At 41.1% G+C, this 57671-nt stretch carries 47 protein-coding genes (1 of these 47 only partly in view); 4 read left to right on the forward strand and 43 right to left on the reverse strand.

Annotated features, from left to right (window positions below; translation table 11 throughout):
• Positions 1-313 precede the first annotated feature (313 nt).
• Positions 314-1060 carry a hypothetical protein gene (locus KA713_09855; protein UXE68850.1) on the reverse strand — a complete coding sequence of 249 codons (747 nt, stop codon included), beginning with the start codon at positions 1058-1060 and terminating at the stop codon, positions 314-316.
• A gap of 254 nt (positions 1061-1314) precedes the next feature.
• Between KA713_09855 and KA713_09860 the strand changes: the two genes are divergently transcribed.
• On the forward strand, positions 1315-2583 hold the full coding sequence (locus KA713_09860; GenBank protein UXE68851.1) for an HlyD family efflux transporter periplasmic adaptor subunit: 1269 nt from the start codon (positions 1315-1317) through the stop codon (positions 2581-2583).
• A 3-nt stretch (positions 2584-2586) separates the two neighbouring features.
• Here KA713_09860 and KA713_09865 read toward each other — a convergent pair whose 3' ends face one another.
• From KA713_09865 to KA713_09900, 8 genes are all read right to left on the reverse strand, one after another.
• Positions 2587-4950 (reverse strand): ABC transporter permease, encoded by a 2364-nt coding sequence (locus KA713_09865; GenBank protein UXE68852.1) that lies wholly within the window; start codon positions 4948-4950, stop codon positions 2587-2589.
• Positions 4947-8108: a lantibiotic dehydratase gene (locus KA713_09870; protein ID UXE68853.1), complete on the reverse strand. Its 3162-nt coding sequence runs from the start codon at positions 8106-8108 to the stop codon at positions 4947-4949. The genes KA713_09865 and KA713_09870 overlap by 4 nt, the downstream gene beginning before the upstream one ends.
• Positions 8109-8117: 9 nt before the next feature.
• Complete coding sequence (locus KA713_09875; GenBank protein UXE68854.1) at positions 8118-9356, reverse strand: lanthionine synthetase C family protein; 1239 nt, start codon at positions 9354-9356, stop codon at positions 8118-8120.
• 42 nt (positions 9357-9398) lie between these two features.
• Positions 9399-9593: a hypothetical protein gene (locus KA713_09880; GenBank protein UXE68855.1), complete on the reverse strand. Its 195-nt coding sequence runs from the start codon at positions 9591-9593 to the stop codon at positions 9399-9401.
• A 77-nt stretch (positions 9594-9670) separates the two neighbouring features.
• Positions 9671-9985 carry a hypothetical protein gene (locus KA713_09885; protein ID UXE68856.1) on the reverse strand — a complete coding sequence of 105 codons (315 nt, stop codon included), beginning with the start codon at positions 9983-9985 and terminating at the stop codon, positions 9671-9673.
• A gap of 11 nt (positions 9986-9996) precedes the next feature.
• Positions 9997-12201, reverse strand: coding sequence for a peptidase domain-containing ABC transporter (locus KA713_09890; protein UXE68857.1), 2205 nt, complete (start codon positions 12199-12201; stop codon positions 9997-9999).
• 108 nt (positions 12202-12309) lie between these two features.
• Positions 12310-12939 carry a response regulator transcription factor gene (locus KA713_09895; GenBank protein ID UXE68858.1) on the reverse strand — a complete coding sequence of 210 codons (630 nt, stop codon included), beginning with the start codon at positions 12937-12939 and terminating at the stop codon, positions 12310-12312.
• Between the two features lie 17 nt (positions 12940-12956).
• Positions 12957-13103, reverse strand: a complete 147-nt coding sequence (locus KA713_09900) for a hypothetical protein (protein UXE68859.1) — start codon at positions 13101-13103, stop codon at positions 12957-12959.
• A 1043-nt stretch (positions 13104-14146) separates the two neighbouring features.
• Here KA713_09900 and KA713_09905 point away from each other — a divergent pair.
• A complete protein-coding gene (locus tag KA713_09905; GenBank protein UXE68860.1) occupies positions 14147-15346 on the forward strand; it encodes an IS4 family transposase in 1200 nt (399 codons plus the stop codon).
• A gap of 493 nt (positions 15347-15839) precedes the next feature.
• Here KA713_09905 and KA713_09910 read toward each other — a convergent pair whose 3' ends face one another.
• The 8 genes from KA713_09910 to KA713_09945 all read right to left on the reverse strand — a co-directional run bounded on the left by KA713_09910 (position 15840) and on the right by KA713_09945 (position 21215).
• Positions 15840-16259, reverse strand: coding sequence for an energy transducer TonB (locus KA713_09910; protein UXE68861.1), 420 nt, complete (start codon positions 16257-16259; stop codon positions 15840-15842).
• 304 nt (positions 16260-16563) lie between these two features.
• Positions 16564-16851 (reverse strand): hypothetical protein, encoded by a 288-nt coding sequence (locus KA713_09915; GenBank protein UXE68862.1) that lies wholly within the window; start codon positions 16849-16851, stop codon positions 16564-16566.
• A 182-nt stretch (positions 16852-17033) separates the two neighbouring features.
• Positions 17034-17375, reverse strand: coding sequence for a hypothetical protein (locus KA713_09920; protein ID UXE68863.1), 342 nt, complete (start codon positions 17373-17375; stop codon positions 17034-17036).
• 367 nt (positions 17376-17742) lie between these two features.
• Positions 17743-18084 (reverse strand): hypothetical protein, encoded by a 342-nt coding sequence (locus KA713_09925; protein ID UXE68864.1) that lies wholly within the window; start codon positions 18082-18084, stop codon positions 17743-17745.
• 171 nt (positions 18085-18255) lie between these two features.
• Entirely contained in the window at positions 18256-19206 is a 951-nt protein-coding gene (locus KA713_09930; protein UXE68865.1) for an alpha/beta hydrolase, read from the reverse strand.
• Positions 19207-19385: 179 nt separating this feature from the next.
• A complete protein-coding gene (locus KA713_09935) occupies positions 19386-19670 on the reverse strand; it encodes a type II toxin-antitoxin system RelE/ParE family toxin (GenBank protein UXE68866.1) in 285 nt (94 codons plus the stop codon).
• Entirely contained in the window at positions 19670-19900 is a 231-nt protein-coding gene (locus KA713_09940) for a hypothetical protein (GenBank protein UXE68867.1), read from the reverse strand. The genes KA713_09935 and KA713_09940 overlap by 1 nt, the downstream gene beginning before the upstream one ends.
• A gap of 205 nt (positions 19901-20105) precedes the next feature.
• Complete coding sequence (locus KA713_09945) at positions 20106-21215, reverse strand: DUF4932 domain-containing protein (GenBank protein UXE68868.1); 1110 nt, start codon at positions 21213-21215, stop codon at positions 20106-20108.
• A 1677-nt stretch (positions 21216-22892) separates the two neighbouring features.
• On the opposite strand from KA713_09945, the gene KA713_09950 reads away from it, so the two are divergent.
• Positions 22893-23147 (forward strand): hypothetical protein, encoded by a 255-nt coding sequence (locus KA713_09950; protein ID UXE68869.1) that lies wholly within the window; start codon positions 22893-22895, stop codon positions 23145-23147.
• Positions 23148-23741: 594 nt separating this feature from the next.
• On the opposite strand, the gene KA713_09955 is transcribed toward KA713_09950, so the two are convergent.
• The 16 genes from KA713_09955 to KA713_10030 all read right to left on the reverse strand — a co-directional run bounded on the left by KA713_09955 (position 23742) and on the right by KA713_10030 (position 45394).
• Positions 23742-24068: a hypothetical protein gene (locus KA713_09955; GenBank protein UXE68870.1), complete on the reverse strand. Its 327-nt coding sequence runs from the start codon at positions 24066-24068 to the stop codon at positions 23742-23744.
• A gap of 20 nt (positions 24069-24088) precedes the next feature.
• Complete coding sequence (locus tag KA713_09960; GenBank protein UXE68871.1) at positions 24089-24844, reverse strand: DUF4262 domain-containing protein; 756 nt, start codon at positions 24842-24844, stop codon at positions 24089-24091.
• A 460-nt stretch (positions 24845-25304) separates the two neighbouring features.
• A complete protein-coding gene (locus KA713_09965; GenBank protein ID UXE68872.1) occupies positions 25305-25694 on the reverse strand; it encodes a hypothetical protein in 390 nt (129 codons plus the stop codon).
• Between the two features lie 271 nt (positions 25695-25965).
• Entirely contained in the window at positions 25966-26517 is a 552-nt protein-coding gene (locus tag KA713_09970) for a hypothetical protein (GenBank protein UXE68873.1), read from the reverse strand.
• 978 nt (positions 26518-27495) lie between these two features.
• A complete protein-coding gene (locus tag KA713_09975; protein UXE68874.1) occupies positions 27496-27945 on the reverse strand; it encodes a DUF4375 domain-containing protein in 450 nt (149 codons plus the stop codon).
• A 193-nt stretch (positions 27946-28138) separates the two neighbouring features.
• Positions 28139-28822 carry an HAD family phosphatase gene (locus KA713_09980; GenBank protein UXE68875.1) on the reverse strand — a complete coding sequence of 228 codons (684 nt, stop codon included), beginning with the start codon at positions 28820-28822 and terminating at the stop codon, positions 28139-28141.
• A gap of 873 nt (positions 28823-29695) precedes the next feature.
• Entirely contained in the window at positions 29696-31222 is a 1527-nt protein-coding gene (locus tag KA713_09985) for an RNA-directed DNA polymerase (protein UXE68876.1), read from the reverse strand.
• Between the two features lie 179 nt (positions 31223-31401).
• Positions 31402-32394, reverse strand: a complete 993-nt coding sequence (locus KA713_09990) for an acetamidase/formamidase family protein (GenBank protein ID UXE68877.1) — start codon at positions 32392-32394, stop codon at positions 31402-31404.
• Between the two features lie 520 nt (positions 32395-32914).
• Complete coding sequence (locus KA713_09995; protein UXE68878.1) at positions 32915-33502, reverse strand: hypothetical protein; 588 nt, start codon at positions 33500-33502, stop codon at positions 32915-32917.
• A gap of 1423 nt (positions 33503-34925) precedes the next feature.
• Complete coding sequence (locus tag KA713_10000; protein ID UXE68879.1) at positions 34926-35342, reverse strand: hypothetical protein; 417 nt, start codon at positions 35340-35342, stop codon at positions 34926-34928.
• Between the two features lie 539 nt (positions 35343-35881).
• Complete coding sequence (locus KA713_10005; GenBank protein ID UXE68880.1) at positions 35882-36817, reverse strand: hypothetical protein; 936 nt, start codon at positions 36815-36817, stop codon at positions 35882-35884.
• Between the two features lie 2296 nt (positions 36818-39113).
• Complete coding sequence (locus KA713_10010; GenBank protein UXE68881.1) at positions 39114-39578, reverse strand: hypothetical protein; 465 nt, start codon at positions 39576-39578, stop codon at positions 39114-39116.
• Between the two features lie 260 nt (positions 39579-39838).
• The gene (locus KA713_10015; protein ID UXE68882.1) at positions 39839-42310 is read right to left on the reverse strand and encodes a hypothetical protein; all 2472 of its coding nucleotides are present in this window, start codon (positions 42308-42310) and stop codon (positions 39839-39841) included.
• A 1065-nt stretch (positions 42311-43375) separates the two neighbouring features.
• Complete coding sequence (locus KA713_10020) at positions 43376-44074, reverse strand: hypothetical protein (protein UXE68883.1); 699 nt, start codon at positions 44072-44074, stop codon at positions 43376-43378.
• A 70-nt stretch (positions 44075-44144) separates the two neighbouring features.
• Complete coding sequence (locus tag KA713_10025; protein UXE68884.1) at positions 44145-44672, reverse strand: hypothetical protein; 528 nt, start codon at positions 44670-44672, stop codon at positions 44145-44147.
• A 224-nt stretch (positions 44673-44896) separates the two neighbouring features.
• Entirely contained in the window at positions 44897-45394 is a 498-nt protein-coding gene (locus KA713_10030; GenBank protein ID UXE68885.1) for a hypothetical protein, read from the reverse strand.
• Positions 45395-45698: 304 nt separating this feature from the next.
• Here KA713_10030 and KA713_10035 point away from each other — a divergent pair, with 304 nt between their 5' ends.
• Positions 45699-46856 carry an alcohol dehydrogenase catalytic domain-containing protein gene (locus tag KA713_10035; protein UXE68886.1) on the forward strand — a complete coding sequence of 386 codons (1158 nt, stop codon included), beginning with the start codon at positions 45699-45701 and terminating at the stop codon, positions 46854-46856.
• A 700-nt stretch (positions 46857-47556) separates the two neighbouring features.
• On the opposite strand, the gene KA713_10040 is transcribed toward KA713_10035, so the two are convergent.
• The 10 genes from KA713_10040 to KA713_10085 form a co-directional block, all read right to left on the reverse strand.
• Positions 47557-47877 (reverse strand): hypothetical protein, encoded by a 321-nt coding sequence (locus KA713_10040; protein UXE68887.1) that lies wholly within the window; start codon positions 47875-47877, stop codon positions 47557-47559.
• 36 nt (positions 47878-47913) lie between these two features.
• Positions 47914-48714 (reverse strand): alpha/beta fold hydrolase, encoded by an 801-nt coding sequence (locus tag KA713_10045; protein UXE68888.1) that lies wholly within the window; start codon positions 48712-48714, stop codon positions 47914-47916.
• A gap of 161 nt (positions 48715-48875) precedes the next feature.
• Positions 48876-49409 carry a hypothetical protein gene (locus KA713_10050; GenBank protein ID UXE68889.1) on the reverse strand — a complete coding sequence of 178 codons (534 nt, stop codon included), beginning with the start codon at positions 49407-49409 and terminating at the stop codon, positions 48876-48878.
• A gap of 522 nt (positions 49410-49931) precedes the next feature.
• Positions 49932-50465, reverse strand: a complete 534-nt coding sequence (locus KA713_10055) for a hypothetical protein (GenBank protein ID UXE68890.1) — start codon at positions 50463-50465, stop codon at positions 49932-49934.
• 912 nt (positions 50466-51377) lie between these two features.
• The gene (locus tag KA713_10060; protein ID UXE68891.1) at positions 51378-51911 is read right to left on the reverse strand and encodes a hypothetical protein; all 534 of its coding nucleotides are present in this window, start codon (positions 51909-51911) and stop codon (positions 51378-51380) included.
• A gap of 168 nt (positions 51912-52079) precedes the next feature.
• Positions 52080-52487 carry a hypothetical protein gene (locus tag KA713_10065; GenBank protein ID UXE68892.1) on the reverse strand — a complete coding sequence of 136 codons (408 nt, stop codon included), beginning with the start codon at positions 52485-52487 and terminating at the stop codon, positions 52080-52082.
• Positions 52488-53292: 805 nt separating this feature from the next.
• A complete protein-coding gene (locus KA713_10070) occupies positions 53293-53718 on the reverse strand; it encodes a hypothetical protein (GenBank protein UXE68893.1) in 426 nt (141 codons plus the stop codon).
• Positions 53719-53944: 226 nt separating this feature from the next.
• Positions 53945-55399 (reverse strand): alpha/beta hydrolase, encoded by a 1455-nt coding sequence (locus tag KA713_10075; protein ID UXE68894.1) that lies wholly within the window; start codon positions 55397-55399, stop codon positions 53945-53947.
• Between the two features lie 183 nt (positions 55400-55582).
• Entirely contained in the window at positions 55583-56944 is a 1362-nt protein-coding gene (locus tag KA713_10080; protein ID UXE68895.1) for a Fic family protein, read from the reverse strand.
• Positions 56945-57173: 229 nt separating this feature from the next.
• Positions 57174-57671 carry the 3' portion of a DUF4304 domain-containing protein gene (locus KA713_10085; GenBank protein UXE68896.1) on the reverse strand. 177 nt of this gene lie beyond the right edge of the window, so 498 of the gene's 675 nt are visible here — the last part of the coding sequence; the start codon falls outside the window, past its right edge — the gene reads right to left on this strand; its stop codon occupies positions 57174-57176.

Below are 57671 nucleotides of genomic sequence, written 5' to 3' on the forward strand. Positions count from 1 at the left end.
TTATCATTTTCGCGTTTTTCATATTGACCCACGTGAAAACCTTTGTCGGGTTACAAGAATTCTAGTAACGGGTGCAAGAATACTTGTCGCAGATGCTCCATTTCTTTTCACAGAAGCAAGAATACTAGTCACGGCAGCAAGAATACTGGTCGCTGTAGCCAGAATTCATTTTGTGGGTGTCTAATTTCTTTTTACGGATGACAGCTTTCTTTTTCTGGTTGCTCCATTTCTTTTCGCGGTAACTCTATTTCTAAAAAAGGGCGGGACAATTCTAAACTGTCCCGCCTGTTTATTGAATTTGGTCGTTTGTTTTCTATTCACCGTTTCCTCTCGTGAACTTGAGTCCGCTCACTTGTTTGTACTGGGGACTGGTTGCGCCAAAGAGTGATTTTACATATTGCTTTGCATCTTGCGCCACGTCCACAAGTCCTGTGTCTGCGCCATACAAAGCATTGTCCCTGTCGATGCGTGCGTTGCTCAACACTGTAGTGGTGTTGATGACGTCCGTATTCTTTGTTTTCAGGTCGGCTAGTATAGTGTTCAACTTTGTCACTTGCAGTTCGATTTCGTTCGGTGAATAGTTCGCCTCTGCCGTCAAGGTTGCGATAAGTTGTGCAAAGTGGTCTATCATTTTATCAAAACTTTGTTGGGATGTGGAAGCGGTCTTTACGGGAGTTGCTCCCGCTGCCAACGCTTTTGCATCGGGTTGGGCTACTGCCTTTGCGCGCTTCCCCTGTATTTTCATGTTTGTCGATTTTGCATCGTCCAGCGTTTGTGTCTCCGCATCGGTCGCAGCCAAGGCGTTCATGATTTTTGTGGCCAATGGTTTGAGTGGCTTGAAGGCAAGCTCGCGTGCGTTGGTGGCATTGTCGTTTGCGGTCTTTGCTACTTTTACTGTTTGGAGAGTTGCGCTTGCTGCGGTGAGTTGTGTTGCTAACGCTGGCAGTTTGAGTGCAGCTTTGGTTGGGTTGTAGGTTGCTCCATAGCCTGTGAGAAAACTGATGAGGTCTTCAAAGGTTGCAACGTTCTTTGCATGACCTATTTCAATAGTTGAAGCCATAATGTAGAAGGGTTAAGTTTTGTTTACCTTCTGAGTATATTAACGTTGGCTGCATTATGGTGATATAGTTTCGCATGACTTTTTATTATCATTTTGAGGGTATATTTAAAAACTTGGTGATGGGATAGTCCGTTTCAGTCAGTTGATAATATTTGCTCAAAACGGCATTGCCAAAGCACTTGTTCTTATGCCTTTTTTTTCATGCGATTTTTCCATTAAATATCTTATCTTTCCTTTAGCTAATATTTGATAGGATGGAGACTAAGATTGAACTGCGCAGCGAAGAAGTACAAGACATCATCACCCAAATGCCGAGTTGGCTGTTGCGGTGGGGCATTACGCTTATATTTGTTTTGTTTATGGGGCTGCTGGCCGTGAGTTGGTTCATCAAATACCCTGATGCGATCAAAGCCACCGTTGTAGTGACCACCAACCCTGCGCCCATCAATTTGTTGAGCCGCACTTCAGGCAAGATTCTGTTATTAAAAAATCAAAATGAACCCGTGGCAAAAGATGAAGTGGTGGCGGTATTGCAGAGCAATGCCAATTATAAAGATGTGTTGTGGCTAGAGAAAATAATTGCAGAACAAAATTCCTCCACTGATTTTTACTGTGGCCTTTCCAAGAGTTTAGTGGTAGGTGAGCTACAACCTTTTTTGAACAATGCCATCCGCGCATTACAAGAGCTCACGGGTTTTCAGCAGAATGAACTGCACCAAAAACAAATAGCACACTTGCAAAAGCTGATTGTTTCATACAAGCGACTCAACCAAAATCTGCAAGGCCAACTAGGCTTGATGCAGCAAGAAACTTCCCTTAGTTACCAACAATTTAAAACGGACTCATTATTACTAACACAAAAAGTAATTGCTCCACTCGATTTCAATAAAACAAAAGGCAGTTATTTGGTGCAATTGCGTTCGCTCAAAAACACCGAGGCATCTATCATCTCTAACCAATTGCAGATTGGTGCACTTGAGAAACAGATAACTGAACTGGAAGTGGACAAAAATACTAAAGAAGCACAATTACAAACTGCTGCAAACAATAGCCTAAACGAACTCACCTCTCAGATTAGAAAGTGGAAGGAAAATTATTTGTTTGTAGCCCCTACTGCTGGCTCATTGGCCTACTTGGACTTTATTGAAAACGAACAGTTTATAGAAAGCTCAAAAACTTTATTTGCCATACTGCCCAACTCAAAGCAATTGGTTGCCAGAGCTGAACTGCCCATTGCTGGTGCGGGCAAAGTAAAAGTGGGACAGAATGTAAACATTAGGCTTAGTAACTATCCTTACGAACGGTTTGGTATGCTGCGCGGAAAAATTGAAAGCATCTCGAATGTGCCAGAAAAAGAAAAATACACAGTTTTGATAAGCCTGCCCGAAGGCATGACCAGTACGCACAACAGGTCTCTAGTTTTTAGGCCACAGTTGCAAGGGGAGACCGAAATTATTACAGAAGATTTGAGAGTTTTGGAGCGCGTGTTTTATCAAGTTAGGAAATTGCTGAAGACGAACTGAGCATTAGTTCTCTCTTAGCTGATCAACGGCTTTAAGCGAATAAAGCCGTAGCCCACCAATTAAAATAATAATACTTGCAAAAATTAGGATGCTCCCTGATACAAAAAAGAAATAAGAAAAAGGAAAATCTATTCTATACGGGTAATTAAATAGCCATGCGTTAGTTGTAAAATAGCAAATGGGCATAGCAATAATCAGACCTATGAAAATTTTAATTGCAAACATGATATACATCCCAAAAATCAGTTCCCGTTCTGACGCTCCAAGTATTTTCTTTATTGAAAATACTTTATTATTTGAACGAATATAATAACTTGTGGATAAGGATAATCCTACTAGTGATAGAACCACAGAACAAAACATAAATATTATCGAAACCTTTTCAATAATTACTTCTTCTTGAATTATGGAATTAAAAGAATCATCCAAAAGTTCAAATTCAAAAGGTGACTCCACCTTTAATTCCCTCCATACTTCTCTAAGATTTTTGATAGAGCTTTTAATGTTGTCATTCGTTTCTATATAAATATATTTGCTAAAATCATCTTTGAGGCCCAAAACAAGTGGCGGTATTTTGTTATTAAAGGATTCAAAGTGAAAGTCTTTAACAACACCTATTATTGTTGTCGCATTCTCTCGATTAACAATAGGAAACCGTACCTTTTGAATAGTTGAATCACTGAGAGCTCTCCATGCTGTTTCATTAATGATAATTCCATTTTTGTCAGCAGGAATATCTCTTGAGAAATTCCGACCAGAAATAAGTTTCATTTTTAAGCTTGGTAAAAAATTGTAATCAACTCTGTTCCACATTACCTTGATTGCTTCGTTATTTTCTTTTTCTATAACGGAAGCATTTAATTCTCCTATTAATTTATATTGTGAACCAGAAACGCTAGCAAACTGACTGTTTATGCTTAGCTCATTCTTTAAATTTATCCAGTTAGCTTGAGAAATATTTGAATTATACCGTAAACAAATAATATTAGATTTTTTATAACCCAAATCAATATTGCTTAAATAATTTAGTTGTTTATGACTGACCAAAAACCAAGTGATAAATCCAAAGGAAATTCCGAATTGTAAAATTAATATAAATGTTTTTGCACTAAAAATATTTCCTCTAATCTGGGATGTTCTTTTTACATCCTTAATCAATGTAGAGATTCTAATAATTGGAATCGAATAGATAAGTGTAGCCACTAGTGCTACTAGTAGAAAGATGGCGTTAAAGACTAGAAGTGTACCGAGATTATTTAGAATACTAAGGTGTAGGGAAGTAAGATTACCTATAATTGGCACTAACAATAACTCGGCAACTATAATTGAAAGTATAAATGCGCCTTCAAAGTAAATAACTGTTTCAATTAATTGCTGGACTAGTAAAGATAGATTTGTTGCTCCATATACTTTAAGAATGGCATAGCTGCCTTTTCTATTCAATGTCTTATTAGACATGGTGCTCATAAAGTTAAATACTGTGATCAACGATAAAAGAATAGATACCAAACCAAGAACTTTGTAATGAATTAGATTAATACTTTTTGAAAAGTCAAATAGTAAACCAGAATTAATATGGATGTCATCAAGCTTTTGAGCGGTGTCTTCTGTAATGATGTCAGAAGGAGGACTGATCTCTTTATTGAGAATTGCTAATTTCTGGTTAAGAAATGTTTCAGTTACTCCCATTGATTTCACTAAAATAAATGTGTGCGTAGGCAGAATACCATTGTCGATCATTTGCTGCCAATAAGAAAAAGTAGAGCCTGATATTAAAAAATCAAATCTAAGACTTGAATTAGTGGGGATGTCATTAAATAATCCTGTAATAATTAGTTGTTTTTGAATCCCCTCATCGGTTATCGATAAGTAATTTCCAATTGGGTTTATATTACCTAAATGTTTCTTTGAAAAAGATTCGGAAATCATGATGCTATTGGGATTGTCTAACCCTTTCCGATCACTACCTAATTTTAATTTAACATCAAACACCTCAAGAAATTTCTTATCACAGATAAGACCATTATTCTCAATGAATAAATCGTCATTTCTTCTAAATAGGAGTTCACTTTGATTTTTCATGAACCCTGTAGCAACTTCTACTTCTGGCAATGATGATAGAGCCTCAACTAGCTTTGAGTTTGTTAAAGCAATATTAGTTTTATCACCATGATAAGTTACAGCTCTTCTAATTCTGAAAATATTCTCATGATTGGGCCAAAACTTATCATAATCACTTTGATGAATTTGATAAGATAGTATTAGTAGTATAATACTTAACCCAGCACTTAAACCAAGGGTATTTAATAGCCAACTTTTTTTGTCATGTGAAAAATATAAAAGGCTGAATTTCACGATTTTATTCATAAATTATGTTTCTGTTTTGACTCATTATTTACTCCTTCAATATCGTTTTCCGATAAATATGCAAGCGATTTGTAGTGCTTAAAAAGATAAGTGTAGATGAGTAGTTCTTGCTCTCTTTGCCTAATCTCTAAAAGTCTATTTAGAAACATATGTATAAAACTTCGGAGTAAATCAATTTCTGTAACAAGGCTATTGTCTATTACTTTTTGTTTTATTTTTTTTATTATGGGCTGAATATTGATACTTCTCCTTTCCATGATAACAGATAGCTCATTAGGTTTAAAATTCTTTTCAAATTCATTTATTAAAGTTGAATCCTCCCTGTATCTTTTGCTAATAGCTTTTTTTAGATTAATATTTTTACTTAGGTTGAACTCAATCGCAAACTGCTCACTAAGAAACTTAAAAAGATTGCATCTTTCTTTTATTGTGATTTGAAAATCATCTAAAAGTAGATTAATGGCATATAATCCTATTAACCATCTAGAATTTTTGTCATTCTCTAGAGCATAGTTCATTAGTTCAAATACACAACTACTGTCCACTTGAAAAAAGTCTTCACATTCCAATATCAAGTTGCCTCCATACCTTTCTAATTCTCGGTTGTAAGTATCAAACTTCAATTTAACAATCTCTTTATTGAGCTCAAAATGGAGGGCTTCGTACAAAAGCTTAATTGCTTGTGAGTATAGATTGTCTTTAACCCTTAATCTTAATCTTATATGATGTCCTTCTTTATCGTGATACCTTAGAAAAAACCATGAAATTATGATTTTATCATTTAGCACCGTCTTTACAAAAGGATATATCCGCATTAACAGTATTTGATCTGCAGCCTTAGTCCCACAGTAAATTTTTACATAAAGCCATTCTGATCCAATTGAAAAAGATCTTTGTACATTTAATTCCCTCTTTTGAGTGAAATTGGAAGTGCTTGTTGCAGAATGAATTGTAACTGGTATAATAATTTCATTTGTGTGATACTCTTTGTTAACGTGAACTAAAAGATTTTGCGGGTTTTCCAATAGTTCTTCTAGCACTATTTCACTCTTCCCCTTTACTAGTTCTTTAAAAATTCTCAAGCATAATATGTTTTGAGAATCAATGAGTATCTGATGATCTCCTTCTGTGAAGGTTGTAAATCTGCCAATTTTACTACTTTCCACAAAATTATTATACATTTCCAGAAGAGTTTGGTCTTCTTTAACCAACGTGAAAGATTCAATTTCTTTTTTAAAAAGTTTCCATCGAGCCTTTAAGACAATTATGTTATCTACATAAACTCTAGGCAAGAATTGTATTTTGGATAAACAATCTGGCCAATTGAAAAATACTTGATCAATTTTATTTTGAAATTGTAAGTCACACAGAAATTTATAAATCGGTAGAGGGTTCGCGCCAAAATTATGTGCGCATCCTAATCTTGGAATTACTTCCTTATTGAATTTTTTTGATCTTAGAATTATCTTATTACTACTAACAGAAATTAGGAGATCATTTAATGGTATAATTTTTTGGCCATCAGATGGGATGGTCAATATTGGAATCTCAAACTCCCTAAGACTTGGGCGAGAAATTATATTACCTACTCTCTTACCTGGAAGATGAGATATCTCAGCGTAGATTTTATCTGGATCAAACGCTGCTTCAAATCCATTTGCTTCAGTTACTTTTTTAAAAAGAGTATCATCAATGTAACAGAATCTACTTAAAAGATTTGATGCGGATGGACTATAAGCTCCTTTAAAGTAAATCTCGTACTGGCTATTTGAATCGGATAATGTTGATTTATTAAAAAACGAAAGAATTAGCCCTAGATTAGTTGTTTCTTCATTTCTTATGAAATTTCCATTCGCCTGATTAAGTTCTTCTAACTTAATTGAGATATGACTATCATTTTTTTTACTACTTAGTTTTTCTATTAATAGTTTGTCGAAGAAAGTTAACTGGACATGTGAAGTGTTGGTGATTGTTGGATTATTGAATTGCAGATCGCGTAAAAAAAAGGGAGTATCATTCATTTCTACTCCTGCGGGATATGGGATGCCGCTATCGGAATCCATGATTTCAATTAAAGAAACTTCTCTATCCTCGTAAAGTTCAAAAAAGCGATCTCTAAATGTATCAATATCTTTTTTTGATTCTTTTTGAAAGGCACTCTTGATCTCAAGTAATTTTTTGAGAGGAACTAAATCATATTCATTTATATTAAGTTTTAATGGCTGTCTTAAAATGTCGACATGAAATAATTTTGATGACTCTCTCTCAATTTTCAATTCTTCTAAACTGCTCTGTATTTTTAGGTATTTATCTACGGTAGGAGTATCAATAGATTCATAAGTTAGATCAATGGCTGTAAGTATGTTCTGCGAATACCTAAACCTGTTTTGTATTGGCTTAAGTATGTTCGCTATTCTATCTTGAAAATGCTCACCATGTACAGTTGGCTCTAATTCAGTTATCAGTACCTGAATCTCGATAAGACTATTAATAAAGTCATTAACCTCGGGAATATCCTCTTTACAATCAGATATTTGAGAAACTAGTTCATCAAATTTAATTCCTTGTAGCGCTATTTGGATTGTTCTTTCTAAAAGTGGGGTATAATCTATTGAATTTAACGAAAATACCTTTTCCTCTTCATTAAATGTATAGTTAATATACCTATACTCGTTTGCAACTCTATAGATAGTATTGTTAGAATAAATGCGCAGTAAACTATTGACATTACTTTCGTTTGTGATTTTTTTTGTTACCTCATATAGATACCCAATATCGAGTTTTACTCTCCTTTTTAACTTATTACCTAGTTGCAGTACAGTATCTAGTTTTGAAATCGACCCAGTTGTAATACCTGCGTAAGTTCCAAATGGAGTACACCTATAAACTGATCTTAGGTAATACTTATAATATGAAATGTCAAGTTTAGATATTTGTGTTGCAAGTTTATCAGGTGAACACCAGGAGATAAAATTTTCAAATAAAGCAGAAGATGAAAGGAATAGACCCTCATTTATTTCTGGCTTTTCAAAATATTTATGTATTTGCTCACGAAGCTGTTGAATATCTTTGACTTGCTCACTACTATTTTTAAAAAAATCGCTTAATGGAGATATTGGCGATCGAAGTAGAAAAAAGTCGCTGAATTCAATTTTCATCCTACTATATCAAATATTAGTAAAAAACATTTTATCCCAATTAGTAGCATTTTTTTTAAGGGCAGATAATAGCACTAACCCAACCCCTGCGGTTCCAGTCACTAAGGAAGGACTGCTACCCCATTTTTTTACGGCTTTTCCTTTTATAGGGTCAAAACTCATCCAGATGTCTGATACAAATCCTGCTATTCCACAGCCCTCCACCCTATGATTCATTAATTCTTGAAGCCAGTATTTATGACGATATAGAAAAATATCAAGTCCAGTGATTTTAAACAAGCGGCCATAAATGTGGGCAATACCTGAAATTCCATGACAGAAGTTTGGATCAACAAAGCCATTACTCTGAAAAACGCCAGAGTCCTTTAAGTCTCTATTACAGGTTTTGATTGCGATATTTATTGCTTCCTTGTAAAGCAATTCGCTATTTATAGTTTTTGATGCTGATAGTAGAGCTATTGAAACCCCTAAATCACCATTGCACCAAGCAAGCCTAGAAGAACCATTTTCGCCTTCTTCTAGATCAGGTGAGGTATAAGAGTGAAATGAGAATTGATTATTATCAATCCTTTTTTTAAGTAACCATTCGGACGCACCTGCGATAAGCTCATTCACAATAGGCAAATCTAAATTTAATTTAGAGGCACTAGAGAGAAAAGAAATAATGCTAGGAATACCGTGTGCTAACCCTAAGGAATGTGTATGTTCATTTAATTCATTTCCAATTTTATATCTCCATGTTATTCCCTCATTTGATTTTTCGCTTATTGAATTTAGCCCGTCAATAATTTTCTTTATCGTTCTGACAATGTCATTAGACTTTTTATACTGGTATCTTTCTATGTAATAAATACCTTTTCCTATGAGGCCGTGGAATAGATCATAGTCACCTGCTTCTAAATCAATTTTAATAGTGTCATCTAGAAATTTGTCAATATCAATAAGGTTTTCGGTTGTTGATTCATCCAGAATTCCAATGTTGACTAAGTGTTGCACGACCCAAGCAACTCCTGCTGTCCCAGCGAATGAGTTATCTAATGCTTTGTTTAAATTTATTACAGAATTTTCTATTAATCGGGATGCTTGCGAGGCATGTTTATCTTCTCTAGTTAGTAAGTGCAGATATGAGAAATATAGCGCAACGCCTGCGTTACCAGCGATCCCTGGGTTATCATCAAATTGATCTGGAAACAACTCAATACTTATGTCCTCTAAAGACTTGAATAATATTTTTTCTAATTCTTTCATTGAAAAAAATGGGCTGCAATGCTATGCAGCCCATATTGTCATTTATTGAATTTGCAACACGTTATCGTTACTTGTGCGTGAATCACAATAGGGAGCAGAACAAAGAGTAAATGCAGTTGAGCAAGAGGAACCAGCTCCTCCTCTAATTGCATTTAGACCCTTGCCCCAATTTTTTGTGATTGCAAACTTTGAAAACTTGTTTAACAAGTCTCCTTTCAATTCTTTTTCGTTTTTCATAAGAATAATTTTACAAACTATTACCTACTCTAATCGCTTTTCGGTATCCGCGGCAACTTTTTGAGCTAGCTTTCAAATTATTGCACAGCAAACATAAAATTGCGGACTCCAGTAATACTGGAATCGCACAAAATATTTTGTCCACCTCTGATTTTGCCCAAATTCCCATTAAAGGTAAATATTAACTTCGCTTCTATGCTATAAACATAACTTTTATGCGTATGGCAATATTTTATTGGCGCACCCAATTCCTTCATTTCATTTAAATCCTGATATAGTTGACTTTTGCAGATACCAAGTTTGGCCGCAAATTCTTCTGCGCAGCCAGTAGCCTTTCTTCTAATCAAATCATCCATCCTCTTCGCACGGTCAATGTATTTTAATAAACTCATATCCTTATGTTTTAGTCCCCCAATTCCAACTGATTCTTCACCAATTCATAATAACTTCCTTTTTTTAAAGTCAATTCCTTATGTGTTCCTTGCTCAATTATTTTCCCCTGGTCCAATACTACAATGCTATCTGCATTTTTAACGGTACTTAGTCGGTGGGCAATCACTAACACGGTTTTACCTTTAAAAAATTCACTGAGGTTGTCCATAATTACCTTTTCGTTATTAGCATCAAGTGCGCTAGTAGCTTCATCAAAAAAAATATATTCTGGATTTTTATAGACAGCACGGGCTATTAACATTCGCTGGCGTTGCCCGGCACTAATGCCTGAACCATCTGCACCTATTTTTGTATTGTAACCGAGCGGTGAGGACTCAATAAAATCGTGTATATTCGCTAGTGTAGCAGCATGCAAAATCCGTTTTGGATCTGGCTCTTCATCACTTACGCAAATATTGTGTGCAATTGTATCTGAGAAGATATAACCATCTTGCATTACTGTTCCGCACTTTGATCGCCAATCACGAGCACTTAATTGTTTCATGTCAGTCTTGCCTAATAGAATTTTACCTTCTGTAGGCAGATAAAATTTTAAAAGGAGTTTTAGTAAAGTAGTCTTCCCACTTCCGCTACTACCTACTATGGCTGTTACTTTCCCTTGATTAATACTCAAATCAATATCATTCAGGGCCTTTGGTGATTGAGGACCTTCGTATTGATAGCTAACGTTTTTTAGGGAAATAGAATCTGTATGTGAAAACGATACATTAGCAGAGGTCTGATCATCTAGCTTTTCTTCATTTTCTAACAATCTAATTTCACCGATACGATCCAAGCTGATGCGCGCGTCTTGTAGTTCACGAATAAAATTGACAAATTCATTGATAGGTACATTCAATTGGCCAATAATGTATTGCACAGCTAACATCATGCCTAGTGTCATGCTGCCATTAATTACTGCTGTAGCAGCAGCGAATGTTATAAATATATTTTTTAGCTCGTTGATGAATAAACCTCCACCATCTTGCATTTGTTGTAGGCGAGTACTGTCTATGTTGAGGCGGAATAAACTTGCTTGAATACGTTCCCATTCCCATCGTTTGCTACGTTCGCAATTGTTGAGTTTGATCTCTTGCATTCCATTTATTAACTGAATAAGATTACTACGATTGCGTGATGAAATATTAAAGCGTTTATAGTCCTGCTCTTTTCTGATTTTTAAGAAGAAAAGAATATATGCTATAAAGATTGCACTGGCTATAAAAAAGATCAAGAAAATTGAAATACTATACAAGGCCAAGACTACTCCAAAAACAATTAAATTAAAAAAAGAAAATAAAATGCTAAGAGAAGAGGAACTTAGAAACTGCTCTATACGCCTATGATCTTCAATTCGTTGGAGGATATCACCAATTTTTTTTGAGTCAAAAAAACTCATGGGTAATTGCATGAGCTTGATTAGGAAATCAGAAATAATAGAGAGATTGATGCGGGTGCTTAAATGAAGCAATATCCATCTTCTTAAAAATTCTGCTAAAGTGCGACCAAAAAAAAGCATCAATTGCCCCGCTAATATCAAGTAAATAAAAGAGATATTGTGAGTGTTAATTCCTACATCTACGATTGATTGTGTGAGGAAGGGAAGTATCAATTGAATTAAACTTCCTAACAAAAGACCAATGAGTAATTGAACAATGAATTTTTGATGTGAATGTAAGTAGCCCAATAAATAATGGAAGCCCGTTCGTATATTTTTCTCACCGATTTCTTCGATCTGATAAAACAAGGGAGTTGGCTCAAGTAATAATGCAATTCCTAAGCCATGCCCGTCAGATGAAGTAGAAAGCCAACAATTAAGAAACTCTTCTTTAGTATACGTTAATAGACCAATTGCAGGATCTGCCACCCGTAGTTTATTTTTTTTTATTTCATAGACTACGGCAAAATGATTTTGATTCCAGTGAACAATGCAAGGTAATGGTGCGTCTATGGCTATCTTCTCAAAGGGTATTTTAACACCAAGTGAACGAAAGCCAATAGCTTCTGCTGCTTCACTAATGCCTAGCATAGAAACACCTTCAAGAGAAATATGAGATTTACTCCTCAACTCGCTAACTGTGTAATTTTTTCCATAATATCTAGCAATCATCCTTAGACAAGATGGACCGCAATCCATCTCGTCTAGTTGTTTATAAAATGGAAATTGATTGAACAATTATAATTTTATTTGAAAGAGTAAATAATTGTAATAATGAGTATGATATCAATAGTAGTGTTACGCTTTATTCAATCAGTAAGAATTATGTAAGAAAATACGATTTTTTTACAGCAACCCTATCCTAACAGCCTTTGCTACAAGCTGTTCCTTACTTTCCACTTCAAATTTTGAATAAATTTCTTGACGATATTTGTCGATTGTTCGCGGACTTTTGTTGATAACTTTTGCAATTTGCTTGCTTGTCCAACCTTTCGATATTGTTTCAAGCATAATTTTTTCCGTACTAGTAAGTTCAATGATTTCTTTCGGTTCACTCTTGCTAAGAAATAATTGCATTGAGTTTGCTATCTCATCGGGCAGGTAATAACCACCGTTGTGAACCACTTGTATCGCTTTTAAAAGCTCATCGGGAGAACCCTTGGCAACAAAACTCCTAACGCCTACTTTATTCATTTCAACAATATTCTTTTCTTGGTCAAAAAAAGTGTAGACTATTATTTTGATAGCGGGATATTTTTCACGGATGATTTTTGATGCCACTATCCCGTTCATGATTGGCATGCTGATGTCCATTAATATGATGTCGGGCTGTGTTGGCTCAAGTTGATTGATAATGTCTTGACCGTTAATTGCAATTTGGGCAATTTCTATATTCTCCTCACTTTTAAGGAGAATTATTAATGAATTTCGAGAATCTTCATGATCGTCTACTATCGCCACTTTTATTTTGCTCATATCTGTCTTATGAAACTTTAGAGGGTGGGGAAAGCAAGTGTTTGGGAGTAGCGCGAGAAATGGATTTGCGCGGATGCAGCTACTGCCACACTCTTGCATTGTGCGGCTGGGGGAATGCTTATGGTTGCCGTGCGGTGGGCAATATAATTTGTCGTGGTGGTCATATGTGCTAAAGTTTTTATTTGGTAAAACGTTGTCGGGTAGTCCAAGGGCATTGGCGCTAACGGCCAAGTTTGTGACGGCTGCGGTCTTCGGAGCGCTTCCCTGTCGCACGTGGCAGAGCTAAATTAAGTAAAACAAACCGAATAACCGCACCGCACCCGCAGCTGGCATAAACTTTTTGTTATGCGAACAGCCCCAGAAACTGTTCAGGGGCCGAAAAACCGTCCAACGTGCCGGGTGCGCCTACGTCCCTGTCCCGGAGCGGTGAAGCGTGGCGTGGTGAAGAAATTGCCGACCGCGTCACCGTCCCCACGCAATGGTGAACCAATTTGAAAAGCTGCAAAAGAAATAAGCAAAGGCGCGGGATGAATTTCATTTTGCGGTTTCAAGATCCTGCGCGTTCGCGGGGCTTGCGCATAACGGCCAAGTTTGTGACGGCTGCGGTTTTTGGAGCGCGTCCCTGTCGCACGTGGCAGAGCTAAATTAAGAAAAACAAACCGAATAACCGCACCGCACCCGCAGCTGGCATAAACTTTTTGTTATGCGAACAGCCCCAGAAACTGTTCAGGGGCCGAAAAAACGTCCAACGTGGCGGGTGCGCCTGCGTCCCTGTCCTGGAGCGGTGAAGCGTGGCACGGTGAAGAAATTGTCGACCGCGTCACCGTCCCCACGCAATGCTGAACCAATTTGAAAAGCTGCAAAACCAATAAGCAAAGGCGCGGGATGAATTTTGTTTTGCGGTTTCAAGATCCTGCGCGTTCGCGGGGCTTGCGCATAACGCTAATATTTGCGATCGGGCGGGAATTTAGAACTGCGTCCTGTCCCACACACGAAGCGGAATAAAGATAACAAAACTTTGAACTACACGTCAACCCCGCCTGGCGCAAATATATTGTTGCCAGCTGTTTTACTTACTCAAATCAAAGTAGTCCGTCTCGTTTGTCGGCATATAATTTATCACTATTGTCCGACTAAAATTTTTAAAGGGCGTCCTTTTTAAGGTCACCCTTTATGGTTACGTTTAGTTACCACACTTCACATAGCCATGAATAAAGGTAAAAAATTTGTCGGACAGCCGATTCTTTCTCAAATACTTTCTTGCATATCCACGGATATTATCAAGCAGTCCAGCAAGCAACATCGAAGCAATCGGTATTATAAACGTCTCCCAGTACGAGTTCATCTGGTAAGTCTTTTATACGGTGTTTTCAGTTATTGTAATGGCCTTCGGGAGCTTTGTGAGGGCATATTGGCCTGCGAAGGAAAGCTGACACATCTTGGTTTCGATCAGGCTCCCGCTCGTAGTACGCTATCCGATGCAAACAACAATCGCAGTTATCTGGTATTTGAAACGATCTACTTCAAATTACTCAAGCAATATCACAGTTTTATCTCGGACAGCCGGTTGAAAGGTCTCAGTATACGTAACTTGAAAATCATAGACAGTACTACCATCCGCTTGTTTAGCGACATTCTACGAGGAGTTGGTCGTAATCCGCTGGATGGTTCACGCAAGAAAGGTGGTATCAAAGTGCATGCCTTGATGGATGCCTTTTCAGGTGTGGCTGAATTTGTAAGAATGACCGAAGCCAAGGTACATGACCGTAAATTCCTCTACCACATTAAGTTACCGGCCAATAGCTTTGTCGTATTTGATAAGGCGTATAACCTGTATCATCAATTTGTAAAGTGGACAAATCAAAAAGTATGGTTCGTAACACGCATGAAAAGCAATGCCGTGTACCATGTCACCAAAGTAATTATCGACAACACTCAAAGGAAAAATGCAAAGGGTGTTCTCAAAGAGCAGTACGTCACAGTGGGCTACAAAACCGCAGAGCAGACCTTGCGATTAAAACTCAGACGGATTACTTTCAAATCCGATGATGGCAAAGTGTTCATCTTCATAACCAACAACTTTACGCTACCCTGTGCGCAAATCGCTTTGATTTACAAGTGTAGATGGATGATTGAGCTCTTGTTCAAACAAATCAAACAAAATTTTCCACTGCGCTACTTCTGGGGTAACAGCGAGAATGCGATTAAAATACAAGTGTATGCAGTGCTCATAGCTCAACTATTAATGGTCGTTATCCGCAAAAAAGCACAGACTAAAAAATCATTTGCCAATATGATTACTGTGATACGGCTACATTTGATGAGTTATGTTGCCTTGTTCGATTTCATCAAAGATACGTATACCGCTTGGCGAAAAAGCAGCGACCCTCCTTTGTTCATCGCGTAAGGCAACTACCCCTAAAAACGAAGCGTCATTTTAAGACCTAATTCCCCTACGGAAATATGACTTTTTAGACTAGTTTAGTCGGACAAGAATGATTAACTAAATAAATTCAAACTTTCCAACAGCAAACCCCACAACTTGCGCCCACACAATGTTAGGGGCGGTTTCTCGTCTTCCCACGTGCGGGAGGAGCGCACTAGACCGTGGCTTCGTCAGGATGAACGGAGGACGCCAGAAGTCGTGATCGTTGATGAGTTTTTTTTCCTGCGAGGCCTGCGGGCCGCGCGGTCGGCCGTGCGATGGGTTGCCACCTGCACATTTTCAAGAACGATCTTAATTCCCAAATCGCCCCTAACGGTTAGCTTATTGCTGGCGGGCAATTAAAACCTACGCCCTGTCCAACGTGATAAAGATAAATAAAGAACTGCACACTTCAATGACGCACAGTCCCGCCCGCTTGCAATAAGCTTTTGTTAGCGGGCGTTTCTAATCAATCTTATTTACTCGTTCCTTTTATTGTCGAACTTTGGAACATAATTGGCAAAACATAATTCTGGTCAATAGTTTGTCCGTCTTTAATTGAAGGAATCCACCTAGGCATTGAGCGAATTAATCTTAATGCTTCCTCATCACAGCTATAACAAATTCCTTTCTTTATTCTCACGTCCTCAATTGTACTGTCTCTCTTTACAATAAAACTTACATAAACATAGCCCTCGATTGTGTCGGTCGGTTCTTTCCATTTCCAGTTGTCTCCAATGAATCTGTTTAAACTAGCTTTTCCCCCGGGAAATTCAGCAAGTCGATCAGTCGAATTTGGTGATACCCTGTCGTCAATTCTATTGATTGTCCCTTTTTCAGTCGAACGAGTACATGACGCTAAAATCAAAGTCACAAAAAATGCAAATTGTCTCATGGCTGATCTTTAATGCCCGCTAACGTGAGTATTTGCGTTCGAGCGGGGCTTCCGAAGCCGCGTGGTGTCCCCGACACCGAACGCATTAAAGATACGAAACGTTGGATTACGCGTCAACCCCGCTTGACGCAAATACAGTGTTGTAGGTCGTGCTCGTCCACTGTTACTTTTTGGTTTATCCTGAAGTTCGGAAGAAAGTCCACCGTGATAAAACAGTCTGGGTAAAAGATCTGAGTAGTCTCGATTTGTCAATGTGTACCGAAATGAAATTGTCGACTGCGCCTTGTCTTCATGCACTTTGTGTTCAGTTGCGCTCGTCCTCGTACCCCAATGGAAACCAAACACCTCTCAATGTCGGGTCCTTCATGTTTGGGATGACGTGTCTTTGGTCCAAAGTCCTTATGTCTATGTTTTCTTTTTTGTTTTTCAGTTCAGGGATTTCCTGTCCCTTGAAAACACTTTGTCTAAGAATAGAAATTGCGTCATTGTAGTCGTAAGCTGTTACTCCGCATCCTAAAGGTAGTCCCGGTGGAAGGTCTTTGATTTGATTAGAGTCGAATTCAAACCAGTATCGTGTCACAATTATTTTCATTTTATTCGAAGTCCACTTTGTCCTAAGAGCATGACCTACAACGTGAATATTTGCGATCGGGCGGGAATTTGAAACTACGTCCTGTCCCCGGCACGAAGCCGAATAAAGATAACAAAACTTTGAACCACACGTCAACCCCGCCTGGCGCAAATATATTGTTGGCGGTAGTTGTTTTTTGTCCGTCATTGAAATCTGAAATTAACTTCATTGTCCGCAAAGAATATCGGAACCAGAATCTTTGCCTCCGTCCCGTCCTTTGAAATTAAAGCCCAGTCCAAACTGTCAATTATTGATTGATGTTTAAATCCTTCTTTGTCTATGAAGTTCGCGTAAACGTTACCGTCCCCTAACACCTTGTCCGAGGATTCAATTGAAAAACCGATATAGTCCCGTAACTCTTTTTCTTTATTTAAAGTGTCGCGATTAAATTCAATTTGTCCTGAGATGTTTGGAAAGTCGCTCCGATTTGTCAAAACGGTCCCAAGAAAATTGTCCTTATAAAATAATTTATACTCTTGTCCCATATAACCTCTATTTCTTGCTTCACTTTGTCACAAACGTTAGCTACCCGAAATTGATTTCCGTCTCGGGGATGGGTGGAATTACCGCCAACGTGAGTATTTGCGTTCGAGCGGGGCTTCCGAAGCCACGCCTTGTCCCCGACACCGAACGCATTAAAGATACGAAAACGTTGGATTACGCGTCAACCCCGCTTGACGCAAATACATTGTTATAGCTCGTGCGCGTCACCCGTTACCTTTTGTCTTGTGTCCAGTCCGTAGCATATTTACTTTCAAAAGTGAGTCCACTTATAAAAATCTACCCGCGAGGCTTTTCAAAAATTCAATAATTGAATTCTTATCGTAAAACTGATTCTTCTTTATTGAAAATTTAGTCCTTGAATTTTATAATTACAATAACATCTCCATCGTCAGTCATTACCGCATCAAAGTCACCTATTTTTCCTTTATCTTTTCTCTTCAAAGCTCTGTCCACAACTTCTTGCATTTGTTTTTGGATTGTTTGTCTGCCGGCAAGGCTACTGGTTAAAGATGTTGTAAGTCGGTCAACAACTTCATATTCCCTAACTGGTTCACACATCACATAGACCTCTTTCCCTAGTGTTTTTTGAACACGACCTAGTCCTTTCGAGTCTTGGAGCGGAGAAAAACTAAATAAAGTCAGACTAGCTATTACTAGTACCACAATTCCATAATACAATCTTGTTGTCATAATATTTATTGTTTAGTGTTAATTTATTCTAGCGCATGAGCTATAACGATTTGTGCTTGCGATCGGGCGGGATTTAAAACCTACGTCTTGTCGACATGCACAAGTTAAATTTAATAATACAAACTTTCAAAACCTACTGTCCGCCTGACGCAAGCACATTGTTATGTACTGTTATTTTTTATTCAAATACTTGTCCACCCATATCAAAAACTCATCTGAGTCTAACTGAGAAAATGCGTGGGGATGTCTTCTTCCGTCTGGAAAATATCCTTTGCCAATATTTGTAATGAGTTCCGCTGCATCGTTACCCAGAAGTCTCAACTGTACAATACAAGCAGTCATGTCAGCCAAGTTAGTGAGTTCAATTGGTGTCCGTCTATTCTCAATATACCAGTTAACGTCAGGATCGCAATAAAGTCTAACCGGTATTGATTTCAGAAACTTTGCATTACCTCCATCTTGTTCGTCCCTATAAAATGAGGATATCTTCTCATAAGCGTTAGGTCTTTCCAATGGCGTTCCTCCTAATTCTGATTCAAACCTTTTTATGAAATAGTCTGCTTCGTTTGAAGCTGTCTCGCTGAAGTTTATTTTTTTGAAATACTTAAAGCTTTCCCAAAGATGCTTCATGTCAAGAGGCGGGTCAACCCCAAATACAAGTCTTGGCTTTATTATCCTTACATTGTCTGTCTTAAATGCATTGGCGGTATAAAGAAGTGCCCCGTTACCTCCGAGTGAATGTCCCCCAATGATAAACTTGTTAGTTGGAACTTTGTATTTCTTAATCACTTCTGGAACAAGAGATGTTAGTCGACTTTGTGATATAGAATCCGATGAATTGGTCACCAAAGCTAAATATGGAATGATCACCAGATAACCGTCTGCCCTTGCTTTTGCTGGAAGGTCAGTTTCTTGCAACACGTCTCTCGGTGGCCCTCCAAAACCCGGTAAGATTACGAGCAGCCCTTTGATTGTTGATTTGGGTACAAGAGCCAAATAGAAATTTTGTGTCGAGTCTTGAGTCCGAAATACTCGCTCGACTTCTTGTCCAAAGATAACTTCTCTTTGCCCAAAGGAAGAAAATGAAATACTTACAAATACAACAACGATTAACGATTTCAAGTCCTCAAATGGTTAGCACACTCTTTCCAAAAATAATAGTACATAACGTGTATGTTTGCGCAGTGGTGGGATTTTGAAACGCTTCACTGTCCCACGTGACCAAACGTTGAACGAAGATAGCACTTTGAACTTACACATCACCCCACCATTGCGCAAACATTTTGTTGTGGGGCGTAGATTTATCCGAATTTTTTCTTTGGGTCCTGTCTACCGTCAAAGAACGCGAGTATGATAATCTTGTTGTTCCTTATTCTATAAAGTATTCTAGTCTGCCGTGATAATTGAAATCCTCTAATGTCGTTAGATTCAACCTGTCCCATGAAAGGAAAGTCTTTAAGAAGCCCCAAAGTTTCATCGGCCTTATGAATAAACTCCTTAGCTGTCTTTTCTCCAAAATTTTGTCTTATGTAATTTACAATTGAATCAAAATTCTGTTCGGCTCTTGGGGTAACATAAACTTGCATTAATACTTCATCTTAACAGTCTCCCAGTCAATTAGACTTTTGTCGTCTTGAGATTCTTCGTATGATAAATAAACCTCCTTCTTTTGTTCTTCGTTCAGGGTGTTCCAAATCTGTCCTTCTTTTCCAGTCTCTCTTTGCTTTAGGAAATCATAAACTGTCCGCAATAGCTGTTCGTTTTCAATCCTGTCTAGGATTTTATGTAGGTCTGACTTCAATTCAATTGTCCCCATATTATTTTTTCTTTGAATAACCCAAATTTAAGTCTTTTCAGTCAATTTTTCTATTGGTCGACCTATGCCCCACAACGTTTGTGTTTCTGCAGTGGTGCGCTTCCGAAGCCGCGTCCTGTCCCACGAAACGAAACGTTGAACGAAGATAAAAACTTATAGCTTACACGTCACCGCACCATTGCAGAAACATTTTGTTGTGTGGCGTTTAGTTTTTCTCTAATCTTTTATCTACTTCTTGAGCACTAAACGAGTCAAATGTCTTAATTAGGTCTGGTAAGTAATTGTCAAATGTCTGATACTTTGTGTTTGATTCATACTCTTTTATTCTTTGCTCTAGTTCCGGTAGAAAAATAAATTTTTTATTGTCTTTGTACTCTAGTCTAAGGTTAGCAGATAATGAAATGTCCCCACTTCTCTCTGCTATTCGAATTTCACCTAGTCTAACAAAATGTTCAGCTACACAGTCCCACCATGTCCCATAATTTTGGTTCTCCATTACATTGCGGAGTTTAGGTGTAAATAGTCCTTCGTATTTATTTATCAATTCAGTTATGACAACTTTTTCTAATAGAGGATTCACAAAAGCATGACCAAATTCATGGCGCGCGTTAGTCAGAATATAATTTCTGTCATTGAAACCAAATTGTTGATAATCTGACAGTCGACTTAATTCATCAATCGGTTGACTAGCACTGATAATTTGATAAACAAGCATTCCGTCCTTTGTTCTTACGTAAGGACCGACTCCTCTCTGGTCGCCCGTTTGCATTTCAGGTGCTGGTATTATTGTGTATTTCAATTTCTTGTCTTTGTAAAATGATTCCATTTGGTCAATGAAATCATTACTCGGAAGATTAATAACAATTTCATCTATAGCTCCGTCATAAAATTCTTTGTTGGATTCTAGAAAACCCTTGACATCTGCGTCTATGTAAAATTCAGCAACTTTCTCTTTCCATTTGTCAATTAAATCAATTCGATTTTCATAAGGAGTATTTTTTAATGAGTATTTGTACCCCGTCTTTGGTAAAGGCTCTGAATAGAGAAGAACTTCCATCAATTCGTCACTATAGAAAACTTCGTTTCGTAATAAACTGTCTGAAAACAATACTGCAGGATGGTCTTTAAATTTGTCAAAGTGCTCTGCACTTGCAACAATCATTGGTCGGGTTGGATACTTGCCCGGCCAAGCAAAATGCTCAAGAATTAATTGAGTGTGGATGTTGTAATTCAATTCAACGTCAATTTGGCGAGATTCAGCTTTGTCCCGTTGTGAAATGCAACTTATTGCAAGTAATACAAATGCTATGTTCAAAGTCAACCTCATTGTTTACGATACTCTGTCCAAAAACTAAATGACACACAACGGCTACGTGTGGGCGCAGGTTGATAAAAACATTCACACCCCTCCCACGAAATAAATTAACTAAATAAATTCAAACTTTCCAACAGCAAACCCCACAACTTGCGCCCACACAATGTTAGGGGCGGTTTCTCGTCTTCCCACGTGCGGGAGGAGCGCACTAGACCGTGGCTTCGTCAGGATGAACGGAGGACGCCAGAAGTCGTGATCGTTGATGAGTTTTTTTCCTGCGAGGCCTGCGGGCCGCGCGGTCGGCCGTGCGGTGGGTTGCCACCTGCACATTTTCAAGAACGATCTTAATTCCCAAATCGCCCCTAACGATGAGGGTTGCCGAAGGTGGGATTAAAAACTTCGCTCTTTCCCCATAAGATAAAATTAATAGAAAGAGGAACGTTTTCCTAACGCACTTAGCCCCACTTTCGGCAACCCTATGTTGGGCGGTGTTGCAATTTCGAGTTCGCCTTTTATGGCCAAGTCATTGCGTATAAAAGAAAATTATGCGCACGTTACTTGGACTGCCGAAGTTCATTTCCCTGTTATTTACCCCCTTTTAACACGGCACACTTCGGCACGTTAGCCGTAATTAAACGTTTGTAATCGTTTGACATCTGGATACTGTCAAACCAAACGATTAACTTCGTCCCCAAGTCTTTGAAAGCGGGGTCACCCGTTTGAAAGTGCGAACTTTCACGGTCTCACCGCAAAGACTTGAAAAGAAATCCTAACGTCTTTCTTCCAACGTGCCTTCAGCGACTTTGTAAATAAATAGGGAAAACAGAACTTTGTAAAAGGCGATCTCTGAAATTCGCACTCGCAATATAGCCCAACGGCCAAGTTTGTGACGGCTGCGGTCTTCGGAGCGCGTCCCTGTCGCACGTGGCAGAGCTAAATTAAGAAAAACAAACCGAATAACCACAACGACCCCGCAGCTGGCATAAACTTTTTGTTATGCGAACAGCCCCAGAAACTGTTCAGGGGCCGAAAAACCGTCCAACGTGGCGGGTGCGCCTGCGTCCCTGTCCCGGAGCGGTGAAGCGTGGCGCGGTGAAGAAATTGTCGACCGCGTCACCGTCCCCACGCAATGCTGAACCAATTTGAAAAGCTGCAAAACAAATAAGCAAAGGCGCGGGATGAATTTCATTTTGCGGTTTCAAAATCCTGCGCGTTCGCGGGGCTTGCGCATAACGTGGGTGCTTGCGTTCGGGCGGGGTATAAAAACCTGCGCCTCCTCCCACTTGATAAAAATAAGTAGAAAGCACCACACTTTCAAGCCGCACTTCCGCCCCGCCTGACGCAAGCACGATGTTGTGCGCCTGTGCCTTTTCATCGTGGTCGGCCAGCGTTGTCCTTTTCCATGAGCCGAGCCTGAAAAAGCGTTGTCAAAAAAAATGTCGCGCCACTCTGTCGCGGGCGGAAAGGTTTTCTATTGCAGACGAGTTGTCGCGGGCGGTGTCTTCAAGTTTCCGTATTTTCAAAAACATCTTCGCGTCAAGTTGTCGCGGGCTAAAAAACTTTCGGTGCCGATGAGCCGTCAGCGGCTGGTTCAAAGTTTACAAAAACAATATTCCTCTGTCGTCAAGATTGTCGCGGGCGGAAAAGTTTTCGTTGCCAATCAACAGTTCGCAGGCGATGTCGTTACGCTTCGGGATTTTCAAATGCCTGTCGCGTTACGTTGTCGCGCACGGTGTTGTTGGTTTCAAATTTTCAAAACCTCTGCCGCGTCAAGTTGTTGCGGAGCGAAAAATTCTCGTTGGCGATGAACCGTTCGCGAGCGATGTGACTTTGTTCACAGGCATCTCAAAAAAAATCGCTGTCGTCAAGCTGTCGCGGGTAGAAAAAATTTTCGTTGCAAACGAATTGTCGCGGGCGAAAAATTTTCGTTGAAGATAAACTGTCGCGGGCGGCAAATCGTAAATCAAAAATCTCAAATCGCAAATTTCCCCGTTCGGAGCGGTGTCGCAAGGCATGGCGCACAACGGCTAAGTTTGTGACGGCTGCGGTCTTCGGAGCGCGTCCCTGTCGCACGTGGCAGAGCTAAATTAAGAAAAACAAACCGAATAACCGCAACGACCCCGCAGCTGGCATAAACTTTTTGTTATGCGAACAGCCCCAGAAACTGTTCAGGGGACGAAAAACCGTCCAACGTGGCGGGTGCGCCTGCGTCCCTGTCCCGGAGCGGTGAAGCGTGGCGCAGTGAAGAAATTGTCGACCGCGTCACCGTCCCCACGCAATGCTGAACCAATTTGAAAAGCTGCAAAAGAAATAAGCAAAGGCGCGGGATGAATTTCATTTTGCGGTTTCAAAATCCTGCGCGTTCGCGGGGCTTGCGCATAACGGCCCAGTTTGTGACGGCTGCGGTTTTCGGAGCGCGTCCCTGTCGCACGTGGCCGAGCTAAATTAAGAAAAACAAACCGAATAACCGCAACGACCCCGCAGCTGGCATAAACTTTTTGTTATGCGAACAGCCCCAGAAACTGTTCAGGGGCCGAAAAACCGTCCACCGTGCCGGGTGCGCCTGCGTCCCTGTCCCGGAGCGGTGAAGCGTGGCGTGGTGAAGAAATTGCCGACCGCGTCACCGTCCCCACGCAATGCTGAACCAATTTGAAAAGCTGCAAAACAAATAAGCAAAGGCGCGGGATGAATTTCATTTTGCGGTTTCAAAATCCTGCGCGTTCGCGGGGCTTGCGCATAACGTTTGTGTTTCTGCAGTGGTGCCTTCTCGAAGCCGCGTCCTGTCCACGTGGAGAAACGTTGAACGAAGATAAAACTTAAAACCAACTCGTCACGGCACCATTGCAGAAACATTTTGTTGTGCGCTGCCGTATTTAGTCCTCACTTTCATATTCAACATTTCTTCTTGTCCATCGTCCACCAATTAAGTCTCGTGTTGCTTCCTCTCCGTAGTCAAGGTCGAATACTTCATTCAATGTTTCGTCTCCCAAAATCAATTGTTCCAATGCAACAATCTTAACATCTTCAGAAAATTGGTCACCCGTCAAAAACTGCCAATCTCCATTGTCATCGTGAACAACATGAATAATAGGTTTTTTGAGTTCAATCCATTGTCTTGTCGTGAAGGTTGCAAGGTTTTTTGGCTCTCTAAATTTAAAACCCGCATTTCTGTCAAGCAGTGGTTGTTTGTAAGTGAATTCTTCTTCAAAATCAGACTCCCATGGAAATTTTCCTTTGCGGTCTGTCCAGACAAGTTGTAAGGCTGGAAATTCTATTGTCTTGTACAGGTCAATCGCATAACCGAAATAGTCCCTCAAGTTTCTCTTGTCGACATTTATAAACTCAGTCTTTATGTTTGTAAAGATGTCGCCATAATTTTTTCCCGATTCAATTATTTGTCCGTCTTTCACCAAATCTGCCGCGTTATTAATGGCTGCGTGAAGAGTCTCTACAGTCAGTCCAAATGAAATAATCTCTGGATGTTTATATTTTCTCCAAAGTCCCACACTGTAAGCGAATGATGGTAAGTAGTCGGTCGCTTCAATCACAATAACACTTAGTCCATACTTTTCAATGTCTGAAATTATTTTTGGGTCGTCAATACAAGTATGTTCTTTGTCGTTAGTCATAAACTGTCCAAATACGGTTGCGCACAACGCTAAAGTTTGCGTCAGGGCGGGAAGTTAACACCTGCGTCATCTCCCACGTGATAAAAAAACTAAATAACCACCAACTTTGCAAGCCACACGTCCGCCCCGCCTGGCGCAAACTTATTGTTATGGGCTGCTGTCCTACGTCACGCTCCACGAAGTGCGTCCCGATGTCGTCAGGCGTCAAACGCTCAACAACGTGCTGTTTTCCCCTGTCAACGGAGTGCACACTTAAACGTCAAACGAAAAACTGTCAACGAGCTAAAGTCCCACGAGAACAAAACAAGTTGCCCATAACGTGAGTATTTGCGTTCGAGCGGGGCTTCCGAAGCCGCGCGGTGTCCCCGACACCGAACGCATTAAAGATACGAAAACGTTGGATTACGCGTCAACCCCGCTTGACGCAAATACATTGTTGTGGCTTCGTGCCGTCAGCCAACTAATTTAACTTCTTAAATGTCAACATCGTCCCCGAAGTCGTTGTGTCATAAAATTTCTCGATCGTTAACTTGTCCCCAGACTGTTTGAAATAATAGTCGTTAAAATTACCGTTGCTCGACAAAGTCCACCGAAGTGAAATTTTGTCACCAGTCAGTAATTTGTAATCGTATGGTCCCGATCCATGTTTTGGTAAAACAAATCCGTCTCTCGTTTCTTTCCCTCGTCCCAAAATTATTGATTCTTTATCTCCAAAAAGTCCGAAGGTTAATGTGTCTGACTTTGTGTTAAAGTCAACCCATTTTCCATTCAAGTCCGTCAAAGTCGTCACGTTGTCACTCGTACAACTCAGAAGAGTCAACGCCAGCATAATTGTTAGTCCCTGTTTCATATTAATTCTCGTTAAGTCTACTTTGTCCACCGGCATGAGCCACAACGCTAAATGCTTATGTCAGTAGCGGGATTTTGAAACTGCGCCCTGTCCCACAAAACAAAACGAAGTTATGAAAGCAAAACTAAATAACCACACGTCACCCCGCTATTGCATAAGCATAATGTTGTGTGTTCGTGCCGCAAAACCTCCATGATGTGAGCCACATGGACTTGTAAGCTTTGGCCGTGTGTAGGTCGCGCGGCTTGCAAGTTGGTGTGGCGGATTGACTTCACTCAAAAAGGTGTCTTATTCTTTCCCAATAGATTAACACAATAAGACCTCCAACTACTGTAATAATTATACCCATAACTAAATTAAAAGATATGTTTGATAGCGTCCAAGTACTAGGTTTTTGTATGGTTTCCTTTGGTTTTGGTGGATTATTGGTACTATGTATTGTTTTGTTAAAGGAACGGTCATCAAAAGATTGATTTAGAGGTGCATTGATAACTGAACTATTTACATTGATTACCATCGTGGAATCGTTTTTGTTGGCAGTCTGGTTGAGCATATTTTTTACATACTCAATCCCGTCAATAGTTATCATTGCTTTTCTACTGTAGTCAAATTCACCTCCATTTTTTTGATTGTTATCGCCTAAAATAAAGAATCCGTAATCAAATGGCTCGCGAATTTTTACCAAACCTTTTGCCCTCAACTCATTCAATTTTTGGTCTATCTGACTGGCAGTATATGACTCAAACACTTTGTAGATGTCGGAATAATATTTTGTGTCACGTTGCTCATAAAGATGAGATAATATTTTTTCGTGTAACTCCATTGTCGTTGTATGTTAAGTGGCTTATTGCCTTGCTTTGGTTACGCGGTCGCACGTGCGGCAAGGCAATGTGCCACTTCTCCCGTGCGGGTCGGCTTGCCCCGTGGCGGGTTGGGTTTGCGCCCGTCCGCGAGCAGGGGCAACCCTGTCGGCTGTCTAGCGGCATGACACACAACGGCCAAGTTTGTGACGGCTGCGGTCTTCAGAGCGCGTCACTGTCGCACGTGGCAGAGCTAAATTAAGAAAAACAAACCGAATAACCGCACCGCACCCGCAGCTGGCATAAACTTTTTGTTATGCGAACAGCCCCAGAAACTGTTCAGGGGCCGAAAAACCGTCCAACGTGGCGGGTGCGCCTACGTCCCTGTCCCGGAGCGGTGAAGCGTGGCGCAGTGAAGAAATTGTCGACCGCGTCACCGTCCCCACGCAATGGTGAACCAATTTGAAAAGCTACAAAACCAATAAGCAAAGGCGCGGGATGAATTTTGTTTTGCGGTCTCAAGATCCTGCGCGTTCGCGGGGCTTGCGCATAACGGCTACGTGTGGGCGCAGGTTGATAAAAACATTCACACCCCTCCCACGAAATAAATTAACTAAATAAATTCAAACTTTCCAACAGCAAACCCCACAACTTGCGCCCACACAATGTTAGGGGCGGTTTCTCGTCTTCCCACGTGCGGGAGGAGCGCACTAGACCGTGGCTTCGTCAGGATGAACGGAGGACGCCAGAAGTCGTGATCGTTGATGAGTTTTTTTTCCTGCGAGGCCTGCGGGCCGCGCGGTCGGCCGTGCGGTGGGTTGCCACCTGCACATTTTCAAGAACGATCTTAATTCCCAAATCGCCCCTAACGTTTAGCTTATTGCTGGCGGGCAATTAAAACCTGCGCTCTGTCCAACGAGATAAAGATAAATAAAGAACTACAAACTTCAATGACGCACAGTCCCGCCCGCTTGCAATAAGCTTTTGTTAGCGGGCGTTTTTTAGTCCATAAACTTTTCAATATTGTCAAACACGAATTTTTGTCTTAAGGGATCAATGTCGTCCAGTTCATAATACTTATCGTCACAGGGCGTCAAGTTAGGATTTCTTTCTTCAACGAATTGTTCCTTCTGTTCATTAAAAATCTTTATTGCTTCATTTAATATGTCTAGGTGTTTGTCCGCCCTAATTTCCTTAAGACCGACTAAGGCTGAATCGGTTAAGTCGTCTGAATTTAAAAAAAATTGGTCAAACCCACCATTTCTAACTTCAGCGTCCAACACGGATGTCGCAAGTACAGCTTTTAACAAATTGTCGTTTTCTGTGTCTTTAAATTTCTCACCAAATGTCCCTAAGTAAATGTCGCTCGCTTTGTTATAAACAAGCTCGTCTAATTGTCCTATGTCCAAATTCTTAATGGTGTCAGGATTTATTTTTGTCTTGATTATCATGTAGGTCTATCTTTAAAATGCCCGCTAACGTTTGTGTTTCTTCAGTGGTGCGCTTCCGAAGCCGCGCCCTGTCCCCGACACAAAACGTTGAACGAAGATATAAACTTTGGATTACACCTCACCGCACCATTGAAGAAACATTTTGTTGGCGGTTCGTGCTTTTTCCACTCTGTCTGGCGCATTTGCTTTTACGTCAGCCAAAGTTTGACGTGGCAATAAAGCTAAAGTGTCTCGCGTTTAATATTTTTGGTAGCTCTTCAAAGTCGTAAAAGACTATCGCTCCTTCGTCCGCCAATAATTTTGAATTGTTTTGGTTGGCAAAACCAAAAACGTTAAAACCACCTTGCTTTGCTGCAACGACCCCCGCTTTACTGTCTTCAATTACAATACATTCGGCTGGCGAAAATCCCATTTCTCTAGCCGCATAAAGAAATATATCGGGTTCAGGCTTCCAACTATTGATTTGATAAGAACTAAAGACATTGTCACCGAACCTTTTATAAAGTCCAGTTACGGTTAAATTATTTTTAATTTTTTCTACTGGTCCACTTGACGCCACGCAATACGGAATTGATAAATCCTCAATGAATTTCTTTACACCTTTAATTGGTTTTAATTCCGTCTTAAAGGCAGAATAAGTTCGAATTCGATATTCCTTTTCAAAGTCCGAAGTCAATTTCCCATCAATTTTACTTTCGATTTGTTGGAGAATGTCTTTAAAACTCCTACCGCTAAAATTCCTTATTGCTTCTTGCATTGACATAACAAGTCCGAATTCTTTTGTCATTTCAAGCAGGATTCTGTTACTAATTTCTTCGCTGTCAACTAAGACACCATCGCAGTCGAAAATTATCAAGTTAATTTTCTTATTCTTCATTTCATCTGTCTTCCCGAGTTGCTAGTCGTGCTAGTCGTTGTGATGTCCCGTGAAGCATGACCGCCAACGGCTACGTGTGGGCGCAGGTTGATAAAAACATTCACATCCCTCCCACGAAATAAATTAACTAAAGAAATTCAAACTTTCCAACAGCAAACCCCACAACTTGCGCCCACACAATGTTAGGGGCGGTTTCTCGTCTTCCCACGTGCGGGAGGAGCGCACTAGACCGTGGCTTCGTCAGGATGAACGGAGGACGCCAGAAGTCGTGATCGTTGATGAGTTTTTTTTCCTGCGAGGCCTGCGGGCCGCGCGGTCGGCCGTGCGGTGGGTTGCCACCTGCACATTTTCAAGAACGATCTTAATTCCCAAATCGCCCCTAACGGCTAAGTTTGTGACGGCTGCGGTCTTCGGAGCGCGTCCCTGTCGCACGTGGCAGAGCTAAATTAAGAAAAACAAACCGAATAACCACAACGACCCCGCAGCTGGCATAAACTTTTTGTTATGCGAACAGCCCCAGAAACTGTTCAGGGGCCGAAAAACCGTCCAACGTGGCGGGTGCGCCTGCGTCCCTGTCCCGGAGCGGTGAAGCGTGGCGCGGTGAAGAAATTGTCGACCGCGTCACCGTCCCCACGCAATGGTGAACCAATTTGAAAAGCTGCAAAACAAATAAGCAAAGGCGCGGGATGAATTTTGTTTTGCGGTCTCAAAATCCTGCGCGTCCGCGGGGCTTGCGCATAACGTTTGGCTTGTGGCAGGCGGGCAAATAAAAACCTTCGCCCTGTCCCACATGATAAAGATAAATAAAGAACTACAAACTTCAATGACGCACAGTCCCGCCCGCTTGCCGCAAGCTATTGTTATGCCTCGTTTTTATTTCACGAAACTTATTTTGTCCTTTCTCAGGCTTTCGTAAAAGTCCTTGTACATTATCTTTTTCAACTGTGGCTTTGTCGGCCTTTCTTTATACAATTCGTAGATATACAACCACCAATCGTCTTCAAGTTTCTCCTTCATTAGTTGTTCAACTAGGTCAAAATACTTCTTGGTCTCTAAGCTATTCTTCGTTGCGTATCTGTAACACATCAAAGTCGGCAGGCAATCTCTGTCAAGTATTAACTGATTTGAATATTCTTCAAAGTCGGTAAGCTCGATATTATATTTATGAGAAATTGCCAGTCCCCAGAGGGCGACATCCGATCTTGAGTACTTTATATGTTCTTTTGTTAGCGAATTGATTTCTTTCTTTAAAATTTCAAATACATCATCCTTAACTTTCTTTTCATTCGTCTCTATTAGGTCGTCTAATACGTCAATAAAGTATGGATGTATGAAACAAATCCTTGATAAATACATAAGGACGAAGGTCAGGGATTTTTCATCCGCAAATTTTTTAGATGCTAAAATCTTCACCGCATACCTTAATGGAGAATCTCCCGGATGTTCCTTGGAAAGTCTAATTGATAAATCACAAAACTCACTAAGTGTATTGATGTCCTTACTTGTAAATTTCTTCTTCACCAGAAATTTTGAAGAATATTCTCGAAGACTTCTAACCCAATCAGCATCAATTGGTGTTGGGAGTTCAATTACTTTCGTTTTTTTTGGGTTCAGTCTTAGGTGATATTTTTCTAATTCCTTACTTAACCTTCTAATAAATTCATCCGCCTCTTCCTGTGATTTACAATAGCATCTGTAGTCGTCTATAAATCTAATGTATTTGTATTGCTCCAGTTCCTTGTCCACTCGTGACAAAATAAGTTCCGAGATTAAACTCGATGTATCTGGACCAATAGCTATTCCAACAGTTTCGTTGCGCTGCATTGACCTTACAGCAAAATCCAATTTGTTATACCATTTATCTTTGTCGTCCGTATTGTCCTTTGATTCTTGGTGTCCAACTAACGCCCATGAGATAGAATGAGAATAAATACTAGGGTAACAATTTGCAATGTCAGCATGAACCAAATATTTTTTTCCCGCTGATTTATCAAGGATTAAGAATTTCTCATCGTCCCGCTTGTCATAGGACATCATTGAAACAAGTCTCTTATTAAGATTATTAGATTTTGGTATCACCATACTTCTTTCAGCATAGTCATCAATTTCCCCTATTTTTTCAATTATCTCAGTCCAGTTTTCCCTGATTTGTTCGCATAATCTATAGTAAGCTATTGGGTGAGGTATCTCAATAATGCGTGGTGCATTGTTGTTCCTTGTGAGGTGATATTTTACAGTCGAGAATGATCTGGCTTTGTAAATATTAATTCCTGTCTTTCTCACCCATTTACCAAACGGTCGGCTTGTAAATATTGAAGTCAACTTCTCTGAAAAAAGTCCATAGTCCAAAAGTTTTTGGTTTACGCTTTCTCTTTTTAAGTTCTTAAAGAAGTCCTTCATGTGTTAGTCTGAATGTCTTAAAAAATGAGGCATAACGTTTGTGTTTCTGCAGTGGTGCCTTTTCGAAGCCGTGTCCTGTCCCATGAAACCAAACGTTGATCGAAGATATAACTTAAATGCAACTCATCACGGCACCATTGCAGAAACATGCTGTTGTGCGTTGTTTTGCCTGCTCGAATCTATTTCGTCAGCCCTTTCAGCCTGTCCTTTTTTAACATAGCTACTATTGCAACCTTCGGTCCAGCTAAAGTCGGGATTCTGTATTCAATAGAAGTCCCCAATACTTGTGTTGCCTCGTTGAGTGCAAGACTGTAGTCCTTTTGCACCCATTCAAGCAGTCCAAGTGTCGCCAATTTCAATGCTTCTTCTAATGTGTCGTGTGTCGCCATTGCCATAATGTGTTCGCTGTCCTCGAGCCTCGGAAAATCTAATTTCAATTCAGTCGATTTGATAACCTTAGTCACAAGCGAGAAGTCCATAGATGTTTCAAGTGCGTCACCTGTTATTTCACCGTCTCCTTGAACAGCGTGTGCGTCACCGATATACAAAAGAGCGCCTTCATGAAATACTGGTAAATAAATTGTCACCCCTTGTGCAACTTTGTAGAAATCCATATTGCCACCAAATTGTCCTGTAAAGTATGTCTCTGGCTCTTTGTCTTTTAACGGTGCAGCAACTGCAACACAACCCATAAACGGTGTGAGTGGAACTTTGAAATTGGTAAGATGTTCATGCGTAATTTGTGGGTAAGCGTATCCCGCTTCCTTATCCAGTGTCCACTTTACTAATCTTGCATTTCGTGCAAAAACGGGTTTAATTACTTCAAACGGGAGACTCCTTTTAACAAATTGTTCAAGAGTCGTAGCGTAGTCACGGTTTAATTCAACCCTTGTCAAGGTAATTGCCAAAACGTCCCCTGGCATTGCGCCTTCAATGTAAAACGGTCCTGTCTGCGGGTTTCCTCTTTCAGTAACGCTTGTACCAGTCTTGTCAAACCCTACTGCATCAACTGTCTCACTTACTAACGTGTCACCGGGTGTAACTCTCAACACTGGAGCAGTCTTGTGAGAGAAGTTTCTGTAATAAACTGTCGGCTTGTATTCAATTCTTTTTGGTTGTCCAAACGTTGTCAGCGTGGAGAAGATTAAAACTATTGTCAGTAAGTTCTTCATAAGTCTACATTGTCAAGGCAAAATAACGCACAACGGCCAAGTTTGTGACGGCTGCGGTTTTCGGAGCGCGTCCCTGTCGCACGTGGCAGAGCTAAATTAAGAAAAACAAACCGAATAACCGCACCGACCCGCAGCTGGCATAAACTTTTTGTTATGCGAACAGCCCCAGAAACTTTTTAGGGGCCGAAAAACCGTCCAACGTGCCGGGTGCGCCTGCGTCCCTGTCCCGGAGCGGTGAAGCGTGGCGTGGTGAAGAAATTGTCGACCGCGTCACCGTCCCCACGCAATGGTGAACCAATTTGAAAAGCTGCAAAACAAGTAAGCAAAGGCGCGGGATGAATTTTGTTTTGCAGATTCAAAATCCTGCGCGTTCGCGGGGCTTGCGCATAACGTGAATATTTGCGATCGGGCGGGAATTTGAAACTACGTCTTGTCCCCAGACACAAAGCGCAATAAAGATAACAAAACTTTGAAATACACGTCAACCCCGCCTGGCGCAAATATATTGTTGTGTGCCGTTTTATTTTCTCCTCATTTTTTCAAGTGCCTGTTTGTAGCTCTTTTCACTCGCACCGTCCATGCTGTCGTAAACTAAAATGTCGTATTTGTAAATCGAGTCATTGTTTAAGAGTCGATAGAACTCAATGTAATTTGTCCCAGAGTTAACGCGACTTTCAATTATTCCTAGGTCCTGATTAAGTTTTGGGTTCTTGATCTCTTCAAATCCTTTAACTTTTTTCAGAGTCCTGTTTTTAATGTCTGTCAAATATAAATTATAAGTCCAATTGCTTCTGACGTCTGAAATATTTTGTACAAGTATGTCTTTGATCTTATCATTATTGTAGTCAGCAAAATCAATCTTTCCAACCTTAGAGTAAAGGGTGTCACGATAATTCTTTTCAAGTCCGTCTTTAGTTCTTTTTCCAAAGTCTAGAAACGAGTTATGTTCTTTGTCCAAAAGGCTGTCAAATGAAATGAGCCTAACGATAAAGCCCATTTCGTTAAAAATCGAGTCACCGTTAAAAATCACTGTGTCGACCTTCATCGATTTTTGTCGCTGAACATCACCTTTGTCGCTAACCTGTCCGCACGCGAATAATAGAATCACAAGCGAAAAGATTAAAGTATGTGAAAGATTTTTCATAGTCCGCACAAATGGCACACAACGGCTGTGCAGGCCGCAGCAGTGTGATTTTGAAACCACATCTCTCTCCGCAAGCAGAAGCGAAGATATGAAATGCAAACAAATTTGCAAGCACGTCACCACACTGTTGCGCCTGCATTTTGTTAGGGCGTGTGGCTTTCCTGATGTCTGTTCAGTTTGAAGCTCGGTGGATTTTTTTTGCCAACGTTCAGCAAAATGCGTCACGTTCAAATTACGTCCTAATTAAACCTTGTCCACGGATTGAAGGACTTGAAGGTCGTTGCGATTTCTCCACGAGCTATCTGAAAAATAAGAATTTGCACTTATTCTTTTTTTTAAATTCGTAAAGTGCGTCTCGTCCGCTGGCGAAGATAAATTGTCAACGGGATTTATATTCGAGTGTTCTAATTCCTTTAACCAGCCTTTACCTAATCCTCCTGCGTCTTGTCCACGGATTGAAGAACCGTCACCTGCTACGATTTGTCAACGAGCATTGTCATTCGGCTATTTGACCAACCGTCCGCCATGCGCCCTAACGGCCTAGTTTGTGACGGCTGCGGTTCTCGGAGCTCGTCCCTGTCGCACGTGGCAGAGCTAAATTACGTAAAACAAACCGAATAACCGCACCAACCCCGCAGCTGGCATAAACTTTTTGTTATGCGAACAGCCCCAGAAACTGTTCAGGGGCCGAAAAACCGTCCAACGTGGCGGGTGCGCCTACGTCCCTGTCCCGGAGCGGTGAGGCGTGGCGCGGTGAAGAAATTGTCGACCGCGTCACCGTCCCCACGCAATGGTGAACCAATTTGAAAAGCTGCAAAAGAAATAAGCAAAGGCGCGGGATGAATTTTGTTTTGCGGTCTCAAGATCCTGCGCGTTCGCGGGGCTTGCGCATAACGGCTAAGTTTGTGACGGCTGCGGTCTTCGGAGCGCGTCCCTGTCGCACGTGGCAGAGCGAAATTAAGAAAAACAAACCGAATAACCACACCGCACCCGCAGCTGGCATAAACTTTTTGTTATGCGAACAGCCCCAGAAACTGTTCAGTGGGCCGAAAAACCGTCCAACGTGGCGGGTGTGCATACGTCCCTGTCCCGGAGCGGTGAGGCGTGGCGCGGTGACGAAATTGTCGACCGCGTCACCGTCCCCACGCAATGGTGAAATAATTTTGAAAAGCTGCAACAGAAATAAGTAAAGGCGCGGGATGAATTTTGCTTTGCGGTTTCAAAATCCTGCGCGTTCGCGGGGCTTGCGCATAACGGTTAGCTTATTGCTGGCGGGCAATTAAAACCTTCGTCCTGTCCAACGTGATAAAGATAAATAAAGAACTACAAACTGCAATGACGCATTGTCCTGCCCGCTTGCAATAAGCTTTTGTTGTGGGCAGGCTATTCACAGTTCGTTTATTATTAACTGTCCCTTTACCCATTCAATCAATTGAAGTTTTTTGAAGTCAAACCATTTTTGTCGGTAGAGTCCAGAATTATCAGTGGCAAATTTGAAGTTCGCAAATGGCTTTGGTCGTCTCAAGGCCTCTTCAAGTTTGTCTCGCAGCACTAAATTGTCGACCGTGTTAATAAAGTCTACCATTACTCGAAATGATTCATGGCTTTCCATTTTTTCAATTTCTACATAACTGTCAAAATTGTTTTCGATCTCTTCATTTGCCTCGTCCCACCATTCCGAGTCGCTGTCGGGATTGTTTAGTGTATCAGGAGTTGTCACAATTGTTTTTTTCTCTTTGTGAACAAAACACCTTAGTCCAGAGTCCAAGTTGTCTGCGAGTTCGTTTATTTGTTCGTTACTCATTATTTGTCGAAGTTGTCTCGCCAGCTTGCCCACAACGGCTAAGTTTGTGACGGCTGCGGTCTTCGGAGCGCGTCCCTGTCGCACGTGGCAGAGCTAAATTAAGAAAAACAAACCGAATAACCGCAACGACCCCGCAGCTGGCATAAACTTTTTGTTATGCGAACAGCCCCAGAAACTTTTCAGGAGCCGAAAAACCGTCCAACGTGGCGGGTGCGCCTACGTACCTGTCCCGGAGCGGTGAAGCGTGGCGCGGTGAAGAAATTGTCGACCGCGTCACCGTCCCCACGCAATGCTGAACCAATTTGAAAAGCTGCAAAACAAGTAAGCAAAGGTGCGGGATGAATTTCATTTTGCCGTCTCAAAATCCTGCGCGTTCGCGGGGCTTGCGCATAACGTTTGTGTTTGCGCAGTGGTGGGCTTTCGAAGCCGCATCCTGTCCCCGACACAAAACGTTGAACGAAGATAACACTTATAGCTTACACGTCACCCCACCATTGCGCAAACATACTGTTGGTGGCCGTTTTCACTATCTCTTTCTTTTAATTTTTTGTCGTTTTGATTATCCAGTCGGTCAATTCTTTTCCGTCCGCAATTGTCCACGAGTGTGGATGTCTTTTCTTACTGCTAATTCTATATCCCTTGCCGCTCGTTATCACTAATTCTGCTCTTTTATTTCCCCAATATCTTAGCCAATTTATCATTGCTGAACTGTCCAGCGAGTTGATACAGTAAAAATCAATGTTTCTGTTTTCTATGTACCAGTTAATGTCTGGTTCGTTGTAAATCCGAATTGGAATTGTCAACAGTGTTTTTAAAGTCCTGTGTTCTATGTCACTTTGGGCAAATGGGGAAACTGTCCAAAAGAATTGAGGATTTGCTTTCGGGTTTGTTTTGAATTCTTGTTCTATTCTGTTGGTTACGTAGTTGTCCTCTTGAACTGAAATGGGATTCTTTGTCGGGCGATTTGTAGTCGTCATGCAATTGTAGAGTCTTTCTATGTCTAGTGGCGGGTCCAGCGCAAAAACTGCAACTGGTTTTTTAAGAGTTGATTTGTCGGTCAATGCTCTCTGTGCATACTGTAACGCCATTGTCCCACCTAATGAAGCTCCGCCAATAAAGAATGAGTTTTCGTTCAGATTATATTTTTTGAAAACTTCGTCTATGAACTGTTTGAGTCTTTCGTGGGAAAAATCGTCCATGTAGAAGAATGACCAGTCCCCAAGTGCAGGAATAATTGTCAAGTAACCCGCCTTTGCTGCGTGCTTATGAAAGTCCCATTCTATGAGGGTTTGCTTTGGTAATTCTCCAAAACCGGGGAGCAATATTATTGAGCCTTTTATTTTGTCGGCAGGGAATACAGTAACATAATAATTTTTTGTCGTGTCATTTGGTGTCGTAAAAGTATATTCGATTCTCTGTCCAAATGCATGTAGTGAAATCGAAACAAAAATGAAAGTCAGAGTTTTTGTCGTCATGTTGAAATCTTAATCAAAATGGCCACCAACGGCCAAGTTTGTGACGGCTGCGGTTTTTGGAGCGCGTCCCTGTCGCACGTGGCAGAGCTAAATTAAGAAAAACAAACCGAATAACCGCACCGCACCCGCAGCTGGCATAAACTTTTTGTTATGCGAACAGCCCCAGAAACTGTTCAGGGGCCGAAAAAACGTCCAACGTGGCGGGTGCGCCTGCGTCCCTGTCCTGGAGCGGTGAAGCGTGGCACGGTGAAGAAATTGTCGACCGCGTCACCGTCCCCACGCAATGCTGAACCAATTTGAAAAGCTGCAAAACCAATAAGCAAAGGCGCGGGATGAATTTTGTTTTGCGGTTTCAAAATCCTGCGCGTTCGCGGGGCTTGCGCATAACGGCTAAGTTTGTGACGGCTGCGGTCTTCGGAGCGCGTCCCTGTCGCACGTGGCAGAGCGAAATTAAGAAAAACAAACCGAATAACCACACCGCACCCGCAGCTGGCATAAACTTTTTGTTATGCGAACAGCCCCAGAAACTGTTCAGTGGGCCGAAAAACCGTCCAACGTGGCGGGTGTGCATACGTCCCTGTCCCGGAGCGGTGAGGCGTGGCGCGGTGACGAAATTGTCGACCGCGTCACCGTCCCCACGCAATGGTGAAATAATTTTGAAAAGCTGCAACAGAAATAAGTAAAGGCGCGGGATGAATTTTGCTTTGCGGTTTCAAAATCCTGCGCGTTCGCGGGGCTTGCGCATAACGGTCAAGTTTGTGACGGCTGCGGTTTTCGGAGCGCGTCCCTGTCGCACGTGGCCGAGCTAAATTAAGAAAAACAAACCGAATAACCGCACCGCACCCGCAGCTGGCATAAACTTTTTGTTATGCGAACAGCCCCAGAAACTGTTCAGGGGCCGAAAAACCGTCCAACGTGGCGGGTGCGCCTGCGTCCCTGTCCCGGAGCGGTGAAGCGTGGCGCGGTGAAGAAATTGTCGACCGCGTCACCGTCCCCACGCAATGCTGAACCAATTTGAAAAGCTGCAAAACCAATAAGCAAAGGCGCGGGATGAATTTTGTTTTGCGGTCTCAAAATCCTGCGCGTCCGCGGGGCTTGCGCATAACGGCTAAGTTTGTGACGGCTGCGGATTTCGGAGCGCGTCCCTGTCGCACGTGGCAGAGCTAAATTAAGAAAAACAAACCGAATAACCGCACCGCACCCGCAGCTGGCATAAACTTTTTGTTATGCGAACAGCCCCAGAAACTTTTCAGGGGCCGAAAAAACGTCCAACGTGGCGGGTGCGCCTACGTACCTGTCCCGGAGCGGTGAAGCGTGGCGCGGTGAAGAAATTGCCGACCGCGTCACCGTCCCCACGCAATGCTGAACCAATTTGAAAAGCTGCAAAACCAATAAGCAAAGGCGCGGGATGAATTTTGTTTTGCGGTCTCAAAATCCTGCGCGTCCGCGGGGCTTGCGCATAACGGCTAAGTTTGTGACGGCTGCGGTTTTCGGAGCGCGTCCCTGTCGCACGTGGCAGAGCTAAATTAAGAAAAACAAACCGAATAACCGCACCGCACCCGCAGCTGGCATAAACTTTTTGTTATGCGAACAGCCCCAGAAACTGTTCAGGGGCCGAAAAACCGTCCAACGTGGCGGGTGCGCCTACGTACCTGTCCCGGAGCGGTGAAGCGTGGCGCGGTGAAGAAATTGCCGACCGCGTCACCGTCCCCACGCAATGCTGAACCAATTTGAAAAGCTGCAAAAGAAATAAGCAAAGGCGCGGGATGAATTTCATTTTGCGGTTTCAAAATCCTGCGCGTTCGCGGGGCTTTCGCATAACGGCCAAGTTTGTGACGGCTGCGGTTCTCGGAGCTCGTCCCTGTCGCACGTGGCAGAGCTAAATTACGTAAAACAAACCGAATAACCGCACCAACCCCGCAGCTGGCATAAACTTTTTGTTATGCGAACAGCCCCAGAAACTGTTCAGGGGCCGAAAAACCGTCCAACGTGGCGGGTGCGCCTACGTCCCTGTCCCGGAGCGGTGAGGCGTGGCGCGGTGAAGAAATTGTCGACCGCGTCACCGTCCCCACGCAATGCTTAACCAATTTGAAAAGCTGCAAAACCTATAAGCAAAGGCGCGGGATGAATTTTGTTTTGCGGTCTCAAAATCCTGCGCGTCCGCGGGGCTTGCGCATAACGTTAATATTTGCGATCGGGCGGGAGTTTGAAACTACGTCCTGTCCCCGACACCGAACGGAATAAAGATAACAAAACTTTGAACTACACGTCAACCCCGCCTGGCGCAAATATATTGTTAGGCGCAGTTGAGGATCACCTCATTCTCTCTTACACTTATTAATTTATCGTCCTCGGTGTTCTCAGTCGTCACGAAAACGTCCTTGTCCAACGTTACTGAAATGTCTCGAAGATATTTAAGAACGTTTGAGTGGTCGTCCAAGGATTTCAATTCTCTTGGATCTATGTCGTTTTCAATTTCAGAGTCGATGAAAAAATGACATCTAATATTGACGGCCCCAAGTTTTATTGTTGCAGTGATCCACTCTCTGTCTTTTTGAGTCCAACACTCTTCAACTGTTCCGAAATCAATTTTGTCTTTCGTTAATTCAGTCTTGGCGTCATAGAACTCTACCTTATATTTTTCATTCATTAAATCCGCCCACTTTCTCCAATCATGAATGTCTGTCCCGAAGACATAAATGTCCCGCAAGGAGCCGTCCTCGAAATAGATTTTATTTTTTAGTGTTCTCCAGTCGTCCATTCTAAATTGCGCCTAACGTTTGTGTTTCTTCAGTGGTGCGCTTCCGAAGCCGCGTCCTGTCCCCGACACCAAAACGTAGAACGAAGATAACACTTTGAGTAACACGTCACCGCACCATTGAAGAAACATTTTGTTATAAACAGTGCCGCTTTGTCCCACGTTTAATAAACCACACGGATGCCAAAGCTTTGGATGTGCGCTGGCTTTTGAGCGGCTTTGGCATTGGTGTGGTTTCACACCTATCTTCTGCGACAAAGTGGTCAACCGTCAATAATTTCGTATTCAATTAACTTGTTAAATATTTTGTCTTTAAGTTCGTTATGTAAAGTTTTTAGGTCGGTAAGTTCCTGTTTGCAAAGGTGTACCTCTGTCAAAGATTGCTTTATTTGCCACCATCCTGCGTCCCAAGTTTCGATTTTGAAATGGTTAGTCGGTATTTGTGCTAAGTTTGAAAAGTACAGTTTATAAATCTCTCCTCCCTTTTTTAATAATTGCTTTGCTTCGGCCGATAATTTTTTTGATTCAAGCCATTTTGCTAAAAATGTGTCCCTGGCTGAAACCAAAGTCATTTTTATGTCAGGGTCTGATATAGTCCATTTTTTAACATCACTTACTAAAAACGGGAATAATTGATTGTGAATTTGATAAGTCTGTCCGTCATACTTAACGTCTTTAAGTGCTGCGGTTTGGTTGCTGTTGCTAAATAGATTCCAAACAGTACAGTCAGAAATAAATTCCTCTGACAATTCGCCTTGTGGCTGCATGTATTGGTCGCGGTCATTTAGCCAAGTCGCCTTTGGGATTCTTCTCGCTGCGTGAACGACCATTGCCTTTTCAAAATTCTCAGCGGTTACGGATAATGCACCTGCGCTAACATAGGGCCCCGAAAGCAAAGCAGTAAAGTTTTGATTCTGAAAATCATTCCCTTTGCACATTAGAGATGCTAAAAAGCCTTTTGCAACTCTATCTCTTCTGTCCTTATTGTCAGCTTTTACCTCTACCGCTGAACCCAAGGGCGGAAATTTGATATTTGCCTCGGGTCTATCTATCCATTTGCTTAAAAATGAGTCGCGGTGTTCCGATGTTATTCTCTTTGTTCCAATTTTTTCTACGCTCTCATTGAAAACATCAAGGACAATTTTCTGTTTTTCTAATTTTTTAGTGACCGATAAATTCCATAACAGGAAACCAATGGGAAAAGCATTGTTCTTTTTTGTCCCATCAAAATTTGCAGATGAAAATACAAAGCCTGATTCAAATTGGAACTGAAAAATATTGTCTCTTAGTTTTTGGTCATTATTTGCATTGACATACTTTAAAGTAGAAAACAAACCTAAATGACAAGTTTTATTTTGAAATTCATGTTTTATACGATAAATAAATTGAGCGAATAGCTCTCTTGATACTTCGCCTAAGTTATTCTTGTGCATGAGCTTTCTCAACACAGTGTCACTAACATCTTTTTTACTTCCACCACTTGTACCCGCTTTCTGTGAAGTCGCGAATGGAGGATTAATTAAGATTATCCATTTGATATTTGGGTCAGCTAATTCATTTCTTAATTTCTCGGGAAGTAGCCATTGAAAGTTGAAATTTAAAGAAGTGTCAGCGAAAAGATTATTAATGTCATCATTTAAGTAGTCGTATTGGAAAACATTCGCATCAGGAAATAATTTATCTAAATGGTCTTTGTCTTCTTTGTAAAGAGTTGATAAGTAACAATACTGTAATGCTTCTTGCGGTAAATTATACTCAAGATTTCCTGTCCCTGCCGCCATGTCCCAAAGTCTATAATTTCCATTTTTCCACCATTGTTTATCGATTGTTCTCTCTATGTAGTCAAGTGCTTTTTTCGCAAAACGAACAGGTGTATAGAACTCGCCATGAAATCGCCTCATCTCTTCGTCAGTTAGGCGGTCAATTTTTGCAAGTATTGCTCTAAGTGTGTCTGTGTTTGAGACTTTTTCGTATAGACCCCAAAAGTGTTCGTAATCTTTTGATAAGATTTTCTTTTCTTTTATTTCTCCTGTTGCTCCAATTCTAAAAAATGCTTTGCTCTGTTCTTTTAAATAAGTTGTATTATTCTCTTGAATGTCGCTTACGAAATAGCGGCTTGTTTTAAAGCCGTTTCTTACTGAGTCACCTAAAATGCGGTTCCAATAATCATATACTTCTTCAAAATTTGATTCAGAAATTACTTTCTTGTCTTGCAGTCCTATGTCTAATTGTTCAGATAATTTCTTGATTAATAATTCTGAAAACACTTTAAACTCGTCCGTTGTCGAAACTTTATAAACATGAAGCTCCTTTGCTGCTTTAGTGTCTGAAATATCTTTGACGAGTTGCTTGTCCGGAATACTTGGAGCTAAGTCCCAATCATACTTTTCATTTGGGTCATCGTAGAACTCTTTCCATAAAATAGTCTCTGTCAATATGGATTCATTTTGGTCTGACAAACATAATATTGGCGGTATCGGCTTGTCCGTGAATCCTCCAAATTTTAGTCTCCTTACGTAATATAGCACTTGTGCTAAAACTGTCGAACGAGCTTTTAGGTTATTGAAGTTCTTGTCGAATTTGAACTCAAATAGAACTCTTGGGGTGTAAAGGTCGTGTCTGTCTGAGGTGTCATAAGTCAGCCCGAAGTACTTGGCGTAAGCGTTCTTAATATCTTCCTCGGTCTTTCCTTTCCCTATTAGGTTAAAAAATTTGTTTACGTCCGTCTTTGACATCAGTCCTTTTAGTTAAATTTTTCACTTGTCGTTTGTCAAAGATATAATTTTTGAACGTTAGACTAAATTGGCTCTTTTGCTTGCTTTGGTTGCGTGCTGGGAGTCGAGCGGCAAGCAAATGTGCCAATGTTCTTCATCACTTCTCCTCTGTCCAGCGGCATTGTTTATAACGGCTAAGTTTGTGACGGCTGCGGTCTTCGGAGCGCGTCCCTGTCGCACGTGGCAGGGCTAAATTAAGAAAAACAAACCGAATAACCGCAACGACCCCGCAGCTGGCATAAACTTTTTGTTATGCGAACAGCCCCAGAAACTGTTCAGGGGACGAAAAACCGTCCAACGTGGCGGGTGCGCCTGCGTCCCTGTCCCGGAGCGGTGAAGCGTGGCGCAGTGAAGAAATTGTCGACCGCGTCACCGTCCCCACGCAATGCTGAACCAATTTGAAAAGCTGCAAAAGAAATAAGCAAAGGCGCGGGATGAATTTCATTTTGCGGTTTCAAAATCCTGCGCGTTCGCGGGGCTTGCGCATAACGGCTAAGTTTGTGACGGCTGCGGTTTTCGGAGCGCGTCCCTGTCGCACGTGGCCGAGCTAAATTAAGAAAAACAAACCGAATAACCGCACCGCACCCGCAGCTGGCATAAACTTTTTGTTATGCGAACAGCCCCAGAAACTGTTCAGGGGCCGAAAAACCGTCCAACGTGGCGGGTGCGCCTGCGTCCCTGTCCCGGAGCGGTGAGGCGTGGCGCGGTGAAGAAATTGTCGACCGCGTCACCGTCCCCACGCAATGCTGAACCAATTTGAAAAGCTGCAAAACCAATAAGCAAAGGCGCGGGATGAATTTCATTTTGCGGTTTCAAAATCCTGCGCGTTCGCGGGGCTTGCGCATAACGTTTGTGTTTGCGCAGTGGTGGCTTATTGAAACCGCGTCCTGTCCACGTGGGCAAACTTAATATAAAAACTAAACTTCATACCTTGATGTCCCGCCACCATTGCGCAAACATTTTGTTGCCAGCCGTAGGGTCATTTACTAATCTCATTCGTAGTCAAATCTTTTGTCTTCCAAAAACTTACCATATAATCTGACTCCAATACTGCGATTGAGTCGAACTTTTTGCTTTTGCAATAATTATGTTCTTTTCTCCAACTGTCATAAGGTCAGAAAGAATATTATTTGAATTTGCAGGGTCAACAATTCTTCTCGTCAATGGATTAGAATTGTCTTTTCTTAATTCAAGTAGTATGTGCCAAAAATTATCTTCTAAACTTGTCGTGTCTTTTGATTTTCCTGCAAGTATATCTAAAACTAAATACTCAAGATAAACTGATGGAAAGTCTAGCTTGTTAAGCTCTCTCCAGATTTTAAGAAGTTTTATCTCGTTTACTCTACCCGATGTTGAGATGTCTGTAATATGTTTTTGAATATTTGTTTGCCTCCAAGAATTTATCTTCGATACATGTAACCAATGGTCATTGGTATTCCCTGTCTGTTTACGTGCAGGTGTTATATCAATTTCAAGTCCGTTTAAATTTATTCGAAATGAGACATTTTGTTTTCTAACCGGGTTAAACTTTCCAAGTAAAAACTGATGCAGGGAGTCGTAAATTCCTTTTAGTCCACCATTGTTTTCGTTACATGTACTGTCTAAGGAAATTAAGTAGTCAACATCTGAAGCGAGTGAAATCGCTGTCCCTTTAGCTCTAGAACCTGAATCTAAAATACTTAAGTAACAATCTCCTGCCCATTTTTTTAAATCATTTTTTAGCATCGTTAGAGGGAATAAATGTCCATCTAAGCTCCGAGCTTGATATTTAGTCAAAATTTGTTGTAGGTGCATATTACCGTCCATCAAAACTGGTTGTTACTAAGGAATTAAGAATATCGTTGAGTAGTCGGCCCTTGAAATTAACGACAACGGTATTTGAACGATTGGCAATGTCTCCCATTCTCTCATTAGGTATACTTTGTGGTTTTGCAAAAATTACAACAGCAGTATGGTGATTTGGTCTTGCAGCAAATATTTTGTCTATCGATTGATTTGCTGTTTCCCAATCCACCAAATAAATAGTCTCGTCCTTTGCTTTATCAATATCGTCAGGTGAAATTTGTACTATGTTTTTTTCCTTAAATATTCCAGAGTCAATTAAGGAAGATTTTAAATCATTAAACCTTTCTTGATTGCCAAATATGGCAACCTTTCTTCTCCATAAAGACAAACCTAGTCTAAATACAATAGGTGAAATCCCAAATATCCAACAACCTATTGCGTAGAGAATTCTCAACACGGCATACACAACAGTAATTCCTCCAACTATGATAAATATTGGATGGTTGAAAAAGTCTACAATAGGTTTCAAATAGTCCATAGTCGTATATTTGGGTTTGAATTACTTTTTATTCGTCATAGTTGTCAGTCATTAAGTTTGAAAACCAAATTCTCCCGACCCTATGGCTGGCAACGTTTGTGTTTCTTCAGTGGTGCGCTTCCGAAGCCGCGTCCTGTCCCCGACACAAAACGTTGGACGAAGATATAAACTTTGGATTACACCTCACCGCACCATTGAAGAAACATTTTGTTGGCGGTTCGTTTTTACTTCCGTCCGTACCCCGTAATATTTGTAATAGTATTTTCAGTCCAAAGTTTAATTTTCTCAGTCGGGAAAATATGAAGGGTAGCAAATGCTGTTAAAAACCAACCGATTGAAGCAAGTATTAAATTTGGTATCTCTTTAGTTGTCTCCTGATTTTCAATTGTTGTCTTCACACTTTCTTTGAAGGATGGAAGAAATGAAATAGCCAGTAAAGTCAGCCCAGTAATTGTCCCAAGAATAGATATGAAATAATTTCTACTCCACCATGAGTTAATCGTTTTCACAAGTCGAATGGGTAGTCCAATAATTAAGCAAACTAATATTGTCACGATGGAAATTAGTCCACCTAATATTGGTTGAAATATTGTTGTCCCAATGAAGCCATCAACTCCTCCTTGATAGTCAAGAAGAACAAAGATCATGTAAATAAAGAGCAACATGATAAATGTCACGGAACACTGAATGAAGAGGATTGTTAAATTTATAAGTAGTCTCACTTTTTAGTCTTTGATTTCTCTTTCTGGTAAAAATGACCGCCAACGTTTGGCTATTTGCAGTGGCTGGTTTTTGAAAACGTATTTGTCCACCGTGACCAAACGTAATAGCTAAGATAATATTTTTACTTACACGTCCCCCAGCCATTGCAAATAGCTACTGTTAGCGCCATGTGCCCTTTCTCCGAGTGTAACAAGGTGGTCTTTCTGCTGATTGTCAGATTATAATAACTTTATTCATTTTTTGTCACAAAATTCAATAATCTTTGTCTTACGCATTGACAACTTAAATTTTTGACGCTGACCTATGAACCAATTAACTTATATAAAGAAAAACACACTGGAGTGGTGGGATATTAAAGAGCCTAAAATGGAGACGGCACAGGATGTGATTGTAAGGCCTTTGGCCGCAGCTCGCTGTGACGGTGATAAAGCTTTTCTCTTTTATGATATTACACCCATGTTGCAGGCGGGATTGACCTTGCATTACATAGACCCTATTGCTAAAAATCTTTTTGGTAAAAAGCCTTTCAAAGCACCCTTTGCTATAGGACATGAATGTATCGCTGAGATTCTCTCTTGTGGTGATGAGGTGAAACATTTTAAGGTTGGAGATAAGGTCATTGTTCCTTGGGCAATTTCATGCGGAAGTTGTTCCCATTGCTTATCTGGTCTCACCTCAAAGTGTCTTGATGCTGGCGAAACTTTGGTTTCCGGTTTTGGATTTGGCGAGTCATTAGGACCGTGGGGCGGAATGGTAACTGATCAATTTCGAGTACCATACGCTGACAATATGTTAGTTAAAATTCCCAGTGGCTTAGACCCTATATCATTGGCAAGTGCCAGCGACAATATTCCGGATGGATGGAGAACGGTGGCTCCTTATCTAAAAGAAAAGCCAGGTGTTCCTGTCCTGATTGTGGGAGGAGCAGCTGAAAGTATTGGTTTATACGCTGCTGGAATAGCTGTTGCATTAGGCTCTTCAAGGGTAGATTATTTAGATTATATGCCTGCCAGATTGGAGATAGCGAAGTCCTTAGGAGCTTATCCGATTGAAATGCCAAAGAAAAATAGAAGCAAATGGTTTAGGAACAATGCGCCTAAAATAAGTGGCGCCTATCCCATAACAGTCGATGCAAGTATGAATCAAGATGGAATTAGATTTGCTATTCGTTCGCTGGCCCCAGGTGGTATTTGCACAAGTGTAGGGTACTATTTTCAAAAAGGAACATCTATTCCTTTGATGCAGATGTATGCAAACGACTCAACGCTTCACACTAGTATCTCGCACCCAAGGGCTTCTCTTCCTGATGTACTAGATTTAATTGAAAGTAAGAAGTTTCAGCCTGAAAAGATTACAACTCTACTTGCTAACTGGGAGGATGCAACTGAAGCCTTTTTAGAACGTACAACCAAAGTGATTGTCCATAGACCATCAATATTTACGAATCACCATGAACTATAATGTGGCGTAGAAACTAATTGGCCATCCAAGTCTTTTGTCTCTAAGTTTTTAACTCTTTTATCATTTGTCCACGTTGTCTAAAGTAAAGTTCTCTTGTCCCAGCGAAGAATCTGAATTAGGAGAGCCTCACCTATTAAAGTCCTTTTATTTTTTCTTGTCTGCGGAAACGAGTCTTTGAAATTTATAATGTCGTTGTCTGCGGAACGAAGGGCATTGGCGCTAACGGCTAAGTTTGTGACGGCTGCGGTCTTCGGAGCGTGTCCCTGTCGCACGTGGCCGAGCTAAATTAAGAAAAACAAACCGAATAACCACAACCACCCCGCAGCTGGCATAAACTTTTTGTTATGCGAACAGCCCCAGAAACTTTTCAAGGGCCGAAAAACCGTCCAACGTTGCGGGTGCGCCTGCGTCCCTGTCCCGGAGCGGTGAAGCGTGGCGCGGTGAAGAAATTGTCGACCGCGTCACCGTCCCCACGCAATGGTGAACCAATTTGAAAAGCTGCAAAACAAATAAGCAAAGGCGCGGGATGAATTTTGTTTTGCGGTCTCAAAATCCTGCGCGTTCGCGGGGCTTGCGCATAACGGCTAAGTTTATGACGGCTGCGGTTTTTGGAGCGCGTCCCTGTCGCACGTGGCAGAGCTAAATTAAGAAAAACAAACCGAATAACCGCAACGACCCCGCAGCTGGCATAAACTTTTTGTTATGCGAACAGCCCCAGAAACTTTTCAGGGGCCGAAAAACCGTCCAACGTGGCGGGTGCCCTACGTCCCTGTCCCGGAGCGGTGAAGCGTGGCGTGGTGAAGAAATTGCCGACCGCGTCACCGTCCCCACGCAATGGTGAACTAATTTGAAAAGCTGCAAAAGAAATAAGCAAAGGCGCGGGATGAATTTCATTTTGCGGTTTCAAAATCCTGCGCGTTCGCGGGGCTTGCGCATAACGTTTAGCTTGTGGCAGGCGGGCAAATAAAAACCTTCGTCCTGTCCCACGTGATAAAGATAAATAAAGAACTACAAACTTCAATGACGCACAGTCCCGCCCGCTTGCCACAAGCTTTTGTTAGCGGCTGGCAGTCCCATTTAGTAGGTCGTAAACTGTTTTTTCAAATTTCTCGTCCCCCAAAATAGTTTGATGTGTCGCTCCTTTTATGTCAAAATATTGGTCGTCTGGTTTCAATAATTTTTTAAGTTCAAGGGCGTCTCGGTGGAGATCACTCTTGGTCCCAGAAATAATAGCGATTTCACTTTTTGTTTTCGGAATATCTAGATCTGTCCTAAACGAGAACTTGTTAATTCTCGGAAGCGGGAAAAAAAACGCGTTTAGATACTTGTCGACAAACTTCTCCCGAGGTTCTATCAATATTGTCATCAAGGGGTTGTTATCGATGGCCAGATGCGATGCAATGCTTGTCCCAAGTGAGTAACCAACAATTACTATTTTGTTTTCTGGATATTTCGATTTTAAAAAATCATATACTGTTTGAGAGTCAGAATAGAAATTGTCGAGAGTAATTTCTCCCGTACTCTTTCCGTGTTGTCTGTAGTCGGTAATAATTATGTCGTAGTTGCATTTTAAAAACATTGGAGCCATAAGTCCCCACCCATCAAGAGTCCCACCATTGCCTTTCCAAAAGCAGATTACCCCACGTGAGCTGTCCTTCTTAAAAAGCAACGAATTTATTTGTCCACCGTCTTTTGATTTAAAATTTAGTTCTTCGAAAGGTTCGTCAAACTTGAATTTAAAGTCCGATGGTAACTTAACAGATTTAAACCTGTCCTCTTGTATTGAATAGAAATAGAAGTACAGTCCGAGGTAGCTTATGATTCCTATTCCAAATATAATTGTTAACACTTTTCTCATATCGAAGCCTTGCTTGCCGCTAACGTTTGTGTTTGCGCAATGGTGCGGTTTCGAAGCCGCGTCCTGTCCCCGACACCAAACGTGGAACGAAGATATAAACTTTGGGCTACACGTCAACGCACCATTGCGCAAACATTTTGTTAGCGGCCTGTGCGTTTCTGTCAACCGTTAACTTTATTAATTATACGATAATACTTTCTGTTCAAAATCAAGAACACAATCAAGATTACAGTCCCAATTGTTAAACAAATTAGTCCCAGTTTCATTCTTCCATTCCAGATTGTCCTCGGCATGATGTCATAGATAACTTTCCCGTCCCTTACAATCTCTTTAACTACTTGGTTAACCGGTTCGTCCTTTGTCGCCCAATTCTCCTCAAACGTCACTCGTATTGAGTCCCCGACCTTCAGTCCTCTAAAGTTATCGTCAAGAATCGGAATTAACTTTTCATTTGTTCCAACGCCTAAAAACTGGTGATGATTAGTCAGACCGAAATAGTAAACATTACTGTATCCACCACGAACGCCTTTGACTTTTGTGTTCCCTTCTTCTGTAACACGTCCGCTAATCACTTTGAAATCCTTTCTCGTTTTGAAGGAGTCCTTGATTAGAGAATATGCAAAGAAATAGAACATCACAAAAAGCATTACAATCAGCCATCTTGCAATCTTATATCCTTGAGGGTCAAAATTCATCTCTATGAATGTCCGTGGTTAAAGTTCTTAATAGTTAACTCTGGTCTGTCCAAACGCATGGCCGCTAACGGCTACGTGTGGGCGCAGGTTGATAAAAACATTCACATCCCTCCCACGAAATAAATTAACTAAAGAAATTCAAACTTTCCAACAGCAAACCCCACAACTTGCGCCCACACAATGTTAGGGGCGGTTTCTCGTCTTCCCACGTGCGGGAGGAGCGCACTAGACCGTGGCTTCGTCAGGATGAACGGAGGACGCCAGAAGTCGTGATCGTTGATGAGTTTTTTTTCCTGCGAGGCCTGCGGGCCGCGCGGTCGGCCGTGCGGTGGGTTGCCACCTGCACATTTTCAAGAACGATCTTAATTCCCAAATCGCCCCTAACGTTTGTGTTTGCGCAATGGTGCGGTTTCGAAGCCGCGTCCTGTCCCCGACACCAAACGTGGAACGAAGATATAAACTTTGGGCTACACGTCAACGCACCATTGCGCAAACATTTTGTTAGCGGCCTGTGCGTTTCTGTCAACCGTTAACTTTATTAATTATACGATAATACTTTCTGTTCAAAATCAAGAACACAATCAAGATTACAGTCCCAATTGTTAAACAAATTAGTCCCAGTTTCATTCTTCCATTCCAGATTGTCCTCGGCATGATGTCATAGATAACTTTCCCGTCCCTTACAATCTCTTTAACTACTTGGTTAACCGGTTCGTCCTTTGTCGCCCAATTCTCCTCAAACGTCACTCGTATTGAGTCCCCGACCTTCAGTCCTCTAAAGTTATCGTCAAGAATCGGAATTAACTTTTCATTTGTTCCAACGCCTAAAAACTGGTGATGATTAGTCAGACCGAAATAGTAAACATTACTGTATCCACCACGAACGCCTTTGACTTTTGTGTTCCCTTCTTCTGTAACACGTCCGCTAATCACTTTGAAATCCTTTCTCGTTTTGAAGGAGTCCTTGATTAGAGAATATGCAAAGAAATAGAACATCACAAAAAGCATTACAATCAGCCATCTTGCAATCTTATATCCTTGAGGGTCAAAATTCATCTCTATGAATGTCCGTGGTTAAAGTTCTTAATAGTTAACTCTGGTCTGTCCAAACGCATGGCCGCTAACGGCCAAGTTTGTGACGGCTGCGGTCTTCGGAGCGCGTCCCTGTCGCACGTGGCAGAGCGAAATTAAGAAAAACAAACCGAATAACCGCACCGCCCCCGCAGCTGGCATAAACTTTTTGTTATGCGAACAGCCCCAGAAACTTTTCAAGGGCCGAAAAACCATCCAACGTTGCGGGTGCGCCTGTGTCCCTGTCCCGGAGCGGTGAAGCGTGGCGCGGTGAAGAAATTGTCGACCGCGTCACCGTCCCCACGCAATGCTGAACCAATTTGAAAAGCTGCAAAACAAATAAGCAAAGGCGCGGGATGAATTTCATTTTGCGGTTTCAAAATCCTGTGCGTTCGCGGGGCTTGCGTATAACGGCTAAGTTTGTGACGGCTGCGGTCTTCGGAGCGCGTCCCTGTCGCACATGGCAGAGCTAAATTAAGAAAAACAAACCGAATAACCGCAACGACCCCGCAGCTGGCATAAACTTTTTGTTATGCGAACAGCCCCAGAAACTATTCAGGGGCCGAAAAACCGTCCAACGTGGCGGGTGCGCCTGCGTCCCTGTCCCGGAGCGGTGAAGCGTGGCGCGGTGAAGAAATTGTCGACCGCGTCACCGTCCCCACGCAATGGTGAACCAATTTGAAAAGCTGCAAAACAAATAAGCAAAGGCGCGGGATGAATTTTGTTTTGCGGTCTCAAAATCCTGCGCGTTCGCGGGGCTTGCGCATAACGTAAATATTTGCGATCGGGCGGGATTTTGAAACTGCGTCCTGTCCCCAGCACCAAACGGAATAAAGATAACAAAACTTTGAACTACACGTCAACCCCGCCTGGCGCAAATATATTGTTATGCGTAGTTTATTTGAAAATATTTTTTAGTCTGTCCCAAAATGTGTTTTTAGTCTGAGTGCTTGTTAGTTTTGGTTTAACAGGTTCTTGGTGATTCGCATTTCTGTTGCTTTGCTTTTTAAGTTCTGCAAGAAACTGTGGTGTGTCGGCAAGTAACATTTCTCTTGAATATTTTATTTGGTCGTCCATGTAGTAAACCAAGGCATTACAATGGTCGATCAGGACAATTGAAATAAGTCCGATACAAGCACCTGCTGCAAAGTCAGCGCCCCAAACAAACGATATTGCAGTGTCTTGGTTTGTTATGTCTGGTTTAATCCAATCTGCTTCGTGGTCGGCTATTACGTTGTCTGCAAGGTCAACATAGGTTTCAAAATATGTTTTATGTCCGTCAATACTACATTCAAGTCCGTCTAGGTCTATTTGCTTTTCGAGTCCACTCCATATTTTGAACTCATACCCAAGTTTTTGGATAGTGTCTTGGATTTGTCCGTTTGTCGGTAAGTCTGCTTTTCTTACAAAAGCTATTTGTGTCATTGACATAGTTGGTCTTTTTTTAAATTACGCATAACGTAAATATTTGCGATCGGGCGGGAATTTGGAACTGCGTCCTGTCCACGACACCAAACGCAATAAAGATAACAAAACTTTGAACCACACGTCAACCCCGCCTGGCGCAAATATATTGTTGTGGGTCGTTCGCGTCCACCGTTAACTTGTCAACGGTTGAAATTTTAATATTCTTTGAAGCTTATTGTTAATTCGTTGTCCAAAGTCGGCATTAATCGTTGTCATTAAGTCTACCTGCTTTGCAAAAAGTTGAAGTCGAAAGTCCTCGTTTTCTTTTCTATTCTGAACCTCCCACTTTGTTGCCATCTCAAATGTCAAATTGTCGAATACCTCGTAAAGGAGTTCGTCAATGTCAAACGGCATTTTTCTAAATATTTCTTCTCCTCGCTCTCGGCATACATAATTGTAGCCATGTCCGTCAAGTTCGATAAAGGGTTTTGCAAAGTCGTTCGAGTGGTTGATTTCCGGAAGCAATTCAATGTCCCCGTTTACTTTCCTTAACTTGGTCACAAGCCTCTTTTGTAAGTCGTCAGGATTTAATGTCGGCATAGTCTAATTTGTCCAAGCGAATGACCCACAACGATGAGGGTTGCCGAAGGTGGGATTAAAAACTTCGCTCTTTCCCCATAAGATAAAATTAATAGAAAGAGGAACGTTTTCCTAACGCACTTAGCCCCACTTTCGGCAACCCTATGTTGGGCGGTGTTGCAATTTCGAGTTCGCCTTTTATGGCCAAGTCATTGCGTATAAAAGAAAATTATGCGCACGTTACTTGGACTGCCGAAGTTCATTTCCCTGTTATTTACCCCCTTTTAACACGGCACACTTCGGCACGTTAGCCGTAATTAAACGTTTGTAATCGTTTGACATCTGGATACTGTCAAACCAAACGATTAACTTCGTCCCCAAGTCTTTGAAAGCGGGGTCACCCGTTTGAAAGTGCGAACTTTCACGGTCTCACCGCAAAGACTTGAAAAGAAATCCTAACGTCTTTCTTCCAACGTGCCTTCAGCGACTTTGTAAATAAATAGGGAAAACAGAACTTTGTAAAAGGCGATCTCTGAAATTCGCACTCGCAATATAGCCCAACGTGAGTATTTGCGTTCGAGCGGGGCTTCCGAAGCCACGTGCTGTCCCCGACACCGAACGCATTAAAGATACGAAAACGTTGGATTACGCGGCAACCCCGCTTGACGCAAATACATTGTTATGGCCAGTTTGCCACCAAGCCTATATCAAAGTCGACCGAATAAGAGTCGACTGTTGAAAGGAAAAACTGTCCACGCTTGCCTGTCCGCAAGACTGTAGGAAAACAAAAATATGTGCCGTGTAACGAATGCACGTTAACTTGTATCTATTCCGAGTCCCTGGTCAAAATTAGAATCGAACCTAATAGTGTTCCAATCAATGGTAGTACAATCGCGAAGAAATCAGTCAACACATTGGAAAGCTTAAAAGTAAGATTATTCGTAACAATTAAGTAAAGTCCAAAAAGTCCACCAGATATGCCTGCTATACTTACTAGTAGAAATTTTAGAAATTCCTTTTGTCTACCGTTTTGTTTCAAAAATTTATATCCATCAAAACAAACTCCAGTCAATAGTCCGATGTAACAGCCGATCAAAGCATTCATAATTGATCCGAAGAGGTCTGAATACACTCCGCTTATTACCGATACGATGTAGTCACAAATTAGTCCAACAATTCCTCCAAGGAGGGAAAAACCAAGTCCCGTAAAGACTTGTCCAGCAACCACTCCAAATTTCTTATAATTGTTCATGAATAGTCTGTCAATTGCATGCGCTAAAACCGCATTTCTTTTCGTTCGGCAGTAAAGTATTTAATGAAACCCTGTCCGCAAATTGGCCATAACGTGAGTATTTGCGTTCGAGCGGGGCTTCCGAAGCCGCGCGGTGTCCCCGACACCGAACGCATTAAAGATACGAAACGTTGGATTACGCGTCAACCCCGCTTGACGCAAATACATTGTTGTGTGTAGTAATGTGTTACTCAATCTTTGTCATTATTACTCTTTGTACATTAGTAAAAGAATAGTTTGTAATTGCTTTGACTTCATTCGATTCCTTACCCGATGTTACCTCAAAGATTAATTTATCATCCAGTAATTGGGTAGTCGCAGTTAGCCAGATATCATTAACTTTAAACAAGCTATAGAGTTTATTATTAACATTGTACTCAATCAATTCTACACCGTCACCTTCATCAAGTTTATATCGACCTTTATCTAAATCGTCAATAACTAATTTATAGTCTTTAATCATAGGTGTAGTAGCTGATAAATACTCGGTTTTCCAGGTGTAAATACCTTTAACATTTGTTTTAGCGGCTGTAAACCTAACTTTTACGCTATCACGTAATGTGTTGTAGCTGTAAATTTTCATTGTACCTTCCCAAGTACCTAAGCATTTTTCGGGAAAAATTGAAGGTGCTTTTGTTTCCTGAACCATCCCCAATCTTTTATCAAAATCAGCAAGCAATCTTGAATTTGGAAACATACTTTTCCCCCATTCCATAAAATCTTTTGCAGTGGAATAATCCTTAGCCCAGAAATGATTTGAAATATGCCCAAGCAAATCTTCCTCAGAAAGTGTATAATTGTCACGTTCTTTTAAAGAGGTATAATATTCTTTACATCTATTCAAATTATTGTATTGATAAGCAAACCACTTGTTAAACCCATTGATAACTGCTTTTGGATAAATTGTGGTATGCGTCTCTGACGGAAAATATTCATACTCAAAATGAATTACTTTATTAGTTTTTTCTGAATTAAAAAATTCCCTTGTCCTGTTAATTGATTTTTCCCAATCTGTAGCCGATTCATTTCCCTTTGCCATATAATAGAAGAGTTCTCTTTTAACTTTACCGGGGTCGAATTTTTGGAGACTGTCTACCATTTGCATTTTATCATAACGCATATGGGGTGAAATAGCAATATATCCATTAAACAAGGTAGGGTCTTTAACCATACAATATGTTATAAACACACCACCATTAGAATGACCTACTGCGAGGCGGGTGGGTAAAGTTTTGTAATTTTTATCTACGTAGATGAAAATATCGTTTTTAAGAAATTTCATAAAATCGTTTGCCCTGCCTTTATTATCCCGCATCATTTTGGCTGTTTCATCGTGTATATAGGTAGGTAAAAAATCATCATCTCGTTCTTTAGAAATTACTCCAACAACAATCATGGGCACCGCACTATTCAAAAAAGTCAAGCTAGAGTGTACATAGTCAAAATATTGTCGCGCTTGTGAGTCAAAAACATATACGACCTCATATTTTTTGTGAGGATATTCTTCATACAACCTTGGTGTATAAATCATAATTTCTCGACCTCCATAAATTTTTGACTCTATGTTTACCGTTTCAATTTTTTGAGCAAAACAGTAAAATGAAGTTATTAAAAACACAAACATGAAGGTTATATTTTTCATTTGATTGAGATTTTGATTGTTACACACAACGTTTGTGTTTCTGCAGTGGTGCCTTTTCGAAGCCCCGTCCTGTCCCACGAAACAAAACGTTGAACGAAGATAAAACTTTAAACCAACCCGTCACGGCACCATTGCAGAAACATTTTGTTGGGCGTTCGTGCTTTTTAGCACAATCTTAATCAGTTACTTTAGTCCAAGCATATGCTCAAAAATCTCGTTAAAGAATTCACGAACCGTGTCACTAAGTTTTGGATTAACAATCTCTCCTTCATAGGTGGCTGTCTGTTGATACCTTACAACAATTTCGTTGTTATCATTTATATAAAACGATCTTAATTTTATTTTCTTTGACCAAGCAAACTTATGGATATAAACAAAATCCTTACTGTCGGCATCATAATAATTCAATGTCATAGGGATTACATTAGGAGTCCTGTCAAAAAGTCCAGAATGTCGGTATAGCCTAAACATGAATGTTGCAATTATTTTGTCGTCATCAAGATTATGAAACCGAATGGAGAAAACGTTAGTCCCCGCTGCAACCCCAGTCTCCTCAAGTTGCTGATATTTCTCAAATGTTATTGATGGATACTCATAATAAGTCAGGTTATAACTTTCCAAGTTGTCATTAAGGACTGAAACAGCTTGTTTGAATTCGAGCTTAATCTGGTTAATTCTATTATACCAAATCTCAAATTCTCCTTTTGCTTTTATCAAGCGAGATTGAAAGTCCTTTTGTCCAATTTTCTTAGCCCATTCTGTCAGTCGAAGTGATTCGTCTCTTACACGTATGTATTCAGCAAATAACTCATTGCAATTTGAAGCCACAACGTCAATTATCGGCTCATAATTACCACCGTCAGCATCTGAAAGCGACTTATAATATTCTGGTCTTTCAGTTCTTTTTATGTTACAAATTGGGTAACCTTTTTTAAGAAGTAGGAGATTGAGTATTATTCTTGCTGTTCTGCCGTTTCCGTCAGCGAAAGGGTGAATTTTGACAAACTCGTGATGAGCTATTGCGCTTACGATTATTGGATTTGTCTCCTTATTCTCTCTAACCCATTCAATCAATTCCATCATTTTGATTGGAACTTCAAATGGTTCTGGTGGTCTATGGTCTGAACCAGTAATAATTACACCAATATTTCTGTATTCTCCAGGTCTTAGAGACTCATCACTTCCTACAATCAATTTGTGAATTTGTCTAACATAACTCTCTGTCAGCTCTACATTTGCTTGCGCTAACTCGTAAAGAAAATCAAATGCTATTCCTAAATTTTTTACCTCTATGCTGTCTTGAATTGGCTTGTCAGAAATATCAATACCTTCTTTTAGAACAATAGCCGTCTCCTGCAATGTGAGTCTATTCCCTTCAATGCCAGCGCTATGGAAAATATGGTGAGTTCGGAAATGCTCTCTTAGTTTTTCAAGTGCCACTTTGTCAAGAGGTCCACTATTGCGAAATTCTTGAACGTCCGTGTCCAGATTTTTGATTTTCTGTAAAAGGTCTGGCGAGATTAATTCTTTGTCTATTTGTATCATTCACTATGCTTATTATTCAGGACACAATTTACTCAATTTATCTGTTCTTTCGTTAGCCGGAATTTTCAATAAAAGCATGACGCCCAACGTTTGTGTTTGCGCAGTGGTGCGGTCTCGAAGCCGCGTCCTGTCCCAGACACCAAACGTGGAACGAAGATATAAACTTTGGGCTACACCTCACCGCACCATTGCGCAAACATTTTGTTGGCGGTTCGTGCTTTCTTCACGATTATTTTAATTGAATTCCAAGTCCCTTTGACAATTCAAATACATACTCTTTGTGTCCCTTGTGGTTGATGCTGTCATAGTAATCCTGAATTAGTTGTCTGCCTTTTTCTTTGTCGGTCTGCAATACAATAAGGGCCACATCAAGTTTGGCTCTTGGTGCATGAGTCTCGTCAGTCCCCCAAATTTTGCAAATCTTTTCTCGTGTGTCAAAAGTGTCAAGCCAATTCAGTCCTTTATTATTTAGTCCTTCTATAATTTCACTTGCACTCTCTTTAGTATTCAATGAGATTGTCCACCAAAAATCCTTACCCATTGTCAAGTGGGGAAGTCGTTGTCTGATTTGGCAATTGTATTCGTGGTAAAAGTCAGTCGGTTTATTATGGATGTCCAGTTCGTAAAGTTCTTTAACTAATACTCCAAGGTTAATGGTAAACTTTCCGTAGTAATTCTCCCTAAATCCTGGGATTACATACTTGTCACCGAATTCGTATCTACCACT

Origin of the sequence: Chryseotalea sp. WA131a, assembly GCA_025370075.1 — a bacterium.
Classification (GTDB): Bacteria; Bacteroidota; Bacteroidia; order Cytophagales; family Cyclobacteriaceae; genus ELB16-189.

Coding starts and splice junctions, on each gene's coding strand:
- KA713_09855 (UXE68850.1), bottom strand. CDS start 1,060: ATGGCTTCAACTATTGAAATAGGTCATGCAAAGAACGTTGCAACCTTT.
- KA713_09860 (UXE68851.1), top strand. CDS start 1,315: ATGGAGACTAAGATTGAACTGCGCAGCGAAGAAGTACAAGACATCATC.
- KA713_09865 (UXE68852.1), bottom strand. CDS start 4,950: ATGAATAAAATCGTGAAATTCAGCCTTTTATATTTTTCACATGACAAA.
- KA713_09870 (UXE68853.1), bottom strand. CDS start 8,108: ATGAAAATTGAATTCAGCGACTTTTTTCTACTTCGATCGCCAATATCT.
- KA713_09875 (UXE68854.1), bottom strand. CDS start 9,356: ATGAAAGAATTAGAAAAAATATTATTCAAGTCTTTAGAGGACATAAGT.
- KA713_09880 (UXE68855.1), bottom strand. CDS start 9,593: ATGAAAAACGAAAAAGAATTGAAAGGAGACTTGTTAAACAAGTTTTCA.
- KA713_09885 (UXE68856.1), bottom strand. CDS start 9,985: ATGAGTTTATTAAAATACATTGACCGTGCGAAGAGGATGGATGATTTG.
- KA713_09895 (UXE68858.1), bottom strand. CDS start 12,939: ATGAGCAAAATAAAAGTGGCGATAGTAGACGATCATGAAGATTCTCGA.
- KA713_09900 (UXE68859.1), bottom strand. CDS start 13,103: ATGACCACCACGACAAATTATATTGCCCACCGCACGGCAACCATAAGC.
- KA713_09905 (UXE68860.1), top strand. CDS start 14,147: ATGAATAAAGGTAAAAAATTTGTCGGACAGCCGATTCTTTCTCAAATA.
- KA713_09910 (UXE68861.1), bottom strand. CDS start 16,259: ATGAGACAATTTGCATTTTTTGTGACTTTGATTTTAGCGTCATGTACT.
- KA713_09915 (UXE68862.1), bottom strand. CDS start 16,851: ATGAAAATAATTGTGACACGATACTGGTTTGAATTCGACTCTAATCAA.
- KA713_09920 (UXE68863.1), bottom strand. CDS start 17,375: ATGGGACAAGAGTATAAATTATTTTATAAGGACAATTTTCTTGGGACC.
- KA713_09925 (UXE68864.1), bottom strand. CDS start 18,084: ATGACAACAAGATTGTATTATGGAATTGTGGTACTAGTAATAGCTAGT.
- KA713_09935 (UXE68866.1), bottom strand. CDS start 19,670: ATGCAAGTTTATGTTACCCCAAGAGCCGAACAGAATTTTGATTCAATT.
- KA713_09940 (UXE68867.1), bottom strand. CDS start 19,900: ATGGGGACAATTGAATTGAAGTCAGACCTACATAAAATCCTAGACAGG.
- KA713_09950 (UXE68869.1), top strand. CDS start 22,893: ATGTCGTTACGCTTCGGGATTTTCAAATGCCTGTCGCGTTACGTTGTC.
- KA713_09955 (UXE68870.1), bottom strand. CDS start 24,068: ATGTTTCTGCAATGGTGCCGTGACGAGTTGGTTTTAAGTTTTATCTTC.
- KA713_09960 (UXE68871.1), bottom strand. CDS start 24,844: ATGACTAACGACAAAGAACATACTTGTATTGACGACCCAAAAATAATT.
- KA713_09965 (UXE68872.1), bottom strand. CDS start 25,694: ATGAAACAGGGACTAACAATTATGCTGGCGTTGACTCTTCTGAGTTGT.
- KA713_09970 (UXE68873.1), bottom strand. CDS start 26,517: ATGGAGTTACACGAAAAAATATTATCTCATCTTTATGAGCAACGTGAC.
- KA713_09975 (UXE68874.1), bottom strand. CDS start 27,945: ATGATAATCAAGACAAAAATAAATCCTGACACCATTAAGAATTTGGAC.
- KA713_09980 (UXE68875.1), bottom strand. CDS start 28,822: ATGAAGAATAAGAAAATTAACTTGATAATTTTCGACTGCGATGGTGTC.
- KA713_09985 (UXE68876.1), bottom strand. CDS start 31,222: ATGAAGGACTTCTTTAAGAACTTAAAAAGAGAAAGCGTAAACCAAAAA.
- KA713_09990 (UXE68877.1), bottom strand. CDS start 32,394: ATGAAGAACTTACTGACAATAGTTTTAATCTTCTCCACGCTGACAACG.
- KA713_10000 (UXE68879.1), bottom strand. CDS start 35,342: ATGAGTAACGAACAAATAAACGAACTCGCAGACAACTTGGACTCTGGA.
- KA713_10005 (UXE68880.1), bottom strand. CDS start 36,817: ATGACGACAAAAACTCTGACTTTCATTTTTGTTTCGATTTCACTACAT.
- KA713_10010 (UXE68881.1), bottom strand. CDS start 39,578: ATGGACGACTGGAGAACACTAAAAAATAAAATCTATTTCGAGGACGGC.
- KA713_10015 (UXE68882.1), bottom strand. CDS start 42,310: ATGTCAAAGACGGACGTAAACAAATTTTTTAACCTAATAGGGAAAGGA.
- KA713_10020 (UXE68883.1), bottom strand. CDS start 44,074: ATGCTAAAAAATGATTTAAAAAAATGGGCAGGAGATTGTTACTTAAGT.
- KA713_10025 (UXE68884.1), bottom strand. CDS start 44,672: ATGGACTATTTGAAACCTATTGTAGACTTTTTCAACCATCCAATATTT.
- KA713_10035 (UXE68886.1), top strand. CDS start 45,699: ATGAACCAATTAACTTATATAAAGAAAAACACACTGGAGTGGTGGGAT.
- KA713_10045 (UXE68888.1), bottom strand. CDS start 48,714: ATGAGAAAAGTGTTAACAATTATATTTGGAATAGGAATCATAAGCTAC.
- KA713_10050 (UXE68889.1), bottom strand. CDS start 49,409: ATGAATTTTGACCCTCAAGGATATAAGATTGCAAGATGGCTGATTGTA.
- KA713_10055 (UXE68890.1), bottom strand. CDS start 50,465: ATGAATTTTGACCCTCAAGGATATAAGATTGCAAGATGGCTGATTGTA.
- KA713_10060 (UXE68891.1), bottom strand. CDS start 51,911: ATGTCAATGACACAAATAGCTTTTGTAAGAAAAGCAGACTTACCGACA.
- KA713_10065 (UXE68892.1), bottom strand. CDS start 52,487: ATGCCGACATTAAATCCTGACGACTTACAAAAGAGGCTTGTGACCAAG.
- KA713_10070 (UXE68893.1), bottom strand. CDS start 53,718: ATGAACAATTATAAGAAATTTGGAGTGGTTGCTGGACAAGTCTTTACG.
- KA713_10075 (UXE68894.1), bottom strand. CDS start 55,399: ATGAAAAATATAACCTTCATGTTTGTGTTTTTAATAACTTCATTTTAC.
- KA713_10080 (UXE68895.1), bottom strand. CDS start 56,944: ATGATACAAATAGACAAAGAATTAATCTCGCCAGACCTTTTACAGAAA.